Origin of the sequence: Streptomyces sp. NPDC020875 (assembly GCF_040641415.1) — a bacterium.
GTDB lineage: Bacteria > Actinomycetota > Actinomycetes > Streptomycetales > Streptomycetaceae > Streptomyces.
Genome location: NZ_JBFADP010000022.1, coordinates 56,127 through 113,157, shown reverse-complemented (window position 1 = coordinate 113,157; position 57,031 = coordinate 56,127). Strand labels below are relative to the sequence as shown.

Here is a 57,031-nt window from a genome sequence, read left to right as displayed (position 1 = left end):
TGCGGTGTGGAGCCTAGACACCTCCACCACACCGGAGGTCTTCGCCATGATCAAGACCCGGAACCGTCAACAACGCTCGTGGTCAATACACCTAGTCCGCGAGCACGACCTGATAGCGCACGAGGACCTCAAGATCCGCAACATGGTCAAAGCCCCCGCCTCGAAACCTGACCCCGAACAAGTGGGCGGCTTCTTGCCCAACGGGGCCGCCGCGAAGGCTGGGCTCAACCGTTCGATCTCGGATGCCGGATGGGGGGTGTTCCTGACGATCCTGCACGCCAAGGCTGAAAGCGCCGGACGGGAAGTGATCGCCGTGGACCCCCGCAACACCTCCCGGACCTGCCCCGAATGCGGGCACGTCGCAGCGGAGAACCGGCCCACCCAGGAGAAGTTCCACTGCGTCTCGTGCGGCCACACAGCACACGCCGACGTCGTGGGGGCAACCAACGTTCTACGGGCCGGGCTGGTCCGTCGCGACGCCAACCCGGCATAACGAGAAGCCCCCTCATCCACGAGGGGGAGGAGTCACGTAGAGCCGGTTCTGGAAGACCGTGAACGTCCACGCGTACGCGTTGCCGATATTGCCGTTGAACCCCGAGGGACCGAACTTCGGGCTCTGGCCCAGCAGATTCGGCTTGGCGGTCCACAGCTTGGTGTTGGGGTTGTAGACCGGCAGCTTCCGCTCCCCGTACAGCAGGGTCGTCCGCTGGTCCGCCGTCCCGGGGTCGCTGATCCGGAAGACCGTCGTCGGCCGGGAGCCGGAGATCATGTCCCGCTGCCGCAGGGCGTCGCTCCGGGGCTGTCCGTAGGTCTTCCACATCGTCTGGACGGCGCCGACCGCGGCCTGGTTGTAGCTGCCGACGTACAACTCGCCCTTCCACTCGGCGAGCGCGCCCCACGCCACGCCCTTGCTGAGCGCCGGGTCGGGGTCGTACTGGTCCCAGGAGAAGACCGGCTTCCAGGCCGCCGCCGCGTCGAAGGTCAGTCCGGCGGACGGGATCGGCGGGCTCATCCAGATCTTCGCCGCGCCCCCGCTGACCGCCCCGTTGTCGCCGGGCAGCTGGGTGCCCCAGCCGGAGGCGACCAGCCGGTCCTTGAAGGTGGTCAGATAGCCGGGGTCATTCTCCAGTTGGGCGACGGTCTCGAAGACGAACGGATTCGTCTTGTCACCGGCCCAGCGCAGGATCCGGCCGCCGTTCACCCCCGGGGCCCGCCCGGCGAGATACAGGTTGCCGTCCGCGGCGACCACTCCGCCGCGCGCGCTGACCAGGTCGGTATACGCCTTGGAACCGAGGAAGCGGCCCGTGGCGCCCTCGAAGGCGAACATCGACAGACCGTGGCCGACGGTCTGGCCCTCGGCCACCAACTGGCCGAACAGGAAGACCACGTCGTTGTGCGCGGCGGCGCCGCGCAGCCCCACGGTCCGCTTGATCAGCGGGTCCGAGACCGGGGTGATGTCCTCGGTCTTCTGGGTGTCCGCGTTCACCCGCAGCACCTGCGGGGTCCGCGCGTCACCGTAGATCGGGCCCAGCGCGTCGGCGCCCGCGCCCTTGCCGTACTCGCAGACGTCGGCGTTCTTCACCAGGTGGGGCGTGAGATCGCCGCTGTAGGTGGAGGAGGCGTTGCAGGTGACATTGGCCAGGGTGCCGAAGTAGGCGTAGTCGCCGGAGCGGGCGGCGCTCCACACATAGGCGCCGTTGATCTTCGGCTGGAATCCGGAGGGGCAGGAGCCGCCGCTCGGCGCGGGCCGGGACCCGCCGATCGACTTGAAGCACTCGTCGACCCGGGCCCGCTCGGTCTGTTCGACGTCGAGGACCGGACCCCGGTGGTACGGCGCGGTGCCCTGCGTGCTCTTGGTGGCCTGCGCGGGCCGGTCGGCGGGCGCGGCGGACGCCGTGACGTTCGGGATGACGAGCGCGGCGACCGACGCCAGGCCCGTGGCGACGATCGCGAGACGGCCGCGGGGCGGGACCGGGCGGCCGGTTCTGCGGAGTTTCATGACATGCACCTTCGTGTGGTCGTCCACTCACTGATGGGAACGAGGGAGAGCATCGAGGCGCACGCCGGGGGTGCGTCAACAGCCTTCCGGCAGGGGCGTTTCGCGACCCTGGTTCCGGGGCCCGGAGTCGGCCGGGGATCCGGGAGCCGTACCGGCCGGGGGGAGACGCTCCCGTGCCGGTACGGGAGGGAGCGGTACGGGCCCCGGGGAGCGTGTCCCCGGGGCCCGTACGGGAACGGGCCGGGCGCCCCCGGCGGCCGTCGAGCCGCCGGAGGCACCCGGTCCGCGGTCAGCTGGGGTTCAGCTTGATCGCGAAGTTGTTGAAGATGGTCCAGACATCGACCCAGGCGACACCGCCGCTGCACTCCCGGGCGGCGTTGCACCCGGTGCCGTAGCTGATGATGCCGTTGAGCTGACGCGAGTCGGGGTGGTTGACCGTGATCACCGGGCCGCCGCTGTCCCCGCCGCGGCCGACGATCCCGCCGTAGTGGGGCACGCCGTAGCTGCCCCGGATGGTGTAGCCGTCGACCGGCCAGGTCGCGTTGCCCGCGTAGACGGTCCGGATGTTGCAGACCACCTTGGAGTTGTAGCCGAGCTGGCAGGTGAAGTCGTTGACGGCGACATTGCGGACACCGTTCAGGTAGCGCACATATCCCGCGGCGTCCACCCCGTCCCAGGTGTAGCGGAGGGTCGGCGTCTCGATGAACAGGGAGTCGATCTCGGGGCGCTTGTACTTCACCTGGCCGATGTAGTTGCCGCCGAGGGCGTAGACATGGTCGCCCACGTTGTAGCAGTGCCCGGCGGTGACGAGCCACTGGCGGCCGTCCCAGGTACTGATCGAGGGGATGCCGCTGGTGCAGCGCGAGCGTCCGCCGGAGCCCGGGCCGAGCGCCGCGGCCGCGTAGAACGGCGAGGTGTCGTTCTCCCGGGTCAGGGGTGCCGCTCCGGTCGACTTGTTGATCCGCAGGGGTGTCGCGGACGCTTCCTCGCGGTCCTTCGCCACGGACGGCTTGGCGAAGTAGGCGCGGGCCGCGGCCGGGTCGTCCACCAGCAGATCGATCGATCCGCCGTCCACGGACGGACCGGCGAGGGTGATGTCGAACGGCAGATCGCGCCGGGAGGTGAGGGCGGAGATCTCCGCGTCGAGTTGCTTACGGGTCTTCTGGCCGGCGAGGACGTCGATCAGTCCGGCGTCGACGTTCGGCGCGGTACGGCGGACGGCCGCCAGGAAGCCGGCCCCCTGTGCGACATCGGTCAGATAGACCTTGACCGAACGGTAGTCGGTGCCCAGGGCGACCTGGGTGTACACATCGGAGTGGCTGCCGCGGCCCACCTTGTCCACGGCCTCGGCCGCGGCGCGCAGCGGGGCCAGTACCTCGGCCTGCCGCTCGGGACTCATCTTCGCCACCAGATCGGCCGAGAGGGCGTCGCCGCTCCCGGCCCGTGCCGCGACGGTGCTCAGCGGAAGCAGCAGCAGCGCCACCACCACCGCCCAGGTACGTCGCATGGTGAATCTCATCCGTTCCCCCTTCGAACGGCCCCGCGTCGCGGGGTCTTTCCGTGGTCACCGGGGACGGTAGAAATACGACGACATGTCGACAAGGGAGTGTGCGAGGGTGCGTCGGGTGACCAGGGGGCGTGCGGAGGCGGTGACGGCGTACAGAGCGCGTGTCCGGGCCTCGTACCCGGGAATGACCGGGGACTCGCACGGGCCGGACTCCCGGCCCGGGGCGAACACCTGCCGGACGATCGCAGGTCAGTCCGGTTCCCCGCCGGGCGGCACCGGCCGCAGCCGGCCGACGAGCCGGAAGAACGCCGCCTCGTTGCCCGCCATTCCCAGCGCGGCCAGCGCCAGGTCGGCCTCCGCCATCGGCGCGGTCAGCAGCGGCAGCGCGGCGGCGGGGCGCTCGTCGTCCAGCACGGCCCGGGTGGCGCTCAGCAGCCGTACGTATGCCTGGGCCGCGGCCCTCTCCGGATCGGTCATCTCACTGTTCCCCCTCGGCGCGGTCACGGTCCGTCCAGCATCTCGCGGACCACTGACATTCCCGGCACGGCCGCTCGTCGCACGGCGCGCCGCCCGGGGCGCGGGTACGGGGTACGGGCACGGTTACGGGGCCGGTCCAGTCGGCGGGACCGGCCCCCTCGCGACGGTCAGGGGCCGCCGTACGGAACATCAGACGATGTGTTCCGCGATCTCCGCCTGCTCCCGTGCCGAGCCGTACGGCGGCGGGGTGCTGTACGTACGCCGGGCCACGAACCACCAGACCGTGGCGAGAGCCAGCACCGAAGCCAGCGCCACCGAGGCGTAGTTCATGGTGTCCGCCGTCACCGGACTGGACTGCGGCAGCAGGAAGAGCACCGTCACACAGACCACCCACACCACCGCGATCCAGCCGACCGGCTTGCTCCACCGGCCCAGCGTCCACGGTCCGGGCTGGAACCGGTCACCGGCCCGCAGCTTCAGATAGACCGGGATGATGTAGGCCGGGGTGATCCCGATGACATTGATCGCGGTCACCGCGCCGTAGGCGGTGCTCGACCAGAGCGACGGCAGCGCCAGCACCCCGGCGAAGCAGACCGAGAGCCAGACCGCGGGGACCGGGGTGAGGGTCCGGCTGCTGACCCGGCGCCAGAGCTTCGACCCCGGCAGGGCGTTGTCCCGGCTGAACGCGAAGACCATCCGGCTGGCCGCCGCGACCTCCGCGTTCCCGCAGAACAACTGGGCCACGATCACTACCAGCAGCAGCGCCGCGGCACCGCCCGAGCCCAGCGCGTCCAGCAGGATCTGGGCCGGTGGCACCCCGGTCTCGCTCTCCAGCGCCCCGTTGTAGTCCTGGATGGCGAAGGTCAGCGCCGTCAGCAGGACGAAACCGGCGATCCAGGAGACCCAGATCGCCCGGACGATGCCCTTGGCCGCCGAGACGGAGGCGTTGGACGTCTCCTCCGACAGATGGGCCGAGGCGTCGTAGCCGGAGAAGGTGTACTGGGCCAGCAGCAGGCCGATCGCGGCCACGTAGAGCGGATTCTCCCACCCCGTGTTGTTGACGAATTCGGTGAACACGAACTCCGGCGACTGATGGTTGTCGGGCACGATCGCGATCGCGCCGACGATCAGGCCCACTCCGCCCAGATGCCACCACACACTGACCGAATTCAGCAGGCTGACCAGCCGCACTCCGAAGAGATTGAGCCCGGCGTGGAGCAGCAGAATGGCGAGAAAGATCAGAAAGGTCGAGCCGGGGGTCGGATCGAAACCCCACTGGAGATTGAGGAACGCCCCGATGAAGAGGGCCGCTCCGTAGTCGATGCCGGCGATCGCGCCGAGCAGGCCCAGCAGATTCAGCCAGCCGGTGTACCAGCCCCACTTCCGGCCGCCGAGCCGGTCGGCCATGTAGTAGAGGGCGCCGGAGGTGGGATAGGCGCTGGTGACCTCGGCCAGGGCCATGCCGACGCAGAGCACCATCAGCCCCACGCCCAGCCAGCCCCACAGCATCACCGCCGGTCCGCCGGTGTTCATGCCGAAGCCGTAGAGCGTCATTCCGCCGGAGAGGATGGAGATGACGGAGAAGCTGATGGCGAAGTTGCCGAAGCTCCCCATCCGGCGGGCGAGCACCGGCTGATAGCCGAGTTCCCGCAGCCGTTGCTCCTCGTCGACGGGTTTTCCGGCGCCCTTGCGGGCGCGTCGGGGTGGCGCGAGTGACATAAAGGGCCTCCGTGAGGACGGAACCTGTGGACTGCCGCCGGGCGCGGTGGCGCGCTCAGTAACCCGCGTCGCGCGCGGCGGTGAGACACCGGCTGCGGGCCCGGAGGAAGATCTCCTCGGCCAGGCCCGGATCGCCGGGGTTCTGGGAGCGGTACTGCCAGGGCGGCGGGGTGTAGAACGGCCCCAGCGCGTCGAAGACCCGGGACGCCTCGACGAAACGGCCCGCGCCCCACAGGGCGTGGGCCAGATGATTGAGATCGAGCAGTGACATCGTGTACGGATCGGCCCGGTCGAACCAGCCGTCGAGCGCCAGGACCGCCTCCCGCAGGGCGTCCTCCGTCACCCAGTGCAGATCCAGGGCCCGTTCGTGGCCCCGGTCCCGGCGGTACCGCTCGACCCGGACGAAGAGCGGCAGCATCAGCAGCGCCGAACCGGCGGGCGCGGTCGAAGCCGCCCACTGCACGAAGTTGACCGCCTCGGAGAGATGACCGCCCGACTTGCGGGCGTACACGAACTGGAGCATCCGGTGGTACGCCTCGCGGTTGTACGGATCGCGCCGGTGCGCCTCCGACAGCAGACCCCACGGGCCGGGGAAGAGCATCGGTCCGGGCGGCGGCTGGCGGTGCTCCTCCAGCCGCTGCTTCTCGTCCAGCTGGGCCAGGGCCAGCAGACAGACCCAGGGCACCGGGTCGTCCGGGCCGCGCCGGGCGGCGTTCCGGCACGCCTCCCACGCCTCGTGCCACCACTCGGGGGTACGGGGATGGTTGTCGCGGTGCGCCCGCAGGGCGCGTTCCACGGCCACCCGGCACCGCATGACATGAGCGGCGCCCGACTCCGGTTCCTCCGTGAGCCAGGCCCGGACCGCGTCCGAACCGGCGGCGACCGCGCCGAGTACCTGGGTGCGCTGGGTCCACAGGCCCCAGCCGCGCGTACTGTCCAGCAGATTCCGCGTCGACAGCCAGCGGCCCGTCCGTAAGTCCTGGACCGCGGCACGCAGTTCGTCGTCGTGGCCCGCCGGATGGTAGACGGGACGGAACTGGTCCTGGGCCATCAACCCGTCGCCGATCCCGCCGCCGGACGGAGGCGGGGGCGGGCACACGGGCAGGACGGTCTCGACGTCATCGGTATAAGCCCTCTTGAGAACGGTGGGGGGTGGCTCCGGCGGGTGGAGAGTCCGCTCCACCCCCTGTGCGCGCCGATCTTACTCATCCCTTCGATTCCGACAAGAAGGTGACGAGGATCGATCACCTGGCGAGACAACAAGGTTGAATCGACGCCGAGTTGAATGCTTTCCGGTGCTTTTCGCGCGTTCATGATCGATGATGATCGCGATTCGGTCCCCGGTAAATGATCAAGAGGTTCCGGAAGGTTCCCTGGTGGTCCGGGAAATCCGGCCGGGTGACCGGGCCGCCCCGTCCCCCCGTACCCCGGTGGACCGATTTCCCGGCGGCCGACCACTCGGGCCCCCGCGGGGTCCCGCCCCGGGCCCCGCGCCCCCCGGATCCACCACCCCCGCCCCCGCCCGGGGCCGCCGGCCCGCCGCACCGGCGAACGTCATGTCCGAAAACTGCCGGAACCGGACCGGTTCCGTTCCCATACTGGGGTGATGACCAGCCAGACCGGCAGAACCGGCAGAACCGGCGTAACGGGGCACCGTACCGGCGGCACCGGGTACGCCGACAGCCGCTACGAGGCCGTGGCCAGCCGGGACGCCCGCTTCGACGGGATGTTCTTCTTCGCCGTCTCCACCACCGGCATCTACTGCCGTCCCAGCTGCCCCGCGACCACCCCCAAACGGGAGAACGTCACCTTCCACCGCACGGCCGCCGCCGCCCAGAGCGCCGGATACCGGGCCTGCCGCCGCTGCCGCCCGGACGCCGTCCCCGGCTCCGCCGAGTGGAACGCCCGGGCCGATGTCGTCGGCCGCGCCATGCGGCTGATCGGGGACGGCGTCGTCGACCGGGAAGGGGTCACCGGACTCGCCGACCGGCTCGGCTACAGCGCCCGCCAGGTACAGCGCCAGCTCAACGCGGAACTCGGCGCCGGACCGCTCGCCCTCGCCCGGGCGCAGCGCGGCCACGCCGCCCGGGTGCTGCTCCAGACCACGACCCTCCGGACGGCGGAGATCGCCTTCGCCGCCGGATTCGCCAGCGTCCGCCAGTTCAACGACACCATCCGGGCGATCTACGCCGCCACCCCCACCGAACTGCGGGCCGCCCGGCCGGGCCGGACCGCGCACGCCGTACGGCTCGCGCCCGCCGACGCGCCCGCGGGCGTACCGCTGCGACTGGCCCACCGGGGCCCCTACGACTCGGCCCAGGTCTTCGACTTCCTCCAGGCCGGGGCGCTCCCCGGGGTCGAGGAGATCACCGGCCCCGCGGGCCGCCGGATCTACCGGCGCACCCTCCGGCTGCCCGGCGGCCCCGGCATCGCCGAGGTCGCCGAGGCCACCGGCGGACGGAACGACGGAACCGGCTGGCTGGAATGCCGGCTGCGGCTGAGCTGTCTGCGCGATCTGACCACCGCCACCCACCGGATCCGCCGGCTGCTCGACCTCGACGCCGATCCGCTCGCCGTCGCGGAACACCTCGGCGCCGACCCGGTGCTCGCCCCGCTGGTCGCCGCCCGGCCCGGACTGCGCGCCCCCGGCGCCGCCGACCCCCAGGAGACGGCGCTCCGGATCGCCGCCGGTGCCGACGGGTCCGGCCCGGACTCGAAGTCCGGGGCTGCCGGTCTCGTCCCGGCGTACGGCGAGCCGCTCACCCGGCCCAGCGGCGGGCTCAGCCATCTCTTCCCGGAGCCCGCCGCACTCGCCGACGCGGCCCTCGACGGAATCCCGGCCGCCCGCCGCGAACCCCTGCGGGCCCTCGCCGCCGCACTCGCCGACGGGACCGTGCCGCTCGACCCCGGCACCGACCGGGCGGAGACCGGGCGACTGCTGCTCGCCCTGCCCGGGACCGGACCCCTGACGGCGGCCCGGATCCGGATGCGGGCCCTCGGCGACCCCGATGTGTGGCCCCCGGGCGATCCGGTCCTCACGGCCGCCCTGCGGCACGCGGGCGCGACCGGCGCGGCGCCCCGGAGCTGGCGTCCGTGGCGCTCGTACGCCGCCCATCACCTCCGGACCGCCCGGACACCCGGCCGGACGGCCCCGGGCGGGCCGCGAGAGTAGGCTGGGAAGGGGAATCCCTGGTGAGGCCCGCGAGCAGGTGATGGCCATGGCGGACGACGACTTCTACACCCGCGACCGCCCTCCGGACGCCGAACTCCCGGAGGACCGCCCGCGCGGTATCGGCGCGGGACCCCCGGGGCCGAAGCTGCCCCACAGCACGATCTGGCGGATCGCGCTCTTCGCCTTGGTGGTCGTGGTGGTGATCGCCTTCGGGATCATGCTCTTCCCGTGAGCCCGTGAGCCCGTGAGCCCGTGAGCCCGTGAGCCCGTGAGCCCGTGCCCGGCCCCGGGGCGGGACGCGGGGTGCCGCGTACCCCCTACGGTCCGTCGGGGCGGACGGACGGACCGCGGGAGCGCCCCCGGGGGTCAGCCCTCGGTCCAGCCGTGGTTCTTGCCGAACTGGAGCAGCGCCTGACGGATCTGGAGCAGCTGCTCCCCGGTCAGCGACGGCGCCGACGCCAGCAGGACCTCGGTCAGTTCCTGCCGCAGCTCCTCCGGGGTGAAGACGTCGCACAGCGAGTCGTCCCCGTCCCCGGAGATCCGGGTCGCCGACGGCACGACGGCCGGTACGGCGCCGTGCCCGGCGGCCGGTGAGGGCCGTCCGCCGCCGCCGTTGAGGGCACCGGCGCCCGTGCCGTCGACGAGCCGTACCGACGACGCCTTGAGCCCCCGGTCGCCCTCCTCGACCTCGAACTCCACCGCCAGCCCCGGGCGTACGTACTGCTCGGGGATCAACAGATCGTTCACATGCAGGAAGACGTCCTCGCCGCCGTGATCGGGAGCGATGAAGCCGTAACCCCGCATACCGTCGAACCGCACCACGCGACCGGCGACCATGCCAACAACCCCCAAACCGATCCGGACCCTGTGCCCGGATGACCACCTGGGGTAGACGATAAGCCCGGAGGGCGCGCCGCGGGAGAACCCCCGGACGGTGTACGCGCCCGCTGTCCGCCGGGCGCCGGGGGTAGCCTCCTGCACACGGTCGGCTCCGCTGTGGTACATGTGAACAGCTGTACGGAACACGGGAGTTGGCGCCGGTCACGGCGACCGGCGGAGCCGGGGCGCACCCGGCGACGCACGGCCGATGGGCGGTCGGCGCGCAGGCAGGGGAGTGGTCGCAGGTGGGCGAAGGGCAAGAACACGGGACACCGCCCCTCGCGCACCGGCAGGGGGCCGGACCCGGCGGTCCGGGCGGTGTCCCCGGTGGTCCGGCGGGCCGGAGCTGAGCCGTGCGGAGCACCGACTACTATCTGCCCGCCGCGACCCTGACGATCGCGTTCATCGCCAAACTGCCGTCCCTGCGGTACGGCTGGCGCGACCCCCTGGTCCGCTCCGTCTGCTTCCTGGTCTTCACGGCGGCGGCCTGCTTCTTCTTCGCCGCCCCGCCCACCATCACCTCGGTCAACCGGATCACCGGCGTACCCAATGTCTCCGGCCCCCTGGTCTATATGATCATGGGATCGTTCAGCGCCGCCTGTCTCGTGCTGATCGTCAACTGGCGCGGCGGCCCCGAGGACCGGGTCCGGCGCGCCTCCCGCCGCTGGCTCGCGCTCTACACCCTCGCGATCGCCGCGATCCCCGTCCTCTTCGCCCTCGGCGACGCGCCGGTGGAGCGGCTCCGCGATCTGGACACGTACTACGCCACCACCCCGTACATCCGCGAGATGATCGTCGTCTATCTCGTGGCGCATCTGCTCTCCGCCACCGTCACGACCTGGATGTGCCTGCGCTGGGCGCGGGCCGTCGCGGGCTGGCTGCGGGCCGGACTCCTCGTCCTGATCGCCGGGTTCGGCCTCAACCTCGTCTTCGCGCTCACCAAACTCTCCGCCGTCGTGGCCCGCTGGACCGGCCGGGACTGGGACCACCTCAGCACCACCGTCGCGCCCCCGATCGTCGCCGTCGGCGGATTCGTCGTCACCTGGGGCTTCCTGCTGCCCCTCGTCGGCCCCCGGCTCGGCGCCTTCATCGGCGGCTGGGCCGCGTACCTCCGGCTCGGCAGGCTCTGGCGGCTGCTGAAGGACACCCGCGGCGCGGCCGACACCGCCTTCCACTCCGCCGTCCCCTGGTGGTCAGACGCCGATATGCGGCTGACCGTACGGGAGACCGGTATCCACGACGCGCTGCTCAGACTCCATCCCCGGCTCGACGACACCGTCCGGCGCCGGACCCTGGCCGGGCTCGCCGCCCGAGGCTCCGCCGCGCCGGCGCCCGGGACCGACGCCGCCGACGCCGTCGCCGTCGCCGCGATGATCCGGTACGCGGTCACCGGCCCGGCACCGGACCGGGAGGACGCCGAACGCACCCGGGTGGACGGACCCGCCGACGGCGCGGGGGCCGATGCCCTGGCCGAATTCCTCGGACCGGGCCGCCGACGCCTGCTGCTGCTCTCCAAGGCCCTCGGCTCGGCCGCGGTCACCGCCGCGACAACGGCCCCCCGCCCGCGGAACCGCGCCACCGACACCCATGCCACCGCCGTCGCGCCGGAGCCCCCGGCCCACCCAGAAAGCCGATCCGCGTCATGACATCACCGTCCTCGCCCGGCCCCTCCGCACCGTCGGCGCGCTCCGGCCCCCCGGCCGGACCCACCCGCGCCGTCGTCATCGGCGGCGGGCTGACCGGAATGCTCGCCGCCGCGGCCCTGGTCCGCCATATCGACGAGGTGACCGTGGTCGAGCGGGGTGAACTCCCCGACGGCCCACGGCCGCGCCGGGAACTCCCACAGGCCCGGCACGTCCACGTCCTCTACTCCGGCGGCGCCCGGGTGATCGAGGACCTGATACCGGGCGTCACCGAAGGCTGGCTGGCCGCCGGGGCGCGCCGGATCCCGCTCCCCACCGGACTGGTCTCCTACACCGCCCAGGGCTGGCTCAGACGCTGGCCGGTCGAGATGCAGTATCTGATCGCCTGCACCCGCGACCTGCTGGACTGGGTCGTCCGGGCCCGGGTGCTCCGCCACCGGGCCGTACACCTGCTCGACCGGCACGAGCTGATCGCCCTCACCGGTACCCGCGACGGTGTCACCGGCGTCCGGGTCCGCACCTCCGACGGGACCGAACGCGCCCTCGAAGCCGATCTCGTCGTCGACGCCTCGGGCGCGGGCTCCCCGACCCGCGAACGGCTCGCCGGAATCGGTGTCACCGGCGTCGAGGAACGGAAGGTCGACTCCGGACTCGGCTACGCCAGCCGCTTCTACCGGGCCCCCGCCGGAACCGAGAACTTCCCCGTCGTCAATGTGCAGTCCGCGCCCCGGACCCCCGTACCCGGCCAGACCGCGACCATCGTGCCCGTGGAGGACCGCCGCTGGCTGGTCACCCTCTCCGGCACCCGCGGCGGCCGGCCCACCGGCGATCCGGACCTCTTCGAGACCTTCGCCAGGGGAGTCCGCCACCCCGTCGTCGGGGAACTCCTCTCCCGTACCGAACCGCTCCCCGGTGAGATCGCCGTCAGCCGCAGCACGGTCAACGGCCGCCGCTACTTCGAACGCGCGCCGCACTGGCCCGAGCGGTTCGTCGTCCTCGGCGACGGCGTCGCCACCTACAACCCCCTCTACGGGCAGGGCATGAGCGTCGCCGCCCAGGGCGTGGCCGCCATGGCGGCCGAACTCGCCCGCGCGGGCCGGGCCGACGCCCCGGGCCTGGCCCGCCGGATCCAGCGCGCCGTCGCCGGACCCGTGGGCGTCGCCTGGGAGATGGCCACGTCCCAGGACGTGCTCTACCCCGGGGCCGTGGCGGAGTCCACCGGCGGCCCCCGGCCCCGCCCCTCCTCGCCACTGGTCGCCGGGTACGTCGACCGGATCACCGAGGCCGCGACCGGCCGGATGAGCGTCACCCAGGCGTTCTTCGACGTCGTCACCCTCTCCTCGGGCGCCGCCCGGTGGCTGCATCCGGACATCGTCGTCGCCGCGCTGCGCGGACCGGGCCGCCCGCCGCTGACCGCGCCGCCGCTGACCGCCAAAGAATGGGAGGCCATCGGGGGGTACCCCGCGCGGTAGCACCCGAACGCGCGCCGGGGCGGGGACGGTTCGGGCCACTTTCCGCGCTCTGTGGCGTAGCACCCCCGGGCGTCCCTAGAGTGAACCGTGACGGCCGCCGTCCGGCAGCCGGAGCGGAGGCGTCCGCCGGCCGGCCGGACCACCGGCCCGTGCGGAGACGAGAATCCGGGAGCGGCACGTGGGCACCAGGCGCGAGATGCGCAGACTCCGGGGCGAGCTGGCGCGCGCGGTGGAGCGGGAGTGGCCGGGTCCCGATCCCGACGCCGTCTTCACCGTGCTCTGCGACCGGCTCGGCGCCCTGCGCGAACGGCCCGTGATCCACCGGCTGGTGCCCTTCCCGCCGGGCACCGCCAGCGGGCTCTACCTCGATACCGCCGACCGGGACATCATCTGCGTCGAGGAACGCACCAGCCTCCTCCACCAGCTGGTCATCTTCGGCCACGAGGCATGGCACATGATGGCGGGACACTGCTCCACCCACCCCGACGGTGCCGGTACGGCGGCCCGGGTCGTCGGCGACGACACCGATCTGACGGCCGTCGTCCAGCGACTGGCCCTGCGGACCGGGTTCGTCGCCACCGAGGAGGCCGAGGCCGAACAGTTCGGCGTCGGCCTCGCCACCCGCCTCCGCCCCTGGCTGGAGCGGTACGGCTGCGGACCGCGCAGCCCGCTGGAGCGTCGCATCCAGGAGACGCTCTCCCACACCCCCGCCCGGCCCGGTCCCTTCCCCCGGCCCGCGACCGTCCGCTTAACCGGATTAACCCGGCCCGCCGATCCGGACCCCGCCGGTCCGGACGGGACCGGCGGGGACGGCGATCCGCCGGACACCGCGGGGCGCCCCGGCCCGGCCGGGCGGGACTGACCGGCCCGTGCGCAGCAGCGACTACTACGTTCCCGCGGCCCTCCTCGCCGTCGTCCTCGCCGCCAAACTCCCCGCCCTCGTCCGGGGCCGGGACAATCCCCTGATCCGGTCCGTCTGCGCGCTGATCGCCACGGCCGCCCTCTGCTTCTTCTTCGCCGCCCCGCCGACGATCTCCGCCGTCAACGAACTGACCGGGATCCCCAATGTGTCGGCGCCGCTGGTCTACACGATCATGGGTGTCTTCGACTGCTCCTGCCTCGTACTGATCGTCAACTGGCGCGGCGGGCCGCCGGAGCGGGTCCGGCGCCGGATCCGGCAGTGGATCGCCGGATACGCGGTGGCCACCGCCGCCGTGCCCGTACTCTTCCTGCTCGGCGACGCCCCGGTGGAGCGGCTGCGCGATCTGGACACGTACTACGCGGGCACGCCGTACGTCCGCGAGATGATCGTGGTCTATCTCGGCGCGCATCTGGTCTCCGCCACCGTCACCACGGTGCTCTGTCTGCGCTGGGCCCGGCTGGTCGGCGACTGGCTGCGGGCCGGGCTGATCGTCCTCGCCGGAGGCTTCGTCCTCAACTGGGCCTTCGGCGCGGCCAAACTGACCGCCGTCGTCGCCGCCTGGAGCGGTACGGACTGGTCCCGGCTGAGTACGGTCGTCGCCCCGCCGATCGCGGCCGTCGGCGCCCTGGTCATGGCGGCGGGCTTTCTGATCCCGCTGGTCGGGCCGCGGCTCGGCGAGCAGGCCGTGTCCTGGACCACCTATCGCCGGCTCGACCCGCTGTGGCGGCTGCTCCGGGGGACACCCGGGGCGACCGCGGGCGGCCCCGGCGCCTCCGCGTGGGCGTCGCCACGGACCCGCCGCACGGTCCGGGAGACCCTGATCCACGACCGGCTGCTGACGCTCGGACCGCTGCTCGACGACGGCGTACGGCTCACGGCCCGGGAGCTGGCCGCCGCGGGCGGTGCCCGGCCCGAGGACGCCGAGGCCATCGGTCTGGCCGCGATGGTCCGGACCGCCGTCGCCCACCGGGCCCCCGGCGACGACACCCCGCCGGACCCGGACCCGGGGCCCGGGGCGTGGCAGGTGTCGGTGGGGGCGGTGGCGCTGAACGCGGCGGTCCGGCCGGGCGGCGACGGTCTGGTCAGGCTCTCCCTGGCGGTCGGACGCGGGCTCGCCCCGGCCGACGGGTGACGGCCGTAACGGTGGCCTGGGCGGGGCGACCGCCGACCGGCCCGGCCGGTCAGACGCGTTCGATGACGAAGACCTGACCGTCCGACCCGGTGCAGCGGCTCATCACGGCCTCCGTACCCGAGTTGCCGGACCCTTCCCTGATCCCCGCACAGCCCCGGCCCGGGACCCGCAGCACGAACCGGCCGTCGCCGGGCCGCCCGGACGGCTCGATCCGGAACAGGCTGGCCCGCGCGCAGTCGTCCCACGGCTCCAGCAGCCCTTTGCCGCCGCCTTCTCCGAGGGCCTTCAGACAGCCGGTGCCGTCATCGGGGTGGTGCCACAGGACGCGGTACGAGTCACCGCCCGTCGGCTCCAGCGTCGTCGACTGCGGGGCCACCTCGTCACAGGGCCGCTGGACGGCCACCAACGGGGTGTGACGCCGGTCGGCGACCCGGCCGTCCGTGAGACAGAACTCCGGCGCCGAGAGGGGCCGGAGCCGGACATAGCCGTCCGGCGGGGCCGTGACGGCGGCCACCGGACCGTCGTCCGACCGGGACTCGGGCCGCTCCGGCGCCTCCACCAGCCAGAACGACAGCCCGGCGAGCAGCGCCGCCACGGGCAGTCCGGCCAGCACGGAGAACCGTCTCCGGCCCGGTCCCGGCCCGCCGCCCCCGCTCTCACCACCGGTCCCACGGGTCCCGTCTTCCCCGGCCGGGCCGGGACCGGCGGTCGGCGTACCGGCCCCGGCTCCGGGACCCGTCCCGGCCTGTCCCCGGGCGGCCCGTCCGGCGCGCCGTCCCGCGAGTCCGGACCGGGCCGCCAGCCACTCCTCGACCCGGTCGCCCTCGCCGCAGACCCGGACGAAGACGGTGAGCAGTTCGGCGCGCGGCAGACCGCGTCCGTTGAGTACGGCGGCGCACGTACTGCGCGGCAGTACCTCGCCCTGCCGGGCGGCGGCTTCCTCCAGGCCCCGGTACGTCAGGCCCGACCGTTCCTTCAGGCCCCGTAACAGGGCGGCGAAATCGGCGGCGTCCCGCGCCTCGCGCGGTGACATCTCACGCTGGCTCCCCACCTCGAACATCCTTGTGGACATTCCGAACGGCCACCAGAAGGGTTTCGGTCACGCCCGAAAGTGGAGATTGACCGGACGGAACGGTGGACAGGACGGCGATCCGTCCCGGGACGCTGTCCGGGACATCCGGAAATTCCGGGCTTCACCTGCGGAGACCGCGAAGGCTGCGAAGGCGGCAAAGATTGATGGATTGCCGCCGCGCGCCGGAACTCCGCGCTGTCCGATACCCCCTTTCGGCGGCCCCGCCCCGCCCGCCGCATCCCGCCCCGGGGCGACCTCGACGCGAGGGTGCCGCGCCACCGGAGGCGACGGGGCCGGACGCCGGTGCGCTCCCGCGATCCCGGGCCGCCTGGTCGTGCCCCGGTCGCGGGCCGCTGGTGGCGGGCTGGAGACCGGCTGGAGTCCGGCTCGTGTAGGGGCCGCCTAGGGGTTTCCCGCCGGGCGCCGCCGATCTACGTTGACGGTGCAGACCGGTCGGACACCACTGGTCCCGTCGGGAGCGGACGGGATCCGCGCGGATCCGCCGGTCTTCATCAGACCAGGACGCTGTGTGATCGCCGCCGCACCGGCGACCGACGGCAGCGGACGTCGAGAGGAGTCTCCCGCATGACCGTTGCCCGGCCGAATGTGGTCCTCCGAGGCTGCACCTCGCCCTATCTCGCCGAGGAGCAGCGCATCCGCCATGTACCCGACCCCGGCGAGAAGGTGAAGTTCCTCCTCGGCAACCGGTACGAACACTTCACCGCGACCGCCGAGTGGGAGGACCACGGGGGCGTCTCCCTCCGGGTCTTCGCCTGGTCGGGAGCCACCAGCCCCGCCGAGTGATCCGCCCGGACCGGGAACCGGACGTCTCCGTCCGGCGCGGAACACCCCGGTCCGCCCCGGTCCTCCCCGTGACGGCGCGGTCGCCCGCCGGTGACCGCGCCCCGTGCGCCCCGGGGCCCGGCGCCGTACGCCCGGCCCGGGATCACCTCCGCGTCACCCGCGACGAACGCGCCGAACCGGAACCGTTCGACCTCCGGGGAGAGACGGCGGACCGGTCCTGGACGGTGCCGGCCGGACGGCGGTACCGGCCGTCGCCGCGCGTCCTCCTGCGGTCCCGGACGGCGAAGGGCCCGGAACGCGTCGCGCGCCCCGGGCCCCTGCCGCGTACCGGACTCTCAGCCCTCGACCCACCCGTGCTTCCGGCTGAACCGCAGCAGTCCCTCACGTACCTGGAGGATCTGCTCACCCGTGAGCGTCGGCGCGGCACCCAGCAGTACCTCCGTGACCTCCTGGCGGAACTCGGCGTTCCGCAGGACGTCGCAGAGAGCGTCGTCACCGTCGGCCGGCCGTACCGGCGACGTACCCGTACCCGGAACGGCAGCCCGGGGCGCCGCCCCGTCGGCGAGCCGTACCCCGGCCGCCTTCAGACCCCGGTCGCCCTCCTCGATCTCGAACTCCACCTCCAGTCCGGACCGCAGATACTGCTCGGGGAACCGCAGATCGTTGACGTGGAGGAAGACGTCCTCCCCCTCGTCGTCCGGAGCGATGAACCCGTAACCCCGTGAGCTGTCGAACCTCACCACACGACCGGCAACCACGTCACAACCCCCAAAATGCCCTCTAGCCCCAGAAGGGCCACTGTTCCGCCGAGGATAGGACATCGACATCCAGACCGGTGAGCCCGGGGTCGGGGCCGGGGCGCGCGCCGGGCCCGGCCCGTGATGGCATCACCGGATGGAGCAGACCCGGCGCGTGCTCGTCGTCGCCTACGACGACGCCCAGATCCTCGACATCGCCTGCCCCACAGGGGCGCTGGACATCGCCAACCGGTACGGGGCCGACCCGCCGTACGCCGTCGAACTCGGCACCCTGGGGCGCCGGGCCGTCCGCAGCTCCGCCGGGATCGTGCTCGGCGCGGCCCGGCGGCTGGAAGGGGTGACGGGGCGGCTGGACACCCTGATGGTGGTCGGCGGGGCGGGCTCCGAGGCCGCATCGGCCGATCCCCGGCTGGTCGCCCAGGTGGCCCGGCTCGCCGAACGCAGCCGCCGGGTCGCCGCCGTCTGCACCGGGACGGCGGTACTCGCCGCGGCCGGACTGCTCGACGGCCGCCGGGCGACCACCCACTGGGGGTACGGCGAAGGGCTCGCGGCCCGGTACCCCCGGGTCGCCGTCGACACGGCGCCGCTGTACATCCGGGACGGGAACGTCTACACGTCGGCGGGCGTCACCAGCGCCCTGGACCTCACGCTCTCCCTGATCGAGGACGACCACGGCGCGTCGCTGGCCCGCTCGGTCGCCCGGGAGCTGGTCACCTATCTGCACCGGCCCGCCGACCAGGCGCAGCTCAGTGTCTTCCTGTCGGCCCCGCCGTCCGGGAGCCGGGCCGTCGCCGAGCTGATGGCCTACGCGGCCGGGCATCTGACGGCGGACCTCGGCCCCCGGGCGCTCGCGGCCCGGGCCGGGGTGAGCACCCGCCAGCTGACCCGGCTGTTCCGGGCGCATACGGGCACGACCCCGGCCAGGGCCGTACGCGCCGCGCGGACCGAGGCCGCGGCACATCTGGTACGAACCTCCCGGCTCTCCCTCGCCGCCGTCGCCCGCCGCTGCGGATTCCGGTCGGCGCAGACCTTGCGGGAGGCGTTCATCGGCCACTACGGCATGAGCGGGGACACGATCCGCAGGATGCCGGACACGCCCGTACCGAGGGCGGCGGCGGGACAGCAGACTCCGGTGGTATGACCAACACACCAGAATCACGGCCGACGGCCTCCCGGCGGTCCCTGATGCGTACCACCGCGGCCGCCGGGGCCCTGGTCGCGGCCGGGGCCGCGGGCGCCGCCCCGGCCCGGGCCGCTACCGCGCCCGGGCGGTGGGAGCCGGGCGGCAGCGGACCCCGGATCGGCATCGTGCTCTACGACGGCTACAGCCTGCTGGACCCGACCGGGCCCGCCGAGGTGCTGTCCCGGCTCCCGGGCGCCGAGGTCACCATGGTCGCCGCCCGCCGGGGCCCGGTCCGTACCGACACCGGGGACGTCCGGGTGATGGCCGAACTGTCGCTCGCCGAGGTGGACCGGCTGGACGTCCTGGTGGTGCCGGGCGCGGGCAACCGGGGCACCGTCGCGGCCATCAACGACCGTCAACTCCTCGACTGGATCCGGCGGATCCACCGGACCACCCGCTTCACGACCTCGGTCTGCACGGGGAGCCTGGTCCTCGCGGCGGCCGGACTCCTCGACGGGCGCGAGGCGACGACCTATTGGGCCTCCGCGCCGTATCTGGAGGCCACGTTCGATGTGACGTACCGGCCCGAACGGTATGTCCGCTCGGGCCGGATCATCACCGCCGCCGGGGTCTCCGCCGGGCTCGACATGTCCCTCTACCTGGCGTCGCTGATCGCCGGGCGGACCACGGCCGAGGCGATCCAGCTCGCCCTGGAGTACGACCCCAGGCCGCCGTTCGACGCCGGGAACGCCGCCGAGGCCGACGACCGGCGCAAGGAACTGGCGCTCCGGCTGCTGGCGGACTCCCAGACCCCGGCCTGACCTCGCCCGGAGTCCGCCGGCCCGGGCACGGGCCCCGACCGGCCCGGGTTCAGGCCGACGGCTCCGACCTGATCCGCCGGATCGCGAGCGGGGAGTTCCAGTCCCGGTGCCCGGCCGCCGCCATGGCGTCCAGTTCCGCGGCGGTCCGCTCCAGCAGTTCGGTGGAGACCCCGGCCTCCCGGGCGGTGACGATCTTGTTCATGGTCGCCGCCCGCTGGAGGTCGAGTGTCTGGGTCAGCACGGGGGCTGTCCCGTCGGCGCGGTGCGCGTCGATCTCGGCCGCGAAGGCGGGCATCACCCTGGTCATGTTCGTCAGCCAGGACACCAGATGTCCGGTCAGCCCGGCGGCGCTGCCGCCCTCACGCGCCAGCGCCAGGGCCACCGCGTGGTGGAAGCCGTCGAACATCATGTCCATGGCGGTCAGTAGGGCCAGGTCGTAGCTCGCGGCGAGACCCGGGTCGGCTCCCAGGTAGTGCGGAGTGCCCAGTACCTCCAGCGCCGCGCGGTGCCCGGTGAGTACGTTCTCGTCGCCGCTGTAGAAGAGGAACGCCTCCTCGGTGGCCACCGTCGACGGGATCGCCATGATCCCGCCGTCGAGATAGTCCGCCCCGTGCCCGGCCGCCCAGGCGGCGAACTCGGCCGCCTGGCCCGGCGTCCCGTTGGTCAGATTGACCAGGGCGCGTCCGCGCAGGGCGCCGGCCGCCGGATCCAGCACCTCGTGCACCGAGTCGTAGTCCAGCAGACAGACCAGGACCAGCCGCCCGGCGCGGACCGCCGCCTCGGGCGACGGCGCGAGCACCGCGCCCCGCTCCACCAGGGCATCGGCCCGGGACGGCGTACGGTTCCAGACCGTCACCTCCCGCCCCGTGTCGAGGAGGGCCGCCGCCAGGGCCCCGCCCATCGCCCCGAGTCCGATCACACTCACCGCTTCGCCGGCCATGCCCGCTCACTCCCGTCCGCTCGGTTCCCGGCGGTCTCGTTCCCGCCGCCTCCACTCTCCGGCCCGGCGCCGGGACCGGACAAGTACGGACTTGAAAGTGCGTCACTGACCCCTTGGTAAGCGACCAGGTCGGCGATGGTCCGGCACGGTCCGGAAAACCGATGGCGACGGCACCGGCCAGGGGCGACCATGACGCCTATGAGCGACGCACCCGCACGATGGACCCGGGCCACCGTCTACCCCGATATGTGGGCGGACCCGGACAAGGATCCCCGTAACAATGAGGGGAGCACCCCGGACGGCGAGCGCGCCACGCTGCTGGACTTTCTCGTCAACTACCGGCTGACTCTCAGGATGAAGTGCGAAGGGCTCGACCCGGAGCAGCTGGCCCGCCGCTCCGTACCGCCGTCGACCATGTCGCTGCTCGGGCTGGTCCGCCATCTCGCCGAGGTGGAGCGCGACTGGCGCAACTGGGTCACCGACGACGAGCCCCTGCCCAAGCTGTACGGCCGTCGCGACGCCGACTTCGACGAGGCGACCGGGGACCGGGCGGCGGTCGACGCCGCCTTCGCCGATCTCGAACGCGAACAGGCCGCCACCGACGCCGCGCTCGACCGTTTCGACGACCTCGGCGAGCGCGTCGGCCGGGACCGGGTCGCCGTCCGCGAGCTGATGGTCCACCGGATCGACGAGTACGCCCGGCACTGCGGACACGCCGACCTGCTGCGCGAGTGCGTCGACGGCCGGGTCGGGCAGTGACCCCGGCCGCCGGGCGGACCGGCGAGGCCGGGCCGGTCAGTCCGGTCCGTACGGTCCGATCAGCCGGTCCGGCCCGCGCCCACCGCGGTCACCTGCGCCAGAAGAGGTAGTGCGTCACCCCGCTCGGGCTGGGCACGACATCCCGGTGGAACCGGTCCAGCAGCTCGTCGGGGGAGTCCCAGAGCCGCAGCCCCGACCCGGCGGCGACCGGTGAGACGGCCACATGGAGCGTGTCGACCAGATCCGCTTCGAGGAACTCGCGGATGGTGGTCACCCCGCCGCCGAGCCGGACGTCCTTGCCGTCCGCCGCTTGCCGCGCCTGTTCCAGAACGGCCGCGGGGTCCCCGGAGACGAAGTGGAACGTGGTGTCGGAGAGGGTGAGCGACGGCCGCTCGTGGTGGGTGAGGACGAAGACCGGGGTGTGGAACGGCGGCTCGTCGCCCCACCAGCCCTGCCATTCGTGGTCCTCCCAGGGACCCCGCTGGGGGCCGAACTTGTTCCGCCCCATGATCTCCGCGCCGATGTTCCGCGGATAGTCACGGGTGAGGTAGTCGTCCAGGCCCCGGCTGCCCCCGGGCTGCGTCCGCATCGGCCAGCTCGCCGTCGCGCCCGCCCAGGAGAACAGCCGCCCGGGGTCGAGTACGGTGCCGAAGGGATGTTCGAGGCTCTGGTCCGTGCCGGCGGCGACACCGTCGCTGGAGACATTGAAGTTCTGGACCCGCAACAACTGGGGCATCTGCTACTCCCGTGGATGGTGGTGACGGTGGTGGGACTCCTCCGGCGGGTACGAATCATCGGCGGCCACGGCTCATCGGTGGGACGGCTCATCGGTGGTACGGCTCAGAAGATCCGGACGATCCGCAGATCGCGGAAGACGAACTCGTTCGCCGGGATCGGCACGAAGCGTGTCGGATCGTCGGCGTCCTCCTGCCGCCACCGCTTCCCGACGCACCGCAGATACACGGTCGGGTTCATCGAGTCGTTCCGGACCGCCCCCACGCACACCCAGTCGTGGGCGTCGATGTCATTGCGGGTGTACGCGGCGAAGTAGGGGCCCCGCCGCTCCAGCCGCAGCCGGGCCGCGAGCACCCGTCCGTCGCCGACGGGCGGCCCGTACTGATTGGTGTCGTAGAGCGTGCCCAGATTCCAGTTGATCCGGTAGCCGTCGTTCTCGTCGTGTTCGGCGCCGACGAACGGCGGCGCCCCGTGCGGATCGTAGAAGGCGTCCTTGTCGCGGGCCGAGCCGGGGAAGAACGGTGAGCCGTCCGCCCGGAACGGCGGGTGGTGAGTGCCGGGGTCGGCGTTGACCACCGCCATCTCGCACATCGTGGCCTGGGCCGCGACGGCCGACTCGATCCGCACCTCGGCGGCGAAGTCCCCGCGCAGCCCCCGGGTCACCCCGAAGCCGCCGCCGCTGTAGAAGGGCCAGTCGCCCAGCGCGTACCAGCTGCGTTCCTCCAGTTCGGCCAGGCGGCGTTCGATTGGGTCGGCGGGCCGGGGCGGCTGCGGATCGCCCGGGTAGGGGGTGATCCGGACATGGACCCCGTCGTCCTGGAAGACATGGCAGTGCCGGTTGGCCTTGGCGTAGCCGAAGGCGAAGCGGCGGGTGTCGGTCCGGGTCCCGGCGAAGGACTCCTCGACCACCGGGGTGCCGGGCCGCAGGACCTCGGCGCTGTCGAAGGTGGACTCGGTGCCGACGGCCCAGGTGTACGGCTGCGCGGCGGCGAGCGCGTAGCCGTCGCGGCCCCGGCCCGGCTCGGGCAGGACGAGGGCGCCGCGCCGGACGCTGCCCGAGCGGGTGGCCCCGTCGAGTCTCCGGCCGAGTTCGGTGGGGCGGCCGTCGGGGCCGACCAGATCGCCGACGGCGGCGAGTACGAGATCGAGACCGCCGTCGCGGATGGCCGTGTCGAGTGCGGCGGGGCCGGGGGAGGAGCCGGACCCGTCGGCGGCGGGCGGCCCGGTCAGGCCGGTCCCCACCTCGGGGGCCAGTTCGCGGGCCCGGCGCAGCGGACCGGGGCCGGGCGCGGCGACCACCAGCCGGGCGGCCGCGGCGCGCCGGGCGAAGAGCCGCACCACGGCGTCCACCGGGTCAGCTCCCTCGCCGCCGACCCGTACGACGTAGACGAGGTCGTCGGGGAGGGCGTCGACGAGGTCGTCGAGGGCTTCGGCGCGGACGGGCGCGTGCCCCGGGGGCCGGTAGCGGAAGTCGGGGGAGCCGCGCGGCCGGAAGGCGGTACCGAGGTCGAGCGCGCGGAGCCGGGTGAGGGTGAGTTCGCCGACGGCGGCGGCCGATCCGGCCTGTCGGGTCAGCCCGTGCGCGGAGCCGGGGACGACCCGTCCGTCGGCGGTCAGGGCGATGTCGAAGACCAGGACGTCGGCGCCCTGGACATAGGCGGAGGTGAGCGCCGTCCGGGTATGGGGCGGGGCGTGCAGCGCGTTGCCGCCGATCGCGGCGGTCCTCACGGCGGTCCTCATGGCGTCGTCAACTCCTCTTCCCGGATCGGCCCGGCGGCGCAGAGCGCGTATCCCTGCGGGGGGAAGGGCGTGTTCTGCGCGAAGACCCTGATCGAGTAGGCGCCGGGCGCCGGGGCGCCGATCCGGACGGTCTCGACGGTGTTGGCGCGGTCGAGGGGCAGCCCGGTGAGGGCGGCGACGGCGCTGCGGTCGAAGCCGGGGACCTTGTTGTAGGTGTGCTGTTCGTTGCCGACGTGGACGGTGCCGTCGGGGGTGGTCACCGCCAGGTCCAGATTGTTCTGTACGGCGCTGCCGGGCCGGTCGGTCCAGGCCAGGACGATCCGCAGTTCGTCGGTGTGCGGGCCGTCCGGCACGGTCAGCCGGTAGGTACGGCTGCCGCGCCGGTCGCCGTCCGGGTCGGCGAAGGCTTCCAGGGCGCCGGGGTCGGTGTCGGGCAGGTCGGCCCAGATCAGCCGCCGGTCGGCCGGGGCGTCGGGGGTGGGCAGTACGGTGGTCAGCACCAGCCGTCCGAAGCCCTGGTCGAAGTCGGGGTAGCCGAGGTCCTGCGGTGTGTTCGGGGTCCGCAGCGACGGCAGCCGGCGGGTCGCGGCCACCAGCAGGGCCTTCATCAGCGCGGCGGACGGCGAGGTGAGCGAGCGGACCTCGCGCAGATACTGCCGGAGTACGGCGGCGGCGCCCGCGACCACGGGCGCGGCCATGCTGGTCCCGCCGATGTACACATAGCGCCCCTGGTGGTCGGGGCAGTCGCGCCAGGGCAGCCGGGGGTCGATCCGGTCGCTGCTGCTGCGGGCCGCGAGGACGAAGGTCCCGGGGGCGAGCAGATGCGGTACGACACTGCCGTAGTCGCTGGGGCCCCGGCTGCTGATCGCGGCGGGCAGATCGGGGTCGCCGCAGACGTGTTCGCCGCCCGCCGGGGGCAGCGGGAACTGCGGCTGGCGGAAGCGGCCCCAGGTCAGGTCGGCCAGGCCGTCGTTGTCGCGGTCGGTGTCGCAGGCGCCGACGGTGAGCGCGTTCTTGGCGGTGGCGGGGGTGCCGCAGGTATTGAACTCATGGGTGCCCTTGGGGGCCGTACCGCTGTTGCCCGCCGCGATGATCACCAGCACGTCGGGGTGGTCGGCGACGAATTGGTCCACCGCGAGGCTGTACTGGTCGTAGCTGCCCGAGAGGGGATTGCCCCAGCTGAGGTTGAGGATCCTGGCCCCCGCGTCGACGGCCCGGCCGAGCATCGGCCCCAGGCTGGGTCCGGCCCTGAGCCGGTTGTCGTCGTCGAAGACGCGGAAGACGGCGAGTTCGGCGCCGGGGGCGACGCCGGTGATCAGACCGCCGCTGGCCGTCCCCGTACCGGCGACGATGCCCGCCACATGGGTGCCGTGGCCGCAGTCGTCGAACGCCTTGCCGCCGACCAGGGACTCACTGACGGCGATCCGGCCGGTGAGATCGGGATGGGTGTCGTCGATACCGCTGTCGAAGACTCCGACGGTCTCGCCCGCCCCGGTCCAGGGCGCCGGGCCCGCCGCCGCGCCGCCGTCGGCCCGGGGCCCGACCCGGTCCACGCCGACCAGCCGCCGGGCGTGGTCGGCGTAGAGCAGCGGTGGCCGGTACGGGGTGATCTGCCGGGTCTCGTACCGGGCGGCGACCACCGCGAGCAGATCGCGCAGCCGGTCGCCGCCGAGATCGGTACGGAACCGCAGCATCACATCGACCGCGGCCAGCACCTCCACCCCGGGCGTCGCCTCCAGCACCGGCCGGAGCGTCGCGAGGTCGCGGGGGTCGTGGACGAGGACGTCGAAGGTGTCGGCGTACGGCTCCGGGGCGGCGGCCCCGTCGTCCGCGAGCAGCCGGGGCCCGGGGGCGCGCTCCTCGTCCTCGTCCCGGTCGAGTACGGAGTCCAGGGTGGGGGTCACCGTGTCGGCGAGTTCCCAGGGGCGGACCGCGACCACCCACGGCAGGGCGGCGATCAGGTCGCGCTGTCCGGGGGTGAGCCGGAGCCGGTAGGTCCCGGGCGGCTGGAACTGGACGATCCGGGCGCCGATCCCGGTGAGCACGGTCCGCCGGGTCCGGTCCAGCGGGCCCCGGAGCCGGACCAGATAGGTGTTGTGGTCCGGTTCGCCCGAGGGGACGGTGAGCGGCGCCGTCGCCGCCCGGCCGGCCGCGTCCGGGCCCCATGCCCGCTCGGCGCGTCCGGTGAGGTCCGCGAGGAGTTCCCGGTCGGGGGCGGGGCGGTCGGTGGTCGCGAAGGCGCCCGAGCCCCGGGGCGGCAGCATGCTCTGCGGCCCGTCACTGCCGGGCGGCGCCGCCCGCGCGGTGCCGTCCTCGCGTACCGTCTCCTCGGCGGCCGTCAGATCGGCCCGGACGTCGACGAGGAACCCCGCATCCCGGAGCCGGACGATCCGCTCCCCGGTGGTCTCGGCGAGGACGACGCCCTGGTAGCGGTGCGAGCGGTCCCCGGCGATCGCCTCGACGCGCTCGGCCTCCGGGTCGTCGTCGACATAGACGGCGATCCGGTACCGCCGGTGGAGTGTGCCCCCGGGGTCGGCTCTGCCGGACATCGTGGTCTCGCTTTCGGAGCTGGTCGGGCCGGTGGCGCGGCCCGCGGTCGGCGTCGTCCGTCGCTACTCCTCCCGGTCGTCGGTGTGCGCCCAGACCTCGGCGACGGGCGCGGCCCGTTCGGTGATGCCGTCGAGCAGCCGCAGCTGGGTGCGTTTCTCCGCGATCGCGGACTCCGGCGCGCCCGCGAGCAGGGCCGGGCCGCCGCCGGGGAGCGGGGTGAGGACATCGGCGTACGGGCAGGGGCCGATCTCCAGCAGCGGACAGAACGCGCACGACCCCTGGGGGCGGGTCAGATGCCCGATGCGTTCGTCGTGGGCGAGCCGTCCGGAGCGGGCCTCGTGCAGCAGCTGGGAGACGAGCAGCGGTCGGGCCGTCGCGTAGTCGTCGGGGTTGCCGGTGGGGTGCGGGGCGAACAGCACCCGGGCGTCGATCTCCCGGCCGTCGTCCAGGGTGCCGTAGCGGAGCCGGATCTCGGTCGCCATCAGCTCCGCCATGGGTGTCAGGGGCTCCGGTTCGGGTTCCAGCCGGTCTCCGAGTTCGCCGGTGAACGCGTTGGCGGTGCTCTGGCCGAGGACCAGGATCACGGCGGGCAGCGACTGGAAGAGCTGGCGCAGCAGATGGCGCCGGGTCCGGAAGCACTCGCCGACGATCCCGGTCCGCTGGCCCTCGCTCATCGGCGGCAGGTCCGGGTCCCGCGGATCGGGCCTGGTGGTCCATTTCGCCGAGGCGCAGGCGACCATATTGCCGTAGGCCAGGTCCTCGCCGACGGTGAGCGTGCCCGGGGTGAGGCCGAGTTCGGTACCGAGGTCGTCCAGCAGCCCCTGGTAGACGCGGTACATCCGCTGCGGCTGCTCCCGGACGGGGATCGGGCGCCGGCCGTTCGCGTCCTCGGGGACGTCGAGCGGTACCCCGGCCAGGGGATCGTCGCCGGGCCCGCCGCCGAACTCCAGGTACGCGTCCTCGTCGAGTTCGGGCTTGAATACGCCCCGGTACCGGAAGTAGTGCGCGTACTGGCGGACGGAGTCGAAGTCGGGGGTGAGCGAGTGGTGTCCGCCGGGCCACCAGCCCGGCAGATTGGGGTTGATGCCGACGGCCAGGACCGGTGCCTTGCGGCAGCCGGAGAGCGGCTCGGGCAGGGGCGTCATCCGGCCCGTGTAGTGCGAGGGCCGGATGATCGCCGGATCCGGCGGCGGCCCGTCGGCGTCGTAGTCGTACGAGTGGTACGTGCCCCACGAGCGGAAGTAGGCGCACGGGTGGTCCCCGGGCCCGGCGTACTGCGAGGTACGGAGCGCGTTGCACGGCATCAGCTCGAACAGCAGCTCGACCTCGACCGGGAGCCGGGTGACCGCCGGGGGGTCAGGCATCGTCGATGCCCTGCTCGGCCAGGCCCGCGACCAGGCCCCAGGTGGTGAGCGCGCCGCAGACGCTGGTCCAGTAGCCGTACGCCTCGTAGAAGGCGACCGCCCACATGGTCTGCGGGTTGAGCCGGAACTCCCGGGTGGGGAGCGCGCCGTTGATCTGGGGGTCGGACATATTGCGGACCACGACCCAGTCGGGGATCTGGTCGGCGCCCGCGTCGGTGAGGTCGGCGACGGTCAGTCCGAGTACCGCGTCGCCCATCTCGACGGCGGAACCCTCCAGCTCCAGCTTGTTGGTGGAGGTGCCGTACTCGAAGTAGTCGGTGGTCAGGATCGGATGGAACTCGGGCATGTCCCGTTCGTCCTGCTCGATCCGGATGGTGGGCGTGTTGGCGGGCGGCTCGATCAGCGGCCCTTCGAAGGGGTAGCGGGTGGACGGCGGGCCGAGCGGCGGTTCGGTGAGCCGGTCGGAGAAGTCCAGCATCATGGTCTGCGCGTCTGCCAGCCGGCCGAGCGGGAGAGTCCACTCCGAGGTGAAGGTCCGGTCGTTGAACTCCTCGTTCCGGAACTCCTTCTGGCAGCGGAACTTCGCCCCGCGGGTGACCACGACATCGCCCAGCGGGAAGTCCTCGAAGACGCTGCCCGAGGTGCCGATGGTGGCGATGACCCGGGGCTGGACCTCCTCGATGATCTGGTGGAAGAAGTCCCGGACGGGCAGGGTGGCCGTGCCCTCGCCGGTCTTGACACCGTCCTGGTTGAGATGGAGCTCGGACTTCATACAGAGCACATCGAGGTCGCCGAGCCGGACCGGGAGGTACGAGCCCAGCCGCCCGGCGGCGAACGCGGGGGCGCTCCGGCGGATCAGCGGCCGGTAGTGCTCCTCGAACCGCCGGGTGTACCGGTACCACTTCAGCCGTCCGAAGCCCCGGGTGAACACATCGGCGAGGGCGTTCTGCTCCGCGACGGTCCAGGTGATCACGACGATATCGGCGTGCGGCAGCGGGGCGTCCGTGGGCGGCACGGTGTCGAAGGGCTGGGGAACGGGCGCCAGCCCGTCGGGGAAGACCAGCCCCAGATCGGCGGCGAGTACGGCGCCGTCCGGCGCGGCGGCCAGATCGGGGGACATCTCCAGGTCGGCCTTGGTGATTCCGGCGGAGAGCAGATCGCGGGCGATGTCGACCCGCTGGTCGAGGTCGTTCATGGTGCTGCCTTTCGCGTCGGTCCCCCCGGTCGGTTCGGTGTCGTCCGTGCGGGCCGTCCGCCGGGCGGGGACGGGTCAGCCGGGGGCCGGAAGCCCCTCGCAGACCCGGTAGGCGTTGGCGAGCAGGGTCAGGGTGGGGTTGGACGCCCCGGCGGTCGGCATGAAGGCGCAGTCCAGGACGTAGAGCCCGGCGACGGTGTGCGACTGGCAGTTCTCGTCGAGTACCGAGGCCCCCGGATCGGTTCCGGCGCGCAGTGTGCCCTGGACATGTCCGTAGCCGGGGTTCTCCGCCTCGGGGACGTCGTAGCCGCGCAGTTCGCCGCCCGCGTCCGTGATCACCCGGACCACCCGGTCGATGGCGTAGCGGGCGGCGGCCAGATCGTAGGCGTGGTGCCGGTACCAGACCCGGGCGGCGGGCAGCCCCCACGGGTCGGTGACCTCGGGGTCCAGCTCGACCCGGTTGTCGTAGAGGGACATCGCCTCGCCGGTGAAGGAGAAGGAGACCCCGCCCTGCCGCCGCAGCTCGTCGAGATAGGTGTACAGCTCCTCGCCCCAGAGGCCGCCGCGCCCCGGCCCGAGCGTCGCGTTCTTGACCAGCCGGACCGGCGGCACACAGGTGTACGGGTCGTAGACCGAGAACTTGCCCGCCTTGGTGACGGGGGTGGCCGGGTCGTCGACCACGTACAGGTCGCGCAGTTGCAGGGAGCCGATGGCGGTGGACGGCTGCTGGGCGCCGCCACCGGTCCACACGGGTTGCAGCGGCAGTGTCAGCTCGGCGCTGCCATGGGTGTGGTACGTCAGATAGCGGCCGATCATCCGGTTGGGATCGGGTACCTCCGACAGCAGGAAGAGCCGCGCCGACTCGATGGTCTGGACGGAGACCAGGACCTGGGGGGCGCCCAGGAACCGTTCGGGTCCGCCGGGCTCGGTCAGATACATCACCCCGCGCACCCGGCCGTCCTCGTGCACGATCCGGGTCACGCAGTGCCCGGTCAGCAGATCGCACCGCCCGGTGGCCAGGGCGCGCTGGAGGACCGTGTTCAGCGCCGAGGCCCGGGAGTTGAGACCGCAGCCGAAGAACTGGTTGAAACCGCAGAACGAGCAGGCCGGGCGGCCGTCGTGGACCCGGGAGTTGATCGCCCGGGGGCCGAGATAGGGCCGCATCCCGACCCGGCCGAACGCCTCGGTCAGGAAGGGCACGGCGGCATGCGGGCGCAGCGGCGGCATGGCGTAGTCGTAGCCGGTTCTGATCGGCTCCTGGGCGGGGGACTGCCGGGCCCGCCCGGAGACGCCCCACTCCCGTTCCGCCCGCTCGAACCACGGCTCGAACTCGCGGTACGTCCACGGCCAGTTCACCATGTCCGCGTCGGGCGGTACGTCCCGCAGATGGTCGAGGACGGTGAAGTCCTCCTCCGTGTAGCGGGGCACATTGGCGTCCCATACGGTCGTCGCGCCGCCGACCATATTGACGTTCCACCAGCGCTCCACCCGGGTGGGCCGGTCCTGGTCCGGCCCCGCCATATAGATATTGGGGTCGGTGTCGCGGTGCGGGATGAGCGTCTTGTGGGCGTGGAAGTGGAGTTCGTCGTACGGCAGGAAGTCGTCGGCGACCGGCAGCGGACCCTTCTCCAGTACGGCGACCCGGCGGCCCCGCGCGGTGAGCACCCGGGCCGCCGTACCGCCGCCCGCTCCCGCGCCCACCACGATCGTGTCGTAACCGCCCGGCGCGGCGGGGGTGGTGGTCATGGCTCCTCCCGGGGCCCGGCGCCGGCCGCCCCCGGCGGGCCGCCGGGGCGGGTGAAGGGTTCGGCCGGGCCGGGGTAGCCGAACCAGCGCCAGATCACCGCGTCGTGGTTGCCGCCCCAGCGGGGGTCGCCGAAGCAGCCCTCGACGCAGTGCGCCCGCAGCAGGGCGAACGCGGCGGGCTGGGCGAGGGCGCCCGGGGGCCAGTCGGACAGGGTCCCCGCCGCCAGCCCGCGCAGCAACGCGGTGGCCTCGTCCCGGTCGAGTCCGGCGACGGCGCGCCCGCCGTACGCCCGGCGCGCGGCGGCGTCGAGGGCGGTGAGCAGAACGGGATAGGCGGTACGCCACCCCGGGATCTCGGGATGCGTCCCCGCGCCCATCGCCAGCAGCCGGTCGGGATACCCGGCCGCCCCGGCGTCGGCCGCGCCGGGCCGCCGGTCCCCGCCGGGCAGTATCGCGTCGAAGAGCACCTCCACGGCGCGGCGCTGCTCCTGGTCGAAGAAGCCGGTATCGGGCGGTCTCAGCAGCCACATGGTCAGACCTTTCCGGCGGCGGACCCGTCCGCCGCGACGGGCTGTTCCGTGATCCCCTCGGCGGCGATTCCGTCCAGGGCTTCTTCCATCGCCCCGACGATCGCCGCGTAGGGCCCGATGTCCGGCGGGCCGGTGTGATGCACGATCGAGAGCACGGCCGCGTCGTCCGCGTCGGTCAGCCGACGGCCCAGCTCCGGATACAGCTCGTCGTTCTCCCGGATCGCGTGCGCCCGGAAGAGCCGGACGAAGCTCTCCGTACAGCCGCGGAAGTCGGAGATCGCGTAGGCCACGTCCCGGGGGTCGCCGTGCTGGATCCGCCGCCAGGCCACCGCGATCGCCGCCCAGTAGGCGCGTGCCTGGTCGTGCTGGTCGAACATCCAGCGGGCCCGCTCGGGCGGCATCCCCCGGGCGACCGCCAGCGGCACGATCGCCTCCTCGGCCTTCAGATGCGCCTGGTCGGCGAATTCGGTGAGGACGTAGACGAACATGCCCATCGCCGTCCGCACCCCCGGCGGAATGTCCTCCGCCCGTTCCACCGACGCCAGCGCCCCGGCGATCCGGCCGCCGCAGCCGAAGATCCGTTCCCCGAGCAGATGCTCCTGCTCCAGGGCCTCCTCGAAGGCCCGGCCGCTGTCCTGGACCGATTCCCCCTGCCGGGAGATCACCGCGGGCAGGAACTCCTTTCCCGGCGGCGACGGTTTGAGCGTGCCGCGCATCCCGGCGGCCTGCGCGGCGAGTACCTCGATCAGGTTCTCCCCGACGAAGAGACACCGCTCCACCGGAACCCGCATCTGATCCGCCGCGAACCGGTAGATGGCGGGGTCGGGCTTGTCGAGCCGGGCCTCGTGATTGATCACGATCCCCCGCGGGTCGATGACATCGGCCAGCCGGACCACCTCCCCGTCGTGCTCCGAGACGACGGCCTCGGCGATCATCCGGTGCCCCTGCTCGGCGCTGACCTCGGCGGGCAGATTGGTGATCACGCCGATCCGGAGCCCCACCAGATCCCGCATGGCGTCGAGGAGTTTCTCGGTACTGGGCCGGTACAGCGCCAGATGGCCGGGCCGGTCGACATCACCGAGGGTGTCCCGCAGATCGAAGAAGACCACATCGCAGTCGACGGCGGTGGCGGGCATGGGATGCCCCTTCCCTGAAGGTCGTACGACCGGCGCCGGTATCGCCCGGGGCACGCCGACAGCGCGTCCCGGGCCGGATCGGCGCTGCGCGGCCGCAACGCACCGGGACCGCCGTCCGGCGCCCGTTCCCACGAGGGTGTGGAACCGTCCGGGACGACGACACCCGGTCAACTGCCGCTGCCGGTCCGGTGCGCCGACGCCCGGACGCCGGTACGAACCGGGGACCGGGCCGCGACACGCCCGACTCCGGGGCGTCGCCCCCTCACTCCCATGGTTGCCCCGCGCCGGTTCCGCCGCCACTCGGCCGTGGGGGCGCCCGCCGGGGCCGTCGGCCCCGGCCCGGTCGGATACGGCGCCCGTACGGGCGGCGCGCACCCGTCCGGTACGGCTCACAGGGGCCGGGGTCACCCGGTACGCCTCACGCGGTGCCGCGCCACGCGCCGGTGGCGCTCCCGCGTTCCTCGATGAACGACTTGAACCGCTCCAGATCGCCCTTGGCCCGGTGCCGGACGAAGCCCAGCTTGTCCCCGACGGTGTCGGCGATCCCGGTCGGATCGTGATCGAGCTGGAGCATGACCTTGGTCCGGGTGTCGTCCAGCCGGTGGAAGGTCACCACCCCGGCCTGCCGTACCTCGCCCCGGACCGTGGTCCAGGCGATCCGCTCGTCGGGCCGCTGTTCGGTGATCTCGGCGTCGAACTCACGGCGCACCCCGCCGATTTCGGTCACCCAGTGGGTGAGTGCGGGGGTGCGCTGCTCGATCCGTTCCACCCCGTCCATGAAGTGCGGAAAGTCCTCGAACTGGGTCCACTGGTCGTAGACGGTGGTCAAGGGGACGGCGACCTCGACGGATTCCTCGATCTTCGACACGCTCGACTCCGTTCCGTTCTCCTACGGCTCCCGTCTCCGGGCTGACCCTGTGGCGGGTACCCCGGCCTCACCATGCGATACCGACTGATTCGGGCGTATCGTCCGCCGGTTTCGGGGTACCGCGGGGAGAGGGGCCGCCCGGCCGGGACGACCCCGTCGAGGCCGGAGGATCACCACATACCGGTGGAAGGAGTACGCCATGCCACGGGGTGCCGACGCCAAGCGGGAACGGCAGTACGAGCACATCAAGGAGTCCGCGCGAAACCGCGGCGAGTCCACCGGGCGGGCGAAGGAGATCGCCGCCCGTACGGTCAACAAGGAACGGGCCCGCGCGGGCGAGTCGAAGACCGCGAGCCGGACCTCGACCCGGGACCCGAAGTCCGCCTCCCAGCGGGGCGGGGAGCGCTCCCGCGGCGGGGCGCGGGGCCCGACCAGGGACCAGCTCTACGCGGAGGCGAGGAAGAAGAACGTCGACGGCCGCTCGACCATGGACAAACAGCAGCTCAAGAAGGCGCTCGGCTACTGACACCGTCCCGGGCCCGCCCGCGGCGGGCGAACCCGGGAGACAGCGGACCCGGGCACCCGGGTCAGACCTCGGCCAGGGCGTGGCGTCGCAGGTCGGCGCAGGTGGTGTTGATGATCCGGGAGATATGGACTTGGGAGACGCCGAATTCGGTGGCGATGCTCTGCTGGGTCATATCGCGGAAGAAGCGGAGGTAGAGGATGCGGCGTTCGCGTTCGGGGAGCCGGGCGATGAGGGGCCGTACGGTCTCGCGGTCGACGACGGTGTCGTAGCCGGGGTCGGGGGCGCCGACGGTGCCCGCGAGACCCGGTTCGCCGTCGGGCGTGCCGTCGCCGGGGGCGTCGAGGGAGAGGGCGCTGTGGCAGTGCAGGGCTTCGAGGCCCTTGCGGACCTCGGGTTCGGGCAGATCGGTCCGCTCGGCCAGGTCCGCGACCGCGGGTTCCCGGCCGGTCGCGGACAGCTCGCGGTAGGCGACGCGGACCCGGTTGCGTACCTCCTGGACGGTCCGGGGGACGTGGACCGACCAGGAGTAGTCACGGAAGTGGCGCCGGACCTCGCCGGTGATGGTGGGGACCGCGAACGCCTCGAAGGCCCCGCCCCGGCCGGGGTCGTAGCGGTCCACCGCCTTCACCAGGGCCAGCGCCGCGACCTGCCGCAGATCGTCGACCGACTCGCCCTTGCCCCGGTAACGGGACGCGATCCGGTACGCCATCGGCAGCCACGCCGCCGTCACCTCCTCCCGCACCCGCTCCCGCTCCGGCCCCTCCGGCAGCCCGGCCAGCCGACGGAACATGGCCCCGGTATCCGGCGCGTCATCATGCGGACGATTACGGCGAAAAGCATGCGAAGTGTTCATCGGACCGCTCCAAAACGGATCGCGGTTCGGGCCGGGAACACCCGGGGCGTGCCCCGATGATCGACCGGGCCCGGTGGCAGTACCTGCATTCCGAAGTACGTGAGGCCCGCCTGCCCCTGCCGTACGCCCGGAAACCTCCCGCCCCACCGCGGCCTCCCTCCCCACCGGACGGCCCGGCCGGCGGGCGGCGCGTGACCATCGGTCCGCGGCCGGTCCCGGGCCTCCGGCACCGGGGAGCGTTGGGGCTCGTCAGGCGGGCTGTGTGATACTGCCGTCTCGGTGGATCACGGAGTCCGCGCGCCTTCGGGGCGCGCCACCGCGACGCACCCCCGTCGTAGTTCCGTCCGTGCTCATGAGGGAGAAGGCCGCGTCCCATGGCGACAGCACCCGATTCGGCGGCCGACGAGGCCGACCGGTCCGCCGGTTCCGGCGGCCGTGACGAGACGCCCGGGCCGGAGCCCAGGACCACGAGCACGGTGCAGATCGTCGACCACGCCCTCCAGGTGCTCAAAGCCGTCGCCGAGGCGGACCGGCCGCGCGGCGTCCGGGAGCTGAGCCGCGACCTGGCGATCAGCAAGAGTTCGGTGCAGCGCATCCTCGCGTCACTGGAGCGCGAGGGGCTGGCCGTCGCGGAGGAGAGCACCCGGAAGTACGTGATCGGGCCCGCCGCGCTCACCCTCGCGTGGAAGCACGCGGCCAACAGCGATCTGGTCGGAGCCGCCTCGGCCACGGCCTCCCGGATCGCGGCCATGACGGGCGAGACGGCGTGCGTCTCCACGATCGTCGACGGGCGCCGGGTCACCGTCTACGAGGCGGAGAGCCCCCAGCCGCTGCGGCTGATCACCGGGGTGGGGCGCCCGTACTCCCTCTTCTCCGGCGCCACCGGCCGCGTCCTGCTCTCCATGCTGCCGCCGGAGGGGCTCGAACGGCTGCTCGCGGACCAGGCCGTCACCGACACCGGGGCCGTACGCGACCGGATCGGGGCGGCCCGCCGCCAGGGGTACGCCGTCAGCCGCGAGGAGTGGATCCCGGGTGGCTGCGGAGTGGCCGTGCCCATCGGGACCCAGGGCCGGGTCGTCGCGGCGCTCAGCATCTACGGGCCCGACGCCCGGCTGACCGACGACCGGGCGGAGGCCCTCGTCCCCGTACTGCGGGCGGCGGCGGCGGAGATCACGGTCCGCTGGCGGCAGCCCGCCTGAGGTCCCCCGTAGGGCCCGGCTCCTGACCTCCTCGGCCTCTCCGGCCACCGGTCGTGGCGCGCCTTTTTCCGGCCCCCGGCACCGCCGGGGGCCGGAGCCGTACCCGGGTTCCGACGGCGTCCGGGGGTGAACGCGCCGGGCGCCCGGACCCTTCTCGTACGGCCCCGGCCACGGCCCCCGCCGGGTGGTCGCGGCGGTGCCGGGGTCCCGGGTGTCCCACACCCCCGTATCCGTAACCCGTCGCCGTCGTACGTGCCCTGACGGAACGTCGCGAACCGCCCGTGCCCGCCCGGGCCGGCGGCTGCCGCGCCCTCCCCGCCGATCCGCGCGGTGCCATGCCCCGGCGAGGGCCGGACCCGTAGCCGGGGGTGGCCGGAACCCGTCGGCGGGATGGCGGGTTCACGGCTTTCCGTCACCCCATTGACCCGCCTCGACCTCGGTGGGTACGTTGTCCCAACAGAGCTGGTCCACTGTCCCAGATTGATTCGCGGAGGCCCGGCCGGAGATCCCGGCGGCACCGCTCAGTCCCTGCCGGACCCCGATCCGCGGGCCCTCGGGCCGGGCCCGCGCCCGGTCGATTCCCTGCCTCGCCCGCCCGTCGGACCCCGACGGTCGCACCTATGTACACAGTCGAGAATAAGGAGCTTCATATGCTGCTGGGATGGCGTGCCCGAATTGGGCAAATACGCCCCGCTACCGCTATCGAGGGAGCCGAGGAGTGGCGCTCGGTGGCCCCCACCGGCGTGGCCTTCGCCGACGCGCGCACCATCGTTCCCCGGGTGGACGCCGAGGGGCTGAAGACGATGATGTCGCAGGTACTGGAAGCCTCACGGCAACTCGCCACCGCGAAGGTGGACCTGATCGTGCAGTGCGGCGCGCCCGGCACCTTCATCCCCGGACCCGGAACCGACGAGAAGGTGACGGACGAGATCACCGCGGAGACCGGGATCCCGGCCATCACCATGATGCAGGCCCAGGTGGACGCCCTGCGCGCGGTCGGCGCCACGTCCGTGGCCGTCGGCAGCATCTACACCGACGAGGTCAACGAGGCCCTGCGGGCGTATCTCACCGCCGTCGGCTTCGAGGTCCCGGTCGTCGAAGGGCTCCAGATCACCGATCCGTACGAGGCCAGCGTCCATGACGCGGACAGCGCCTACCGGCTCGGGCGCCGTCTCCACCGGGCCGCCCCCGACGCCGACGCCCTGCTGATCTCCTGCGGGACCTTCCGGACCTTCGAGGTACTGCCCTACCTGGAGATGGACACCGGGGTGCCGGTGGTCACCAGCAACCAGGCGTCCCTGTGGCGGGCGCTGCGCGAACTGGGCCTGCGGGACGAGATCCCGGCGCTCGGCCGCCTCGGCTCCATCTCCTGACCACCCGCCGCCCCCGGGGAACCGCCGGGTGCCCCGTAGCCACCGAACAGAGGAGAAGACCGACGTGCTCGTCGACGCACTGCAGTTCGTGAAACCTTCCCGGGCCCGCTTCGAGGAATGGCACGCCGCGGGTATCACCGCGATCCACGCCACCGTGGCGATCTGGGAGGACTCCACCGAGACCATGCGCGAGGTGGGCCGCTGGCAGCGGCTGCTCGCCGAACACGCCGACCTCCTGTGCGAGGCCCGCTCCGCCGACGACATCCGGCGCGCCGAGGCCGAGGGCCGGACCGCGGTCGTCCTCGGCTTCCAGAACAGCAGCCCCTTCGAGGACGACCTCGACCTGGTCGGCGCGTTCCACCGGGCCGGGGTGCGGATCGCCCAGCTCACGTACAACACCCAGAACTCCGCCGGGGCGGGCTGCTGGGAGGGCGAGGACGCCGGGCTCTCCCGCACCTACGGGCGCAACCTCATCCGGGAGATGAACCAGGTCGGCATGGTCGTCGACATCTCCCACTGCAACGAGCGCACCTCCTTGGAGGCGATCGAGGCGTCCGAGCGGCCGGTGGCCGTCACCCACGCCAACCCCCGCGCCTTCGTCGGCGAGGACGTGGAACTCGCGATCCGCAACAAGTCCGACACCGTCCTCAAGAAGGCCGCGGAATCCGGCGGGGTCGTCGGACTGAGCATGTATCCGCGGATCGCCCCCGACGGCGTCGACTGCACCGTGGACCGCTTCTGCGACATGGTCGCCTACACGGTCGAACTGATCGGGGTCGAACACGTCGGCCTCGGCTCGGACTACTACGCGGGCCAGGGCGACGAGGAGCTGCACTGGTGGCGGCAGGGCCGCTGGAGCCGTACCCCGATGGTGCCCATCTCCGGCCCGGTCGAGTTCCCCGAGTGGTACGCGGCCGGAAAGGGTTACGAGGCCGTCCGGCGGCGGCTGCTGGAACGGGGCTTCGCCGCGGCCGAGGTCGAGCGGATCTCCGGCGGCAACTGGGTGGACCTGTTCGACGCCGGCTTCACCGCCGCCCCCCGCCCCTGATATGCGCGCCCACGGTCGCGGGAGGACGAACCGGAGATGAACCGCTACGACGCAGTGATCGTCGGCGGTGGCCACAACGGACTGGTGACCGCCGCCTATCTGGGACGCGCCGGGCTGAAGGTCGCGCTGCTCGAATCCCGGCCCGGACTCGGCGGCCCCTGCGGGGCATACGAGTTCCTGCCCGGCCGTCGGCTGGCCTTCACCAACTCGCCGGGCTCGCTCAATCCGGCCGTCGTCGCCGAACTCGGCCTCGACCGGCACGGACTGCGGTTCGTGCGCGTGGACCCGACCGTGGTCCACCGGTTCGACGAGGGCTGCTTCATCGGCTGGCGCGATCCCGCCCGGGTGGACGCCCAGCTGGACGCCTTCGCGCCGGGCGAGGCCGGCCGCTACCGCGCCCTGATCGAGGGCCTGGAGCGGCTGGGCGCCCGGCTCGGAGTCACCCCGGACCGTACGCCACCGTCGGTGGACGTTCTGAAGAAACGTTTGTCCGATCCGGTGGACATCCGGCTCTTCGAAGCCGTCTTCGAAGGCGGGCTCACGGCGCTGCTCGACAGCCACCTCCGCTCCGACCGGGCCAAGGCGCTGCTCATGCTGCTCGCCCTCAACGCCCAGCTGGTGCCGCCGAGCACACCCGGCAGCGCCGTGGGACTGATGATGCGCCCCTTCGCCCTCGCCGCCGCGGGCGGCGGGGGACCGGACGCCGCGGAGCGCGTCGCGCTCCGCGGCTCCACCGGACTGCCGGTCGGCTCGATGAGCGCCATCGTCGAGGCCCTGGCCGGTGCCTGCCGGGAACACGGGGTCGAACTGCGCACCGGCACCCCCGCCGCCCGGATCCTGCACGGCCCCGACGGGGTGTACGGCGTCGCCACCCCCACCGGCGAGGAGTTCCACGCCGCCCGGGTGATCTCCACCGTCAACCCCCACCACCTCTTCCGCGACCTCCTCGGCGAGGGGGCGATGGACCCCGCCATCGGCGACGCCGTACTCGCCGAACCCCTCCGCGGCTCCGCCTTCAAGGTCGTCCTGGAAGTCGACTCGCTGCCGCCCTACACGGGCCTCCCCGAGGACGCCGACCCCGACGCCGTACGGGCCTGCCAGTTCCGGTTCGGCTCGTCGCCCGCGAGCATCGAGACCGCGATCACCGAGGCGCTGGCGGGCCGGACCGCGGACGAGATCCTGATGTGGGGCCTGACCCCCACCCTCACCTCGCCCGGGCTCACCCCCGGCACCACCCAGCTGATCAGCGTCAACGCCTGGCACGCGCCCTACCGGCCGCACGACGGACCCTGGGACGCCGCCCGCACCGAACACTTCGGCCGCCGCTGCGTCGAACAACTCGGCCTGCTGATGCCCGGGATCGCCGACCGGATCGTGGCCCACCGCTTCATGAACCCCGTGCAGATCGAGGCCGAAGTCGGCCTGGAGGGCAGCAACATCACCCACGGCGACATGCTCCCCGGCGGGCTCTTCGGCAGCCGCCCGCATCCCGCCCTCGCGGGCTACCGCACCCCGCTGCCCGGCTTCTACGTCGGCGGCAGCGGAACCTGGCCGGGCGGCTATGTCACCGGTACGCCCGGCAGGAACGCCGCCGCCGTGGTCCTGAGCGACCTCGCCCACGACGAACAAAGGCCGCACCCATGAGAACCCCGCACCGCCCCGGTCCGCCCCGGCCACCCGGGGCCACCGCCCGCCGTGTCCGCGGCGTCCGCCGAGTGCTCGGCACGCTGGCCGTCGCCGGGCTGCTGCTCACCGGCTGCACCTCCCCGCCCGCCTTCGGCCGGGACCCCGGCACCCTCGTCATCGGCGCCGAGGGCGAGATCCCCGTCCTCGATCCGCACCGGCTCTCGGGCACCGTCGGCCTCCGGGTCGTCGACGCGCTCTTCGACCCTCTCATCCGCGAGGACCTCACCACCGAGTCCGACCGGGCACCCCGGCTGCGCCCGGCCCTCGCCACCTCCTGGCAGATGTCGCCGGACGCCCTCACCTACACCCTCGCCCTGCGCACGGGCGTCGACTTCGCCGACGGCACCCCCTTCGACGCCGGGGCCGTGAAACTCAACTTCGACCGGATCACCGACGAGAAGTCCCCGGTGTACGACGCCACCGCCGCCGGGAACATGAAGTTCCTGACCCGGTGGATCGACCGGGTGGAGGTACGCGGCACCCATACCGTCGCCCTCCGGCTCACCAAGCCGTACACCGGTCTGCCGCGCGTCCTCACCGACCGCCGGATGTCGCTGATCAGCCCCGCGACGCTGCGCGCGCACGACCCCGACGACATCGGACTCCACCCCGTCGGAACCGGCCCCTACCGCCAGAAATCCGCCGACCACGGCAAACGTGTCGTCCTGCGGCACAACACCGCCTACTGGGGCGGGGTGCCGAAGACCGAGGCCATCATCGTCGAGTCCGTCAGCGACCCCACGACCCTCGCCATCGCCGCCCAGACCGGCGAGGTGGACGCCATCCTCAGCGCCGGGGCCCAGCAGGTCCGGCAGCTCGCCGGGCAGGGCACCATGACGGTCCAGTACCCGGACCCGGCCAACCAGTACTTCCTGCGGCTCAACACCCGGACCGCGCCCACCGACGACGCCGGTTTCCGCCGGGCCCTCAACCACGCCGTCGACCGGGCGGCCATCGCCACTCTTACCGCGGGCCAGACCGCCCCCTCGCAGGGCCCGCTGCCCCGGGGCAACGAGGCGTACCGCGCGTCCGCCGCCGAAGACCGCTACCCCTACGACCCGGCCCTGGCCAAACGGCTGATCGCCGAGAGCGGCGTCCGCACCCCCGTGACGATCCGGCTCCTGGCGCCCGACAGCGGCCCCGGCTTCTCCCAGGCCACCGAGATCATGTCGCTGATCCAGCAGGACCTCAAAGCGGTCGGCGTCCGGCTGGAGGTCCGGTACATGGAGTTCGCCTCGCTCGTCGCCGAGGAGGGCGCCGGATACAAGAAGGGCGTCCACGGCTCCTTCAACGGCTGGACCACCGGCGCCGACGCCGGGGACTTCCTGGAGCGGATGTTCGGCGGGGACCTGCACCCCCCGAACGGCGTGAACCGGGGCTGGTACGCCGACCCGGCCGTCGACGCCCTCCTCGACAAAGCCCGCACCGAACCCCGGGAGGAGACCCGGACCGCCCTCTACGGCGAGGCCGCCGAGCGTATCGCGGCCGACGCGCCCTGGGTCTTCCTCTACCAGGACCGCCTGCCCAGGCTGCTCAGCCGCAAGGTCGAGGGCGTCGTCGCGGCCCCGTCCCCCTATATCGACTACACCACCATCCGCCGCCGGTGAGGAGATCCCAGCCATGAAGGCCACAGCGGCACCCGAGCCCCGGGCCGTCTCCCGCGTGCCCCTGCGCGAACGGCTGCGCGCCCTCGGCGGCGGCCACACCACCACCCTCGTCGGCGGCTCGGTCGTCGCCCTCACCGTCCTCGTCGCCCTGCTCGCGCCCTGGATCGCCCCGGCCGACCCGCTCGCCACGAATCCGGCGGCCATCGGCCTCGCCCCCCTCAGCGACGGCCATCTCCTCGGCACGGACGAGGTGGGCCGCGACATCCTGAGCCGGCTGATGCACGGCAGCAGACTCGCCCTCCTGGTCGCGGTCGTGCCCACCCTGATCGCCCTGCTGATCGGCGGAGTGCTCGGCCTCGTCTCCGGCTACGCCGGCGGCCGGCTCGACAGCGTCCTCATGCGCCTCTTCGACGTGATGTTCTCCTTCCCCGGCATCCTGCTCGCCCTCGGCATCGGCGTCGCCCTCGGACCGGGACTCACCTCCATGGTCGTCGCCATGGTCGTGGTCACCGTCCCCGAGTTCGGCCGGATCGTCCGCGGCTCCGTCGTCTCACTGCGGCAGGAACAGTACGTGGAGGCCGCCGGAGTCCTCGGCTACGGGCACCGCCGGATCGCCCTGCGCCACATCACCCCCAACCTCCTCGGCGGACTCACCGTCTTCGCCACCCTCCAGACCGGACGGAACGTCATCCTCGGCGCCAGCCTCGCCTTCCTGGGGCTCGGCGCCCAGCCACCCGCCCCCGACTGGGGCCAGATGCTCAGCGGCGGCCGGGCCCTGCTGGTCACCTCGCCCCATGTCGCGACCATCCCCGGCCTCGTGATCGTCGTCCTGGCCGTCGGGTTCAACCTGCTCGGCGACGGCGTACGGGACCGTCTCGACCCCCGCAGCCGCGGGACCAGGCCCGCGCGCGACGCGGACCGCCGCCCCCGAAGGACCCTCCGGCCCCGATGGAGCCGGTCGTGAACAGCCCAGGAGACGCACCATGCTGACCTTCACCCTGCGCCGGGCGCTCCAGATGATCCCCGTCGTCATCGGGGTGACCATCGCCACCTTCGGACTCGGCCAGATCATCCCGGGCGACCAGGCCACGGCCCTGCTCGGCCCCACCTCGTCCGAGGAGGACCGGCAGGCGCTCCGCGCCGACCTCGGCCTCGACGAACCCGCGCTCTCCCGCTACTTCAGCTATCTCGGCAACCTCTTCGGCGGCGACCTCGGCCGCTCCCTCTCCTTCGGCCGCCCCGTGTCGGAGGTGATCTCCGAACGGCTGCTCAACACCGTCCTGCTCTCCGGGACCGCGATCGTCGTCGCGACCCTCGCCGGAGTGGCGATCGGCACCTGGGCCGCCATGAAGCCGGGATCCCTCCGGGACCGCGGACTCACCGTCGGCGTCCTCTTCCTCAACTCCGTACCGTCGTTCTGGTTCGGCCTCGTCCTGATCGTCGTCTTCTCCCTCCAGCTCAGGATCCTCCCGGCCACCGGGATGACATCCATCGGCGGGGGAGGCCCGCTGGACGTCGCGGCCCACATGGTGCTGCCGGTGATCACCCTCTCGGCCTGGTCCCTGGCGGTGATCGCCCGGATGACCCGGTCGGCGGTCCTGGAAGTGATCGGCAACGACTACGTCCGCACCGCCCGCTCCCGGGGCCTGGGCGAACTCCGGGTCGTCACCCGCCACGTCCTGCCCAACGCGATGCCCTCCGTCATCACCGTCATCGGACTCCAGGCCGGCTTCCTCCTCAGCGGCGCCGTCCTCACCGAGACCGTCTTCTCCTGGCCGGGCATCGGCCTCGCCCTCCACCAGGCCGTCTCCACCCGGGACATCCCCCTCGTCCAGGGCGGAATCCTGGTGATCGCCGTCGCCTTCGTCCTCATCAACTTCCTGGTGGACGTGGCCCAGGCGTACTTCAACCCCAAGATCAAACTCGCCTAGCGGGAGGCACCAGCGTGTCCGTTCTCGAAGTGGAACACCTCAAGGTCGCCTACCGAGGCGGCCCCGGCGCCGACCTGGAGACCGTCCGGGACGTGTCGTTCGCCGTCGCCGAGGGCGAGGCACTCGGAGTCGTCGGCGAATCGGGCTGCGGCAAGAGCCAGACCATGCTGGCCGTCCTCGGTCTGCTCGGCCACGAAGGCGCCGAGATCTCCGGCCGCGTCGTCTTCGACGGCCGCGACATCGGCGGGCTCGGCCCGAAGCGGCTGCGCGAGATCCGGGGCAGCGGCATCGCCCTGGTCTCGCAGGACGCCCTCTCCGCCCTCAACCCGGCGATGACCGTCGGCGCCCAGATGGCCGAGCCCCTCGTCCGGTACGACGGACACCGCCGCCGCTCCGCCGCCGACCGCTGCGCCGAACTCCTCGACCTCGTCGGCATCCCCGGCCCCCGGGACCGGCTCCGGGCCTACCCGCACGAACTCTCCGGCGGTATGCGCCAGCGGGTCCTGATCGCCATGGCGATCAGCCGCGAACCCCGGCTGCTGATCGCCGACGAACCCACCACCGCCCTCGACGTCACCATCCAGGCCCAGGTCCTCGGGCTGATCGACCGGCTCCGCCGGGAACTGCGGATGGCGCTCGTCCTGATCACCCACGACCTGGGAGTCGTCGCGGGTGTCACCGACCGGATCGCCGTCATGTACGGCGGCCGGATCGTCGAGACCGCGCCCACCACGGCGCTCTTCGACACCCCCGGCCACCCCTACACCCGCGCCCTGATGGCCTCCGTCCCCCGGATGGACCACCGGGTCGACCGGCTCCCCAACATCCCCGGCTTCCCGCCCCACCCCGCCGACCCGCCGCCCGGCTGCGCCTTCCAGCCGCGCTGCGCCGAGGCACGGCCCGCCTGCGCCGACTCCGTACCCGAACTGCTGCCCCTGCCCGGTCCCGGCCCGCACCACGTCCGCTGCCCCTACCCCGCCCCCGCCGCGGGCGCGGCGCACCCCGCAGGAGCCTCCGCATGACATCCCGTACGCCCACCGCCCCGGACGCCGTCACCGTCGAGGACCTCGAAGTCCGCTTCCCCGTCCGGACCGGAGTGCTCCGCCGCGTCACCGGCGCCACCCGCGCGGTCGACGGCGTCTCCTTCACCGTCCCGGCCCGCGGTATCGTCACCGTCGTCGGCGAGAGCGGCAGCGGCAAGACCACCACGGGACGGGCCCTGGTCGGACTCTCCCCGGTCACCGCCGGACGCGTCCTGATCGAGGGCCGCCCGCTCGCCGAGCTCCGCGCCGACAAGTCGCTGCCCCGCGCCGTCCAGATCGTCCACCAGGACCCGTACGCCAGCCTCAACCCCCGGATGACCATCGGCGCCATGATCCGCGAGGTCGTCCGGGTCCACCGTACGGTCCCCCGGGCGGAGGCCCCCGACCGGGCCGCCGCCCTGCTGGCCCGGGTCGGACTCGCCCCCGAACTCGCCGACCGCTACCCGCACGAACTCTCCGGCGGGCAGCGGCAGCGGGCCGCCATCGCCCGCGCCCTCGCCGTCGAGCCCCGCTTCATCGTCTGCGACGAGATCGTCTCCGCCCTCGACGTCAGCGTGCAGGGCCAGATCGTCAACCTTCTGAAGGACCTCCGCCGGGACGGCGAGGTGAGCTTCCTCTTCATCTCCCACGACATGAGCGTCGTCCGGCACATCTCCGACCGGGTCGTCGTGATGTACGGCGGCCGGGTCATGGAGACGGGACCGTGCGCCGCCGTCTTCGACGCGCCCCGCCACCCCTACACCCATTCCCTGCTCGCCGCCGTGCCCCTGCCCGACCCCCGCGCGCCCGCGCCCGGCACGGGCACCCGGCTGCGGGCCGAACCCCCCGACCCCACCGATCCGCCGCCCGGCTGCCGCTTCCAGCGGGCCTGCGCCTTCGCCACCGACCTGTGCCGTACCGAAGCCCCGCCGCCCACCGCCGTGGACGGCGCCGCGGATCACACCGTGGCCTGCCACCACCACGACAGCCCCGCCGTGCGCGAGGCGCTCACCACCGGAAGGACCCCGACACCATGACCTCGCCCGAGCACCCCGCCGCCACCGGCCCGCCGCCGGTCTGGACCTCGTTCACCGGGGACCGCCGGGCCGCCCCCGCCGGTACGGAGATCCCCCTCGTCGATCCCGCGACCGGTGCCCGCTGGGCCACCGCCCACCAGGACCCCGGCGCCGTGGACACCGCCGTCGCCGCCGCCCGGGCCGCGCTGAGGTCCCCCTCCTGGGGCGGCCTGCCCCAGCACGCCCGCGCCGATCTCCTGTACCGGCTCGGCGACGTACTCACCGCCCACCGGGACGAACTCGCGGCCCTGGAGACCCGGGCCAACGGCAAGCCCCTCGCGGCGACCCGGGCCGAAGTCGCCGTCCTCGCCCGCTGGTACCGCTACTTCGCGGCCGTCGCGGAGACCCTGGAGGACCGCTCCCGTACCCTCGGCCCCACCGCGCACGCCACGATCCGCCGCGAACCGCTCGGAGTCGTCGCCGCCCTCACGCCCTTCAACGGCGCCCTGTCCCTGGGGTCCTGGAAGCTCGCCCCGGCCCTGGCCGCGGGCAACACCGTCGTTCTCAAACCCCCGCCGCAGGCCCCCGCCTCCTCGATCCGCCTCGCCGAACTGGCCCTTGAGGCCGGGTTCCCGCCCGGTGTCGTCACCGCCGTCATCGGCGGCGCCGACGAGGCCCGGCTGCTCACCGACCATCCGGACGTCGCCATGGTCACCTTCACCGGCAGTACCCGGGTCGCCCGGGAAATCGGCGCCCGGGCCGCGGCCCGGATGAAACGCTTCGTCTGCGAGGCCGGCGGCAAGTCCGCCCAGCTCGTCTTCGCCGACGCGGACCTCGGCGCGGCCGTGGCCGCCGCCCGGCAGGGCGCCTTCTCCGCCGCGGGACAGACCTGTGTGGCGGGTTCGCGGATCCTGGTCCAGAACGAGGTGTACGAGGAGTTCACCGACCGCCTCGCCGCCGCCGTGACCGAGCTGCGGGTCGGTGACCCCCGCGACGCCCGTACCCAGATCGGCCCCCTGGCGTCGGCGGCCGCGCTGGCACGGGTCGCGGGGTACGTGGACGACGCGGTCGCGGCCGGAGCCCGGGTGATCGCCGGTGGCCGTCCGGACCGGCCCGACGCCGTCCCGGAGGGCGGCTTCTGGTACCGGCCCACGGTCCTCGCGGACGTACCGCCCGAGGCCGCCGTCGACCGTGAGGAGGTCTTCGGCCCCGTCGCCACGGTCCGGCGGTTCACCACCGAGGACGAGGCGGTCGCCGTCGCCGACTCCCTGGAGTACGGGCTGGCCGCCGGGGTCTGGACCCGTGACGCGGGACGCGCCCACCGGATCGCGAGCCGGCTGGAGGCCGGGGTCGTCTGGGTGAACACCTACCGGCTCCTCCACTGGTCCGTGCCGTTCGGCGGCCACAAGCAGTCCGGGCTCGGCCGGGAGAACGGCATCGAGGCCGTCGAAGAGTTCCTCCAGACCAAGTCCGTCATCACCGAGTACGGGGTCCCGGCCGACCCCTTCGCCCACTGACCCGCCACCACCACCCGAAGGACACCATGGAATTCCTGGTCAACATCCGGATCGAATGGCCCCACGACATGGACCCGGAGCGGAAGGAGGCGGTCTCCGCCGCCGAACGCCTCCGCGCCGCCGAACTGGCCGCCGCCGGTCACCTGGTCCGCATGTGGCGGGTGCCCGGCCGGACCGAGAACTGGGGCCTGTGGCAGGCCGCCGACCCCACCGAACTCCACGCGATCATCTCCGGCCTGCCGGTATGGCCGTGGATGACGGTGACCGTACACGCCCTGGCCGAACACCCGGTCGACCCCCGGCCCGCGGGACCCGTCCCCGGCCACTGACGACCCGGCCCCGCCCCGGACCGGCTGTCCACCCGGACAGCCGCGCTCCGGGCCGGGGCGTCCGGCCGTACGCCGTGCTCCGCCCGTCCACCGCTGTGCCGCCCCGTTCGTGAGTCCCCGTCACGGACGGGCATCCGCGGTGTACGGCTCTTGACATCCACTCTCTGCGGAATGAATATTCATTCCGTGCCTCGATCCTCCGCCGACATCGCTTCCCGGCTCCTCGACTCCGCCCTCCACCTCTTCGCCGAACGCACCTACGAGGGCACACAGATGCCCGCCGTCGCCCATCACGCGCAGGTGGGGGTGGGCAGCATCTACCGCTACTACCCCAGCAAGGAGGCCCTCGGCAACGCCGTCTTCCGCTACGCCAAGGGCGGCCTGCTCGCCGAACTGACCGAGGCCACCGCGCGACCGGCCTCCTCACCGCGGAAGGAGTTCGCACAGATCTGGCGGGGCTTCACCCGCTTCGCCGGGGGCAGCCCGGCGGCCTTCGCCTTCCTGGAACACCAGCAGCACGACACGTTCCTCGACGCCGAGAGCCGTGTCCTGGCCGCCGAGATCGACGCCTTCGCCGCGGACATCATCGAACGGGGCCAGCGCGCGGGGGCGATCCGCCCGGGTGACGCCGCGGTGCTGGTCGCCCTCGCCATCGGCGCCTTCGGGGGCCTGCTGAAGAGCATCCGTCCGCTGCTCGTCACCGATCTGTCGCCCGAGACCCTGGCGGACGCCGAGTCCGCCGTCTGGGACCTCCTCCACCGGAAGGCGTGAACCCGTGAGCGCATCAGCCCCCGTCCTCATCACCGGCTGCTCGTCCGGTATGGGACGGCAGACAGCCCTCGCCCTGCACCGCCTGGGCCACCCCGTCTACGCATCCGCCCGACGCCCCGGGGACCTCGCCGAGCTGGCCGCCGAGGGCATCGTCACCCTGGCGCTGGACGTCACCGACGAGGAGTCGATGACCGCTGCCGTACGCCGGGTCGAACACGACCACGGCGCGGTCGGCGTCCTGGTCAACAACGCCGCCTACGGACTCCATCTGCCCATCGAGGTGGCCGGTCCCGAAGAGATCCGGGCCCAGTTCGAGACCAATGTCTTCGGCCTGGTCCGCCTCACCCAGCTCGTCCTGCCCGCCATGCGCGCCGCCGGTACCGGACGTATCGTCAACATCTCCTCCATGGGAGGCCGGTTCTCCCCGCCGGGCTGTGGCTTCTACCACTCGACCAAACACGCGGTGGAAGCGATCAGCGACTCGCTGCGGCTGGAGGTCGCGCCCTTCGGCGTGAAGGTGGTGGTCGTCCAGCCGGGCCCCACCATCACGGAGTTCGCCGGTACGGCCATCGGAACCATGGACGGCCCCGCGACCGACGACCCGTACGCCGCCTTCCGCACCGAACTCGCCGACATGTACGCCAACAAGGCTTTCACCCACCGCAACGGCGCGGTACCCGCCGAAACGGCGACCAGGACCATAGTCCGGGCCGCCACCACGCCCCGCCCCCGCGCCCGCTACGCGATCGGCGCCAGGGCCCGGGCCGTGATGACCGCGCGCCGGATCCTGCCCGACATCGCCTTCGACGCCGTGATACGCCGCAGCTTCCCGCTCCCCGCCGCGACCCGGTAGACCCCGGCGCGGCCCCGGGGTGGTGGGCGGTCTGCTCCCCGGGGCCGGACGGGCGAGGCATGGGAAAGACTGACCACCATGAGAGACATCGTTTTCACCCGCGACGGCTGGATCCCGAAGGCGATCCGCGAGGACGGTGAACTGAAGCTGATGCTCGGTGCCGGGGCCGACGCCAACCACGACCCCCGCACCTTCACATTCCCGATCCGGGAGGCCCATCTCGCGGCGATCCGGGCGGACCTGGCCAGACATCTGCTGCTGTGGAGTGCCGTCCTGCCGCTGTGCGACGCCGCCGGTACGAGGGGCGGGCTCGACGAGGACGCGGCCGTCGCGCTCCTGGACCCGGTCCTCCTCTCCCCGCCCGCGGATGTCGACGCGCTCTTCCGGCGCATCCGCTGGGACAAGGGCCGGCTCATCGCCCACGGGGCCGATATCGAACTGCTCGAACGCGGTCAGGTCTGCGCGGCGATGCGCGCGGCGACGGAGACGTCCGATACGAAACGGGCCCAGGAGTACCGGGCGAACCGCCGCCGCGCCGACCGAGGGGAGACACTCGGCCCGCTCGACACCGCGATCCTGCGGTACACGGGCCGGTACCTGCACGGCGCGACGGTCCCGAAGCGGATACCCGAAGCCGTCGACCCCCGGCTGCTGGCCGGGGTCACGCGGGTGATCGCCACCGCGGAGCGGGCGTGCGCCGGGATGCGGATCGACCGCGATCCGCGCCGGGGAAAGCGCGCCACGGACAAGCGCGACTGGGACCGGATGGCGGCGGCGGTCGACACGGCGGTGCGCCGCGCGCACCCCGGACTCGCCGACGAGGCAGTGGGCACCGTGAGCTTCCTGATGTGCTCGGAGGCCGCGAACCGGGCCCGGAGCCTGCCGGTGGAGGACGGCGGGGACGCCGTCGGCGACCGCGCGAGGGGACGGGCCCTCGCGTTCACCGACGACAAGGGTGCCGAGGCGAAGTGGTCCCCGGGCGGCCCCCGTACCGCCGGAGCGGAGTTCTGGGAGTTCGTCGCCGATCGCTCCGCCGGGGACAACGAGGTGTTCACCATCGAGGACGAGGAGCGGGGCGAAGGCATCCAGCTCCACTTCTACGCGGACTCCGTCGCCCGCATCGCCACTGTGCGCGAGGGCTCGGACGGGGCGGAGCCCCAGTACCGGGTCGAGTACGGCCTGGTCGACGGCATGCGGGGCTACCGGACCCTGGTGAGCGCCTTCGTCGAAGGCGGTTACGCCGCACTCGAACCGCACGGCCCCTGGATGCCGGACGTCGCCGATTTCGAGCGCGCCCGCCGACGGCGCGACGCCCGGTAGCCGGGAACCCGGTGGGGGCTGACCGGGAACATGACTCGCTGTAAGCAAAGCAGAACGCCCCTCGGGACCGGGCACCTCCTTGTCCTGATCACCGGGCAGAACCCGGCGTCCTCGGCTCCTGCGGCCGACGCCCTGGTCGCGCCGCTGGACGAGGGCAGGGCGTGATGTCCGCGCCCTGACCCGGGTGACCGGTTCCGGTGGCGCGGAGCGTGACGAGGCATACAGTCGGTAGTCCTGCAGAGCTGTTGCCCGGGGGCGGTGCGCGGTGGTGCTGAAGGTGCGGGAGCAGCGGGTTCGGCCGAGGGTGGATTACCACGGATTATGTCTGCAGGAGGCGTATGACGAGGGTGTTCCGGTGCGGTGGCCTGATGGGTGGAGTGTGGGGGAGGCGGTGGTCGCCGGACGTGTGGGGCGGGTCGATCTGGAGAGTGCGGGGCATACGCACGAGGCCGTGATGGATGTGGAGGTGTGGAACGGCGAACCGCCCGGGGAGGCACCGGGGGAGTGGGACGTCATCGCTGACACCAGGCTCTACTCGCTGTCGGGGGAGTTGGACGTGTGGGGGATGACGGGGCCGATCGAGGAGACCGTGCTGCTGGGCCGCGAGGGGGTGTACTGGCGGGTGAGGGTGCGGTGCGCGGGGCGGGCCGAGGTGGCGCGCCTGGCGGCGCTGGGAGTTCCCGAAGGGGTGGAGCGGTGGCTGGTGCAGTTCTGGCCGGACGCGATCCAGCTCCGTGTACCCCGTCCCATGCCGAGGTCAACGTCCGTCGTTTCCTCGGTGCATACGGCCTTGCTGCGCCTTTGATGCCTTCGGTGAGCTTCGTAGTGAGCTGAGCCGTGCAGGGGACGGAGCTGAAGGTTGCCGGGTACGGGCAGTGTGCGGTGTTCGTCAGACGTGGATGCTGTTGTCGTTCAGTGCGAGTCGGGGGAGAAAGGGGTACGGGCGATGCTGTTCTCGGTTCCGGATCAGGCCTGGTGGTGGATCGCGGTTGGGGCGACCGTGGCGGCTGCGATCACGTTCGTGGTGCTGCCGCCCGAGCCCGGCGAGGCGCCAGAAGCGGTCCGAGCCGTCGTCGAGCGGAACAGGAAGATCGGCAGGTGGGGTGCCTGCTTCGGGGTCCCCGCCCTCTGTGCCGTGGTCGGCCTGACAGCGCTGATCGGACCGGAGCCGACGCCGGTCGTTCTGTTCCTGTACAGCGTCGCGGCCGGATCCATGCCGATTGCCCTGCTCCCGATCCGGCGCCGGATGCATCGGCACTACTTCGCCCAGCTGCAGACTCCCGGGAGCAAAATCACCCTGGACCGCCTCTCGGCCACCTGGCTCTACAGCGTTTTCGGCATCGCGATCCTCGTATCGACTGCGGCAGTGATGTCTGCGACGTACGAGCCCAGAGGTCTTTGACTACAGCGCCCTACCCGGTGAGTCGTCGGTATTTCTGGTGACGTCTGCAGATGGGCCCGGGGGAGGTTCCGATCCTCGGGCCCGGGCTCTCCGATTCGAACCACGGTTGGACGACCACGGCCCTTGCCGTGGTTGCGGTCGCCACTATTCCTGTCTGCGTGTTCCTGGAGATCCTCGTAGTCCTCTTCAACATTCCGAAGTTCGTCGTCCCACCCCACATGCGTTCCGACCCCGGCGCTATCGCCGCCCGCCGGGCCCGACGTACCGCCCAGCAGAACCGGCGTTCCCCATAATTGCTTCCACAACGCGCGACTACCTTCTTGAGGGACGCCGTGGGTAACCGTCTCCGACCACGGAAGGCTGGTGCACTTCTATCGAAGGACGAGCAACCGATCACCGGCGGTCCGATCACCGGCCCGGTGGGCTGGCTGCTGGCCGGGGCCTGCACCAGCGTCAGCAGTGCGGCGATGCCCAGTGCGACGACCGGGTGCTGCTCGACTCCGGCCAGGACTGACCGCGCCGGGAGGACCGGCAGGCCGACCGCCGCGCCCAGCGCCGCGCGGCCACCGACCGGCAGCTGCCCGAGCGGGTGACGGCACAGGGGTGGGCCCGCGAGCACGAGTGGGAGCAGGTCCCCGCCCGTCAGGCCGCCGCCAAGGCCGACCGCGGCGAAGCCGCGACCGCGCAGCCAGCCGACGACGTCCCGGCCGTGCCGGTGGCTCCGGTCGCGATGCCCGCGCCGTGCCCGGCCGTCGTCGTCCCCGCTGCGGAGCCGGAGTTCGCCGACGTCGACGACGACCAGGAGCTCGTCCTCGAGGAGCTCACCCGCGAGCAGGTCCTGGACTGGCGCAACCGCGCCGCCGACCACCAGCTCGCCTTCGACCACATCGACCGCTACGGCAAGCTATCTGCGCTGCGCCTGTTCACCAGGTTGTTCGTCGCCCAGGTGCAGCGCCTGTCCGGCCTCCACCGCGGTCTTCGCCACGGCCTGGAGCGTCAGTGGGATGTCGCCGCTCCGTCAACCCCACAGCAGCGTCTCCGCTCGAGCAGGGGCCAGGACCTCGCCGGACAGGTCCGCCTCCTCAAGGACGCGGGGTGCGTACGGATCTACGTCGAGAAAACCGGCACCCGGGAGAAGATCCGCCCCGAGTGCAACGCCGCCCTCGCCGCCCTCCGCCCGGCCGACACCCTCACCGCACCACTGACAAATCTACCGTCGCCGGGCACTGACGTCGCCCGGCACCGTCCACCCGGCCGCGCCTCATGGTCGGCGGGTCGAGCCCGCCTCGCGGGCGGCGGTGTTCTGGCGAGTGGGCGATGATCTGCTGATGACTTCGCTTCTTGGTGACAGAGCCACGAGCGCTGCATGGATCGCCCGCTGCCTCGGAAGCTCCGGGTACCAGGCCGACTTCTCGACCGCCTGCCTCCATGACATCGAGCGGTTCATAGACGAACACGGCGAGAACGGGCGCGCCCTGGAGGACGGGCTCCTCTCCGAAGTGGAGGGCCGTTGCACGAGGACGCCCCTGTGCGAACCGATGCCGCGTCTGTGGAGCAATGCCTCGCAGTGTGCTTACCCCGCCTGCGTGAGCTGGGCTTTTCATTCTCTGTGCGAGAGAGCAGGTGTGACGGACCACCGCCCTGGATGTCAGTGCCGACTGCTTACATGAGCCCATGGACACCGTGCACACGACCGCCGCCCTCCTCCCGGACCCCGTCGAGTTCCGCGCGTACCTGCGTGCGCTGGCGGTCCTGGACCAGGCGATCTGCCGCGATCCACGGTTCTCCCGCTACTCCTTCTCCACCACCTGGGGGCCTGGGACGGAGGCGGCCCTGATGGACAACGGCTCGGGTGACGACTTCTCCGTCCTCTTCACCCCGGCAGGTGTGCTCGTCCGCGGCTTCGACCACGAGTCGGAGATGAGCCCGTACGGCACGGATGACGAACAGGTCTGGCCCGGTGTCATCGACGAGGTGCCCGCCGCACTGCGCCCGCTCCTGGACAACCCGGCCTTCGTCGACGAGGGCCTCGGCGCCCCGCGGGTCACCGCCTGCCTGTGGTGGGAGACCGGCAGCAGTGCCTGGCGCACCGGCTCGGACATCGAGTTCCCCTCGGGCAGCCCGGACCCGGACGGCTCCGGGCACCTCTTCCGCCTCCTCACCGACCGCTCCCCCGAGGCCGTCCAGGCGCACTTCGAGGAGGACTACGGGCGGCCCGTCCCCCTCGAAACCGTCCGCCACGTCCTCGCGGGCCACCCCCTGACCCCCGAAGCCGCCCGCGGCCTCAACCCGACCGCCCTCTCCGACGAGGCCCTGCTCCGCCGGATCGCCGCCGACCCCCAGGTCGAGGCGTACCTGGCCTGCGACGGTGAGTTCGACCTCACGAGGACCGACCCCATCGAGTCGATCGCCCTGCCGGCCGGTCTCCCGGTGCAACCCGTGGCCGGCTGCAACGCGGGAGGCACCTACTACCTCTGCGGCCCGGCCGGCTCCGACCGCGTCCGCCCCGTCCTCTACACCGATTCCGAGGGCCAGGCTTCCCTCATCGCGGAGTCCCTCGCCGAGGCCCTGACGCTGGCCATCGTGCTCCCCTCCTGGCACGACGCCTTGGCCGGCTTCCGTCCCCCCGCGCTCAACGCCGACTACCTCGAGGACAACCCGGACCACCCTGCGGTCCGGGACCGCCTCCTCGCCGCCCTCCGCCTCCCCCCGGCCACCGAGCCCGAGGTCCTGGCCCGCCTCCTTACCACGGCCGCCCGCACCGTCCCGGACGGCTTCCTCCCTTCGGTCGAGGGCGAGGAGGCCACGGCCTTCGAACCGATGCTCCGTCTGCCGGCCGAGTAGGACAGCCCCGCCGCGCGCCGCCTTCCGGACCCGGCACACTGCTACGGCGAAGCCCTGACCGCACTGTCCGACTGGATACGCCCCCCGCGCGGAGGGCTGTTCGCACGTGCGCGCAGGGAGAGGCGTCCGGGAACATCCATCAGCTACCAGTTAATAACTGTGCTGTCGCGTACCTTCAAGTACCGCCGTACGTTTTGACGGCTGTGAGCCGCTCGGGCTCGGCGCGGCAATCGGGGTGATGATGACCGAGCGCGGCCTGGTCGCCCCGGCCGCTGACGACAGCGTCCTGGGATAGTGGACACCCTCCTCGCGGCGGGGGCTGCGGAGGGTGGCGGCGAGAGCGCGAGGAAAAACGGCTTCAACACTGCGATGACGTAGCTGGTCACCGCCATGTCCCTCGCTTGGCGCACTCCGCGAGCTTGCTTGGCTGGGTCCGCTGGGGTGACACGGCCGGGGCACGCAGACCCTGGACAGCCATCGACCCTTCCATTGGAAGGCTGGGAGTTATTCGGCCAGGTCCGATGGCTTTGTGCCATTCGCCAGCAATCCTCCCCCGAGAGTACCAACGCCCCGCTACACAAGAAGGCTGGCGGCACCACCCAGCCGCCCCTGGGGTGAAGGCCAGTCAGTGGGGAGGCCGGGCGGCGTCCGTCGGCGCGCCCTGCGGGCCACGGACCTGAGGAGCGGGGGAGTGATGGCGGCACGTCGGCGGCGCTTGAAGAAGAAGACCCGCAGACAGGTGCAGATCTGGGCCGCGGTGGCGGCCGGGGTCGCTTTGGTGTGGGGGGCCGCGAACTGGTCGACGGTGTGGCCTGTCCTGGTGACGGTACTTGCCGCGGCCGCGCTGGGCGGGTCCTGCTGGGCGCTGCTGCGGGCGCACCGCCAGGCGGTCGGCCGGGACAGGGCGTGGCGGGCGCAGGAGGAGGCTCGGGCTCGCGAGTTGTCCATGACCCAGGTCGATGCCCTGACGTGGCAGGAATTCGAGATGTACATCGCGGAGCTGTGCCGTCGGGACGGTTGCCGAGACGTCGTCGTGAGCGGCCGGAGCGGCGACCTCGGCGCCGACGTCGTCGGCTACCTGGCCGACGGCCGTAAACTGGTCATCCAGTGCAAGAAGTACGCAGCGCACCGGAGCGTGTCCTCGCAGGATATGCAGAAGTTCGTCGGCACCGCCCGTCTCGAGCACCGCGCGGACGTCGCCCTGTTCGTTACCACCTGCCGCGCGTTCACGAGAGATGCCCTCGGCCTGGCACTGCGCCAGGACATCGTGGCCCTGCACCGCGACCTGCTGGGCTCCTGGGTCAAAGGCGCTCACCTGGAGAGCTTGATCCCGCTGAACGGTACTGGCGGCGGTACCAGGCTGCGTCCCTCCGCGCCAGGGTGCCCGCCCGGTCCCGGTCCGAGTCAGGGTGTCAATGGTTGATCAGCCGGGCGGCGGTGATGGTGAGCGTGGCCGGGGTGCCGGGGGAGCGGCTTCGTGGTATTCCCGCTCACGGGGACGGGGCGCGGTGGATCCGTGGCCGTAGGGGTCGTGACGCCCGCGCCGGACGGTTCGCCTGTCACCGTGCGGCCCGGGAAATGCGGGATGGACGGCGGTCATGACGCGGACGACAGCGGCATCGGTGTGTGCGGTGGTGGATGCTCTGGAGCGGAGAGCCGCGGCGCGAGGCGTTCTGGTGGGAGCACTGACCTCGGTACGGGACCTGGTGGCGAACGGCGAGCCGGATATGGCCATCGACTACCTCGTCAACACGGTCAATGCCTTCCAACTCGCCCTGCAACGAACGGAGTACGAGCGACTGCTGTCGGTCGCGGCCGAACTGGACTGCGCCCACTCCCTGACCGACGTCAACCCCCGACTGATCGTCACCGATCCCGACGAGACGTAAAGCCCAGGCGGACGCGGAACCCGAAACCGTCCCGGCTCCGCGTCCGGGGCCCGGCGAACACGGCTGAAGCGCCGCCCTGCGGGGTACTCCGGGCGGCAGCCCCTATGCCCCGGCTGGGGAGAGAAGAGCGGCGTGGATGTTGCCGGGGCCGTCCGGCAGGCCGCGACGGGAAAGGCCCGGAAGAACAGCAACGGCCCGAAGAGGAGGAAGAAGCCGTACACCGGTGCGACGGGCGCGAGCTCCCGGCCGCTGGCGCCACCCTGCGGGAGTGGTGGGCGGCCGTCGCCCCTCGTCTTTCCACCCCATGTAACCCCGATTACTCCGAGCATGCGACCGCCCGTGCATTCCCACTGGGAACTGAGGTGACGCGACGGTTTCCAGTCCTTCCCCCGGCCCTGTGGGGAGGCACGGTCTGGGATTTCGGGCCACTCCCGGGACGGGGCACTGTCTAGTTCTGTGTCGCCGGGTTCCAGCGCTTGATGATGTGCGGCGGGGAGTACGGGCCCGGCCAGGTCTGGAGCCGGACCTCCTCGATGGCTTCGGGCTCCTCGTCGGACTCGGACCGACGGACAGCGGCGGCTGTGTTCCGGCGCGAGGCCCGGATACGGGTCCAGCCGGAAGGCACGTCGATGCGGGCCGCGTCGTCGAGGTAGTCGGTGCAGCCCATCACGACGAGCCGCCCCGACGGGGTGTGGAGGCTCGCCTCGACGACGTGGTCGAAGTCGTCGCTGTCGTCGCCCGGCCGGTGGGCGAGGACGTGGACGCCGACCGTCACGGTGTCG

At 72.6% G+C, this 57,031-nt stretch carries 52 protein-coding genes (1 of these 52 running past the window's edge); 32 read left to right on the top strand and 20 right to left on the bottom strand.

What is annotated here, in order from left to right; genetic code table 11:
- Nucleotides 1-493 (top strand): transposase (locus AB0G74_RS15325; protein ID WP_361145611.1); only part of this gene is annotated, 493 nt, incomplete at its 5' end.
- A gap of 12 nt (nt 494-505) precedes the next feature.
- Here AB0G74_RS15325 and AB0G74_RS15320 read toward each other — a convergent pair.
- The 5 genes from AB0G74_RS15320 to AB0G74_RS15300 form a co-directional block, all read right to left on the bottom strand.
- The gene (locus tag AB0G74_RS15320) at nt 506-1,999 is read right to left on the bottom strand and encodes a hypothetical protein (RefSeq protein WP_361145608.1); all 1,494 of its coding nucleotides are present in this window, start codon (nt 1,997-1,999) and stop codon (nt 506-508) included.
- A gap of 289 nt (nt 2,000-2,288) precedes the next feature.
- Nucleotides 2,289-3,506, bottom strand: coding sequence for a hypothetical protein (locus AB0G74_RS15315; protein WP_361145606.1), 1,218 nt, complete (start codon nt 3,504-3,506; stop codon nt 2,289-2,291).
- Between the two features lie 249 nt (nt 3,507-3,755).
- Nucleotides 3,756-3,983 carry a hypothetical protein gene (locus AB0G74_RS15310; RefSeq protein WP_361145603.1) on the bottom strand — a complete coding sequence of 76 codons (228 nt, stop codon included), beginning with the start codon at nt 3,981-3,983 and terminating at the stop codon, nt 3,756-3,758.
- A gap of 189 nt (nt 3,984-4,172) precedes the next feature.
- The gene (locus AB0G74_RS15305) at nt 4,173-5,702 is read right to left on the bottom strand and encodes an amino acid permease (RefSeq protein ID WP_361145600.1); all 1,530 of its coding nucleotides are present in this window, start codon (nt 5,700-5,702) and stop codon (nt 4,173-4,175) included.
- A 55-nt stretch (nt 5,703-5,757) separates the two neighbouring features.
- Entirely contained in the window at nt 5,758-6,753 is a 996-nt protein-coding gene (locus AB0G74_RS15300; RefSeq protein WP_361145626.1) for a hypothetical protein, read from the bottom strand.
- Between the two features lie 555 nt (nt 6,754-7,308).
- On the opposite strand from AB0G74_RS15300, the gene AB0G74_RS15295 reads away from it, so the two are divergent.
- Both AB0G74_RS15295 and AB0G74_RS15290 read left to right on the top strand, forming a co-directional pair.
- Nucleotides 7,309-8,874 (top strand): AlkA N-terminal domain-containing protein, encoded by a 1,566-nt coding sequence (locus AB0G74_RS15295; protein ID WP_361145597.1) that lies wholly within the window; start codon nt 7,309-7,311, stop codon nt 8,872-8,874.
- A 46-nt stretch (nt 8,875-8,920) separates the two neighbouring features.
- On the top strand, nt 8,921-9,106 hold the full coding sequence (locus AB0G74_RS15290) for a hypothetical protein (RefSeq protein ID WP_361145594.1): 186 nt from the start codon (nt 8,921-8,923) through the stop codon (nt 9,104-9,106).
- Nucleotides 9,107-9,240: 134 nt separating this feature from the next.
- Here the strand turns inward: AB0G74_RS15290 and AB0G74_RS15285 are convergent, their stop codons facing one another.
- Nucleotides 9,241-9,711, bottom strand: coding sequence for a cold shock domain-containing protein (locus AB0G74_RS15285; RefSeq protein WP_361145591.1), 471 nt, complete (start codon nt 9,709-9,711; stop codon nt 9,241-9,243).
- Nucleotides 9,712-10,106: 395 nt separating this feature from the next.
- On the opposite strand from AB0G74_RS15285, the gene AB0G74_RS15280 reads away from it, so the two are divergent.
- The 4 genes from AB0G74_RS15280 (at nt 10,107) to AB0G74_RS15265 (ending at nt 14,922) form a co-directional block, all read left to right on the top strand.
- Nucleotides 10,107-11,399 carry an MAB_1171c family putative transporter gene (locus AB0G74_RS15280; RefSeq protein WP_361145589.1) on the top strand — a complete coding sequence of 431 codons (1,293 nt, stop codon included), beginning with the start codon at nt 10,107-10,109 and terminating at the stop codon, nt 11,397-11,399.
- Nucleotides 11,396-12,868, top strand: a complete 1,473-nt coding sequence (locus tag AB0G74_RS15275; RefSeq protein WP_361145586.1) for an FAD-dependent monooxygenase — start codon at nt 11,396-11,398, stop codon at nt 12,866-12,868. Before AB0G74_RS15280 ends, AB0G74_RS15275 begins: the two co-directional genes overlap by 4 nt.
- 178 nt (nt 12,869-13,046) lie before the next feature.
- A complete protein-coding gene (locus AB0G74_RS15270) occupies nt 13,047-13,730 on the top strand; it encodes a toxin-antitoxin system, toxin component (protein ID WP_361145583.1) in 684 nt (227 codons plus the stop codon).
- Between the two features lie 7 nt (nt 13,731-13,737).
- Nucleotides 13,738-14,922 carry an MAB_1171c family putative transporter gene (locus AB0G74_RS15265; RefSeq protein WP_361145580.1) on the top strand — a complete coding sequence of 395 codons (1,185 nt, stop codon included), beginning with the start codon at nt 13,738-13,740 and terminating at the stop codon, nt 14,920-14,922.
- 49 nt (nt 14,923-14,971) lie between these two features.
- On the opposite strand, the gene AB0G74_RS15260 is transcribed toward AB0G74_RS15265, so the two are convergent.
- Nucleotides 14,972-15,973, bottom strand: a complete 1,002-nt coding sequence (locus AB0G74_RS15260; protein WP_361145577.1) for a hypothetical protein — start codon at nt 15,971-15,973, stop codon at nt 14,972-14,974.
- Between the two features lie 606 nt (nt 15,974-16,579).
- Between AB0G74_RS15260 and AB0G74_RS15255 the strand changes: the two genes are divergently transcribed.
- Nucleotides 16,580-16,798 (top strand): DUF5988 family protein, encoded by a 219-nt coding sequence (locus AB0G74_RS15255; protein ID WP_361145574.1) that lies wholly within the window; start codon nt 16,580-16,582, stop codon nt 16,796-16,798.
- Between the two features lie 335 nt (nt 16,799-17,133).
- Here the strand turns inward: AB0G74_RS15255 and AB0G74_RS15250 are convergent, their stop codons facing one another.
- Complete coding sequence (locus AB0G74_RS15250; protein ID WP_361145571.1) at nt 17,134-17,556, bottom strand: cold shock domain-containing protein; 423 nt, start codon at nt 17,554-17,556, stop codon at nt 17,134-17,136.
- Between the two features lie 136 nt (nt 17,557-17,692).
- Here AB0G74_RS15250 and AB0G74_RS15245 point away from each other — a divergent pair, with 136 nt between their 5' ends.
- On the top strand, nt 17,693-18,697 hold the full coding sequence (locus AB0G74_RS15245; RefSeq protein WP_361145568.1) for a DJ-1/PfpI family protein: 1,005 nt from the start codon (nt 17,693-17,695) through the stop codon (nt 18,695-18,697).
- Nucleotides 18,694-19,500 (top strand): DJ-1/PfpI family protein, encoded by an 807-nt coding sequence (locus AB0G74_RS15240; protein WP_361145565.1) that lies wholly within the window; start codon nt 18,694-18,696, stop codon nt 19,498-19,500. The genes AB0G74_RS15245 and AB0G74_RS15240 overlap by 4 nt, the downstream gene beginning before the upstream one ends.
- 49 nt (nt 19,501-19,549) lie before the next feature.
- Here AB0G74_RS15240 and AB0G74_RS15235 read toward each other — a convergent pair whose 3' ends face one another.
- Nucleotides 19,550-20,440: an NAD(P)-binding domain-containing protein gene (locus AB0G74_RS15235; protein ID WP_361145562.1), complete on the bottom strand. Its 891-nt coding sequence runs from the start codon at nt 20,438-20,440 to the stop codon at nt 19,550-19,552.
- A 189-nt stretch (nt 20,441-20,629) separates the two neighbouring features.
- Here AB0G74_RS15235 and AB0G74_RS15230 point away from each other — a divergent pair, with 189 nt between their 5' ends.
- Nucleotides 20,630-21,199, top strand: a complete 570-nt coding sequence (locus AB0G74_RS15230) for a DinB family protein (protein ID WP_361145559.1) — start codon at nt 20,630-20,632, stop codon at nt 21,197-21,199.
- An 88-nt stretch (nt 21,200-21,287) separates the two neighbouring features.
- Here AB0G74_RS15230 and AB0G74_RS15225 read toward each other — a convergent pair whose 3' ends face one another.
- From AB0G74_RS15225 to AB0G74_RS15185, 9 genes are all read right to left on the bottom strand, one after another.
- Nucleotides 21,288-21,935, bottom strand: a complete 648-nt coding sequence (locus AB0G74_RS15225) for a dihydrofolate reductase family protein (protein ID WP_361145557.1) — start codon at nt 21,933-21,935, stop codon at nt 21,288-21,290.
- Nucleotides 21,936-22,039: 104 nt separating this feature from the next.
- A complete protein-coding gene (locus AB0G74_RS15220; protein ID WP_361145553.1) occupies nt 22,040-23,674 on the bottom strand; it encodes a glycerophosphodiester phosphodiesterase family protein in 1,635 nt (544 codons plus the stop codon).
- Nucleotides 23,671-26,223, bottom strand: a complete 2,553-nt coding sequence (locus AB0G74_RS15215) for a S8 family serine peptidase (RefSeq protein ID WP_361145551.1) — start codon at nt 26,221-26,223, stop codon at nt 23,671-23,673. The genes AB0G74_RS15220 and AB0G74_RS15215 overlap by 4 nt, the downstream gene beginning before the upstream one ends.
- Before the next feature lie 63 nt (nt 26,224-26,286).
- Complete coding sequence (locus AB0G74_RS15210) at nt 26,287-27,588, bottom strand: hypothetical protein (RefSeq protein ID WP_361145548.1); 1,302 nt, start codon at nt 27,586-27,588, stop codon at nt 26,287-26,289.
- Entirely contained in the window at nt 27,581-28,783 is a 1,203-nt protein-coding gene (locus AB0G74_RS15205; protein ID WP_361145545.1) for a hypothetical protein, read from the bottom strand. Before AB0G74_RS15205 ends, AB0G74_RS15210 begins: the two co-directional genes overlap by 8 nt.
- Before the next feature lie 75 nt (nt 28,784-28,858).
- Entirely contained in the window at nt 28,859-30,529 is a 1,671-nt protein-coding gene (locus AB0G74_RS15200) for a GMC family oxidoreductase (protein ID WP_361145542.1), read from the bottom strand.
- Complete coding sequence (locus tag AB0G74_RS15195) at nt 30,526-31,059, bottom strand: gluconate 2-dehydrogenase subunit 3 family protein (RefSeq protein WP_361145539.1); 534 nt, start codon at nt 31,057-31,059, stop codon at nt 30,526-30,528. The genes AB0G74_RS15200 and AB0G74_RS15195 overlap by 4 nt, the downstream gene beginning before the upstream one ends.
- 2 nt (nt 31,060-31,061) lie before the next feature.
- Nucleotides 31,062-32,195, bottom strand: a complete 1,134-nt coding sequence (locus AB0G74_RS15190) for an HAD family hydrolase (protein ID WP_361145536.1) — start codon at nt 32,193-32,195, stop codon at nt 31,062-31,064.
- A gap of 418 nt (nt 32,196-32,613) precedes the next feature.
- Nucleotides 32,614-33,063, bottom strand: coding sequence for an SRPBCC family protein (locus tag AB0G74_RS15185; protein WP_361145533.1), 450 nt, complete (start codon nt 33,061-33,063; stop codon nt 32,614-32,616).
- Nucleotides 33,064-33,262: 199 nt separating this feature from the next.
- On the opposite strand from AB0G74_RS15185, the gene AB0G74_RS15180 reads away from it, so the two are divergent.
- Nucleotides 33,263-33,589, top strand: coding sequence for a plasmid stabilization protein (locus AB0G74_RS15180; RefSeq protein ID WP_361145530.1), 327 nt, complete (start codon nt 33,263-33,265; stop codon nt 33,587-33,589).
- 61 nt (nt 33,590-33,650) lie between these two features.
- On the opposite strand, the gene AB0G74_RS15175 is transcribed toward AB0G74_RS15180, so the two are convergent.
- Nucleotides 33,651-34,379, bottom strand: coding sequence for a SigB/SigF/SigG family RNA polymerase sigma factor (locus AB0G74_RS15175; RefSeq protein ID WP_361145527.1), 729 nt, complete (start codon nt 34,377-34,379; stop codon nt 33,651-33,653).
- 437 nt (nt 34,380-34,816) lie between these two features.
- On the opposite strand from AB0G74_RS15175, the gene AB0G74_RS15170 reads away from it, so the two are divergent.
- The 20 genes from AB0G74_RS15170 to AB0G74_RS15075 all read left to right on the top strand — a co-directional run bounded on the left by AB0G74_RS15170 (nt 34,817) and on the right by AB0G74_RS15075 (nt 56,249).
- Complete coding sequence (locus AB0G74_RS15170) at nt 34,817-35,641, top strand: IclR family transcriptional regulator (RefSeq protein WP_361145524.1); 825 nt, start codon at nt 34,817-34,819, stop codon at nt 35,639-35,641.
- Nucleotides 35,642-36,291: 650 nt separating this feature from the next.
- Entirely contained in the window at nt 36,292-37,014 is a 723-nt protein-coding gene (locus tag AB0G74_RS15165; RefSeq protein WP_361145521.1) for an aspartate/glutamate racemase family protein, read from the top strand.
- Nucleotides 37,015-37,078: 64 nt separating this feature from the next.
- Nucleotides 37,079-38,062: a membrane dipeptidase gene (locus tag AB0G74_RS15160; RefSeq protein ID WP_361145518.1), complete on the top strand. Its 984-nt coding sequence runs from the start codon at nt 37,079-37,081 to the stop codon at nt 38,060-38,062.
- 36 nt (nt 38,063-38,098) lie between these two features.
- Complete coding sequence (locus AB0G74_RS15155; RefSeq protein ID WP_361145515.1) at nt 38,099-39,706, top strand: NAD(P)/FAD-dependent oxidoreductase; 1,608 nt, start codon at nt 38,099-38,101, stop codon at nt 39,704-39,706.
- Nucleotides 39,703-41,355: an ABC transporter substrate-binding protein gene (locus AB0G74_RS15150; protein WP_361145512.1), complete on the top strand. Its 1,653-nt coding sequence runs from the start codon at nt 39,703-39,705 to the stop codon at nt 41,353-41,355. Before AB0G74_RS15155 ends, AB0G74_RS15150 begins: the two co-directional genes overlap by 4 nt.
- A gap of 13 nt (nt 41,356-41,368) precedes the next feature.
- Complete coding sequence (locus AB0G74_RS15145; protein ID WP_361145509.1) at nt 41,369-42,319, top strand: ABC transporter permease; 951 nt, start codon at nt 41,369-41,371, stop codon at nt 42,317-42,319.
- 19 nt (nt 42,320-42,338) lie between these two features.
- On the top strand, nt 42,339-43,286 hold the full coding sequence (locus AB0G74_RS15140; protein WP_361145506.1) for an ABC transporter permease: 948 nt from the start codon (nt 42,339-42,341) through the stop codon (nt 43,284-43,286).
- 14 nt (nt 43,287-43,300) lie between these two features.
- Complete coding sequence (locus tag AB0G74_RS15135; RefSeq protein ID WP_361145503.1) at nt 43,301-44,308, top strand: ABC transporter ATP-binding protein; 1,008 nt, start codon at nt 43,301-43,303, stop codon at nt 44,306-44,308.
- Nucleotides 44,305-45,345, top strand: coding sequence for an oligopeptide/dipeptide ABC transporter ATP-binding protein (locus AB0G74_RS15130; RefSeq protein WP_361145501.1), 1,041 nt, complete (start codon nt 44,305-44,307; stop codon nt 45,343-45,345). The genes AB0G74_RS15135 and AB0G74_RS15130 overlap by 4 nt, the downstream gene beginning before the upstream one ends.
- On the top strand, nt 45,342-46,841 hold the full coding sequence (locus tag AB0G74_RS15125) for an aldehyde dehydrogenase family protein (protein ID WP_361145498.1): 1,500 nt from the start codon (nt 45,342-45,344) through the stop codon (nt 46,839-46,841). The genes AB0G74_RS15130 and AB0G74_RS15125 overlap by 4 nt, the downstream gene beginning before the upstream one ends.
- Nucleotides 46,842-46,867: 26 nt before the next feature.
- On the top strand, nt 46,868-47,170 hold the full coding sequence (locus AB0G74_RS15120; protein ID WP_361145495.1) for a muconolactone Delta-isomerase family protein: 303 nt from the start codon (nt 46,868-46,870) through the stop codon (nt 47,168-47,170).
- Between the two features lie 186 nt (nt 47,171-47,356).
- Nucleotides 47,357-47,941, top strand: a complete 585-nt coding sequence (locus tag AB0G74_RS15115; RefSeq protein WP_361145493.1) for a TetR/AcrR family transcriptional regulator — start codon at nt 47,357-47,359, stop codon at nt 47,939-47,941.
- 4 nt (nt 47,942-47,945) lie between these two features.
- Nucleotides 47,946-48,794, top strand: coding sequence for an SDR family NAD(P)-dependent oxidoreductase (locus tag AB0G74_RS15110; protein ID WP_361145490.1), 849 nt, complete (start codon nt 47,946-47,948; stop codon nt 48,792-48,794).
- 78 nt (nt 48,795-48,872) lie between these two features.
- On the top strand, nt 48,873-50,114 hold the full coding sequence (locus AB0G74_RS15105) for a DUF6357 family protein (RefSeq protein ID WP_361145487.1): 1,242 nt from the start codon (nt 48,873-48,875) through the stop codon (nt 50,112-50,114).
- A gap of 391 nt (nt 50,115-50,505) precedes the next feature.
- The gene (locus AB0G74_RS15100) at nt 50,506-50,919 is read left to right on the top strand and encodes a hypothetical protein (RefSeq protein ID WP_361145485.1); all 414 of its coding nucleotides are present in this window, start codon (nt 50,506-50,508) and stop codon (nt 50,917-50,919) included.
- Nucleotides 50,920-51,060: 141 nt separating this feature from the next.
- Nucleotides 51,061-51,516, top strand: a complete 456-nt coding sequence (locus AB0G74_RS15095) for a hypothetical protein (protein ID WP_361145482.1) — start codon at nt 51,061-51,063, stop codon at nt 51,514-51,516.
- A gap of 589 nt (nt 51,517-52,105) precedes the next feature.
- Nucleotides 52,106-52,837, top strand: a complete 732-nt coding sequence (locus tag AB0G74_RS15090) for a hypothetical protein (RefSeq protein WP_361145479.1) — start codon at nt 52,106-52,108, stop codon at nt 52,835-52,837.
- A 353-nt stretch (nt 52,838-53,190) separates the two neighbouring features.
- Complete coding sequence (locus tag AB0G74_RS15085; protein ID WP_361145476.1) at nt 53,191-54,360, top strand: hypothetical protein; 1,170 nt, start codon at nt 53,191-53,193, stop codon at nt 54,358-54,360.
- Nucleotides 54,361-55,054: 694 nt separating this feature from the next.
- Nucleotides 55,055-55,783: a restriction endonuclease gene (locus AB0G74_RS15080; RefSeq protein WP_361145473.1), complete on the top strand. Its 729-nt coding sequence runs from the start codon at nt 55,055-55,057 to the stop codon at nt 55,781-55,783.
- A gap of 253 nt (nt 55,784-56,036) precedes the next feature.
- The gene (locus tag AB0G74_RS15075) at nt 56,037-56,249 is read left to right on the top strand and encodes a hypothetical protein (protein ID WP_361145470.1); all 213 of its coding nucleotides are present in this window, start codon (nt 56,037-56,039) and stop codon (nt 56,247-56,249) included.
- Between the two features lie 448 nt (nt 56,250-56,697).
- On the opposite strand, the gene AB0G74_RS15070 is transcribed toward AB0G74_RS15075, so the two are convergent.
- A protein-coding gene (locus AB0G74_RS15070) for a hypothetical protein (RefSeq protein ID WP_361145467.1) crosses the window boundary here: on the bottom strand, nt 56,698-57,031 show its 3' portion. The gene runs 152 nt beyond the window's last position; the window shows 334 of its 486 coding nt (coding positions 153-486); its start codon lies off the right edge, out of view; it ends in the stop codon at nt 56,698-56,700.

What these genes read in the sequence shown, in the direction of transcription:
- AB0G74_RS15210 (WP_361145548.1), bottom strand. Translation starts at nt 27,588, where the DNA reads ATGCCTGACCCCCCGGCGGTCACCCGGCTCCCGGTCGAGGTCGAGCTG.
- AB0G74_RS15080 (WP_361145473.1), top strand. Translation starts at nt 55,055, where the DNA reads ATGGCGGCACGTCGGCGGCGCTTGAAGAAGAAGACCCGCAGACAGGTG.
- AB0G74_RS15085 (WP_361145476.1), top strand. Translation starts at nt 53,191, where the DNA reads ATGGACACCGTGCACACGACCGCCGCCCTCCTCCCGGACCCCGTCGAG.
- AB0G74_RS15295 (WP_361145597.1), top strand. Translation starts at nt 7,309, where the DNA reads ATGACCAGCCAGACCGGCAGAACCGGCAGAACCGGCGTAACGGGGCAC.
- AB0G74_RS15095 (WP_361145482.1), top strand. Translation starts at nt 51,061, where the DNA reads ATGCTGTTCTCGGTTCCGGATCAGGCCTGGTGGTGGATCGCGGTTGGG.
- AB0G74_RS15130 (WP_361145501.1), top strand. Translation starts at nt 44,305, where the DNA reads ATGACATCCCGTACGCCCACCGCCCCGGACGCCGTCACCGTCGAGGAC.
- AB0G74_RS15220 (WP_361145553.1), bottom strand. Translation starts at nt 23,674, where the DNA reads ATGAGGACCGCCGTGAGGACCGCCGCGATCGGCGGCAACGCGCTGCAC.
- AB0G74_RS15225 (WP_361145557.1), bottom strand. Translation starts at nt 21,935, where the DNA reads ATGCCCCAGTTGTTGCGGGTCCAGAACTTCAATGTCTCCAGCGACGGT.
- AB0G74_RS15140 (WP_361145506.1), top strand. Translation starts at nt 42,339, where the DNA reads ATGCTGACCTTCACCCTGCGCCGGGCGCTCCAGATGATCCCCGTCGTC.
- AB0G74_RS15205 (WP_361145545.1), bottom strand. Translation starts at nt 28,783, where the DNA reads ATGAACGACCTCGACCAGCGGGTCGACATCGCCCGCGATCTGCTCTCC.
- AB0G74_RS15240 (WP_361145565.1), top strand. Translation starts at nt 18,694, where the DNA reads ATGACCAACACACCAGAATCACGGCCGACGGCCTCCCGGCGGTCCCTG.
- AB0G74_RS15285 (WP_361145591.1), bottom strand. Translation starts at nt 9,711, where the DNA reads ATGGTCGCCGGTCGCGTGGTGCGGTTCGACGGTATGCGGGGTTACGGC.
- AB0G74_RS15150 (WP_361145512.1), top strand. Translation starts at nt 39,703, where the DNA reads ATGAGAACCCCGCACCGCCCCGGTCCGCCCCGGCCACCCGGGGCCACC.
- AB0G74_RS15145 (WP_361145509.1), top strand. Translation starts at nt 41,369, where the DNA reads ATGAAGGCCACAGCGGCACCCGAGCCCCGGGCCGTCTCCCGCGTGCCC.
- AB0G74_RS15155 (WP_361145515.1), top strand. Translation starts at nt 38,099, where the DNA reads ATGAACCGCTACGACGCAGTGATCGTCGGCGGTGGCCACAACGGACTG.
- AB0G74_RS15190 (WP_361145536.1), bottom strand. Translation starts at nt 32,195, where the DNA reads ATGCCCGCCACCGCCGTCGACTGCGATGTGGTCTTCTTCGATCTGCGG.
- AB0G74_RS15320 (WP_361145608.1), bottom strand. Translation starts at nt 1,999, where the DNA reads ATGAAACTCCGCAGAACCGGCCGCCCGGTCCCGCCCCGCGGCCGTCTC.
- AB0G74_RS15255 (WP_361145574.1), top strand. Translation starts at nt 16,580, where the DNA reads ATGACCGTTGCCCGGCCGAATGTGGTCCTCCGAGGCTGCACCTCGCCC.
- AB0G74_RS15175 (WP_361145527.1), bottom strand. Translation starts at nt 34,379, where the DNA reads ATGTTCCGTCGGCTGGCCGGGCTGCCGGAGGGGCCGGAGCGGGAGCGG.
- AB0G74_RS15290 (WP_361145594.1), top strand. Translation starts at nt 8,921, where the DNA reads ATGGCGGACGACGACTTCTACACCCGCGACCGCCCTCCGGACGCCGAA.
- AB0G74_RS15165 (WP_361145521.1), top strand. Translation starts at nt 36,292, where the DNA reads ATGCTGCTGGGATGGCGTGCCCGAATTGGGCAAATACGCCCCGCTACC.
- AB0G74_RS15315 (WP_361145606.1), bottom strand. Translation starts at nt 3,506, where the DNA reads ATGCGACGTACCTGGGCGGTGGTGGTGGCGCTGCTGCTGCTTCCGCTG.
- AB0G74_RS15305 (WP_361145600.1), bottom strand. Translation starts at nt 5,702, where the DNA reads ATGTCACTCGCGCCACCCCGACGCGCCCGCAAGGGCGCCGGAAAACCC.
- AB0G74_RS15125 (WP_361145498.1), top strand. Translation starts at nt 45,342, where the DNA reads ATGACCTCGCCCGAGCACCCCGCCGCCACCGGCCCGCCGCCGGTCTGG.
- AB0G74_RS15235 (WP_361145562.1), bottom strand. Translation starts at nt 20,440, where the DNA reads ATGGCCGGCGAAGCGGTGAGTGTGATCGGACTCGGGGCGATGGGCGGG.
- AB0G74_RS15105 (WP_361145487.1), top strand. Translation starts at nt 48,873, where the DNA reads ATGAGAGACATCGTTTTCACCCGCGACGGCTGGATCCCGAAGGCGATC.
- AB0G74_RS15215 (WP_361145551.1), bottom strand. Translation starts at nt 26,223, where the DNA reads ATGTCCGGCAGAGCCGACCCCGGGGGCACACTCCACCGGCGGTACCGG.
- AB0G74_RS15200 (WP_361145542.1), bottom strand. Translation starts at nt 30,529, where the DNA reads ATGACCACCACCCCCGCCGCGCCGGGCGGTTACGACACGATCGTGGTG.
- AB0G74_RS15170 (WP_361145524.1), top strand. Translation starts at nt 34,817, where the DNA reads ATGGCGACAGCACCCGATTCGGCGGCCGACGAGGCCGACCGGTCCGCC.
- AB0G74_RS15300 (WP_361145626.1), bottom strand. Translation starts at nt 6,753, where the DNA reads ATGGCCCAGGACCAGTTCCGTCCCGTCTACCATCCGGCGGGCCACGAC.
- AB0G74_RS15120 (WP_361145495.1), top strand. Translation starts at nt 46,868, where the DNA reads ATGGAATTCCTGGTCAACATCCGGATCGAATGGCCCCACGACATGGAC.
- AB0G74_RS15245 (WP_361145568.1), top strand. Translation starts at nt 17,693, where the DNA reads ATGGAGCAGACCCGGCGCGTGCTCGTCGTCGCCTACGACGACGCCCAG.
- AB0G74_RS15230 (WP_361145559.1), top strand. Translation starts at nt 20,630, where the DNA reads ATGACGCCTATGAGCGACGCACCCGCACGATGGACCCGGGCCACCGTC.
- AB0G74_RS15180 (WP_361145530.1), top strand. Translation starts at nt 33,263, where the DNA reads ATGCCACGGGGTGCCGACGCCAAGCGGGAACGGCAGTACGAGCACATC.
- AB0G74_RS15195 (WP_361145539.1), bottom strand. Translation starts at nt 31,059, where the DNA reads ATGTGGCTGCTGAGACCGCCCGATACCGGCTTCTTCGACCAGGAGCAG.
- AB0G74_RS15310 (WP_361145603.1), bottom strand. Translation starts at nt 3,983, where the DNA reads ATGACCGATCCGGAGAGGGCCGCGGCCCAGGCATACGTACGGCTGCTG.
- AB0G74_RS15275 (WP_361145586.1), top strand. Translation starts at nt 11,396, where the DNA reads ATGACATCACCGTCCTCGCCCGGCCCCTCCGCACCGTCGGCGCGCTCC.